The 57,671-nt window shown below is 45.1% G+C and carries 54 protein-coding genes, 1 tRNA gene, 1 pseudogene and 1 riboswitch (1 of these 57 running past the window's edge); of the genes and pseudogenes, 31 read left to right on the forward strand and 25 right to left on the reverse strand.

The annotated features are described in order from the left end of the window. The first annotated feature begins 114 nt into the window (after positions 1-114). Positions 115-774 carry a sigma-70 family RNA polymerase sigma factor gene (locus LAY57_RS13375; protein WP_249067341.1) on the forward strand — a complete coding sequence of 220 codons (660 nt, stop codon included), beginning with the start codon at positions 115-117 and terminating at the stop codon, positions 772-774. 279 nt (positions 775-1,053) lie between these two features. Next, the gene (locus LAY57_RS13380; RefSeq protein WP_249067276.1) at positions 1,054-1,614 is read left to right on the forward strand and encodes an anti-sigma factor family protein; all 561 of its coding nucleotides are present in this window, start codon (positions 1,054-1,056) and stop codon (positions 1,612-1,614) included. A 51-nt stretch (positions 1,615-1,665) separates the two neighbouring features. Here the strand turns inward: LAY57_RS13380 and LAY57_RS13385 are convergent, their stop codons facing one another. The 4 genes from LAY57_RS13385 to LAY57_RS13400 all read right to left on the reverse strand — a co-directional run bounded on the left by LAY57_RS13385 (position 1,666) and on the right by LAY57_RS13400 (position 3,561). After that, complete coding sequence (locus LAY57_RS13385) at positions 1,666-2,070, reverse strand: gamma-glutamylcyclotransferase family protein (protein ID WP_249067277.1); 405 nt, start codon at positions 2,068-2,070, stop codon at positions 1,666-1,668. 33 nt (positions 2,071-2,103) lie between these two features. After that, positions 2,104-2,733 carry a Uma2 family endonuclease gene (locus tag LAY57_RS13390; protein ID WP_249067278.1) on the reverse strand — a complete coding sequence of 210 codons (630 nt, stop codon included), beginning with the start codon at positions 2,731-2,733 and terminating at the stop codon, positions 2,104-2,106. 79 nt (positions 2,734-2,812) lie between these two features. Further along, positions 2,813-3,004: a hypothetical protein gene (locus tag LAY57_RS13395; protein WP_249067279.1), complete on the reverse strand. Its 192-nt coding sequence runs from the start codon at positions 3,002-3,004 to the stop codon at positions 2,813-2,815. 2 nt (positions 3,005-3,006) lie between these two features. Continuing rightward, the gene (locus LAY57_RS13400; RefSeq protein WP_249067280.1) at positions 3,007-3,561 is read right to left on the reverse strand and encodes a poly(ADP-ribose) polymerase family protein; all 555 of its coding nucleotides are present in this window, start codon (positions 3,559-3,561) and stop codon (positions 3,007-3,009) included. 216 nt (positions 3,562-3,777) lie between these two features. On the opposite strand from LAY57_RS13400, the gene leuS reads away from it, so the two are divergent. From leuS to LAY57_RS13425, 6 genes and pseudogenes are all read left to right on the forward strand, one after another. After that, on the forward strand, positions 3,778-6,357 hold the full coding sequence (leuS, locus tag LAY57_RS13405; protein WP_249067281.1) for a leucine--tRNA ligase: 2,580 nt from the start codon (positions 3,778-3,780) through the stop codon (positions 6,355-6,357). A gap of 134 nt (positions 6,358-6,491) precedes the next feature. Then, positions 6,492-7,133, forward strand: a complete 642-nt coding sequence (locus LAY57_RS13410) for a Uma2 family endonuclease (protein WP_249067282.1) — start codon at positions 6,492-6,494, stop codon at positions 7,131-7,133. Between the two features lie 164 nt (positions 7,134-7,297). Continuing rightward, positions 7,298-7,432: pseudogene (locus LAY57_RS36235) on the forward strand (pentapeptide repeat-containing protein); the annotation flags it as partial. Between the two features lie 39 nt (positions 7,433-7,471). Then, positions 7,472-9,112, forward strand: coding sequence for a pentapeptide repeat-containing protein (locus LAY57_RS13415; protein WP_249067283.1), 1,641 nt, complete (start codon positions 7,472-7,474; stop codon positions 9,110-9,112). A gap of 21 nt (positions 9,113-9,133) precedes the next feature. After that, a complete protein-coding gene (locus LAY57_RS13420; RefSeq protein ID WP_249067284.1) occupies positions 9,134-9,706 on the forward strand; it encodes a hypothetical protein in 573 nt (190 codons plus the stop codon). A 110-nt stretch (positions 9,707-9,816) separates the two neighbouring features. After that, entirely contained in the window at positions 9,817-10,458 is a 642-nt protein-coding gene (locus LAY57_RS13425; protein ID WP_249067285.1) for a Uma2 family endonuclease, read from the forward strand. A 210-nt stretch (positions 10,459-10,668) separates the two neighbouring features. Here LAY57_RS13425 and LAY57_RS13430 read toward each other — a convergent pair whose 3' ends face one another. Together LAY57_RS13430 and LAY57_RS13435 are read right to left on the reverse strand one after the other, a co-directional pair. Further along, positions 10,669-10,929, reverse strand: coding sequence for a DUF4926 domain-containing protein (locus LAY57_RS13430; protein ID WP_249067286.1), 261 nt, complete (start codon positions 10,927-10,929; stop codon positions 10,669-10,671). Beyond that, positions 10,926-11,261, reverse strand: coding sequence for a DUF6883 domain-containing protein (locus tag LAY57_RS13435; protein ID WP_338022408.1), 336 nt, complete (start codon positions 11,259-11,261; stop codon positions 10,926-10,928). Before LAY57_RS13435 ends, LAY57_RS13430 begins: the two co-directional genes overlap by 4 nt. Before the next feature lie 51 nt (positions 11,262-11,312). Between LAY57_RS13435 and LAY57_RS13440 the strand changes: the two genes are divergently transcribed. Continuing rightward, a complete protein-coding gene (locus LAY57_RS13440; RefSeq protein ID WP_249067288.1) occupies positions 11,313-11,687 on the forward strand; it encodes a hypothetical protein in 375 nt (124 codons plus the stop codon). Here LAY57_RS13440 and LAY57_RS13445 read toward each other — a convergent pair. Beyond that, complete coding sequence (locus tag LAY57_RS13445; protein WP_249067289.1) at positions 11,591-13,126, reverse strand: family 10 glycosylhydrolase; 1,536 nt, start codon at positions 13,124-13,126, stop codon at positions 11,591-11,593. The genes LAY57_RS13440 and LAY57_RS13445 overlap by 97 nt on opposite strands. A gap of 781 nt (positions 13,127-13,907) precedes the next feature. Between LAY57_RS13445 and LAY57_RS13450 the strand changes: the two genes are divergently transcribed. After that, positions 13,908-14,543: a DUF3122 domain-containing protein gene (locus LAY57_RS13450; RefSeq protein WP_249067290.1), complete on the forward strand. Its 636-nt coding sequence runs from the start codon at positions 13,908-13,910 to the stop codon at positions 14,541-14,543. Between the two features lie 173 nt (positions 14,544-14,716). Here the strand turns inward: LAY57_RS13450 and LAY57_RS13455 are convergent, their stop codons facing one another. Together LAY57_RS13455 and LAY57_RS13460 are read right to left on the reverse strand one after the other, a co-directional pair. Next, positions 14,717-16,021, reverse strand: coding sequence for a chloride channel protein (locus LAY57_RS13455; RefSeq protein WP_249067291.1), 1,305 nt, complete (start codon positions 16,019-16,021; stop codon positions 14,717-14,719). Positions 16,022-16,045: 24 nt separating this feature from the next. Then, positions 16,046-16,213 carry a hypothetical protein gene (locus LAY57_RS13460; RefSeq protein ID WP_249067292.1) on the reverse strand — a complete coding sequence of 56 codons (168 nt, stop codon included), beginning with the start codon at positions 16,211-16,213 and terminating at the stop codon, positions 16,046-16,048. 91 nt (positions 16,214-16,304) lie between these two features. Beyond that, positions 16,305-16,393: riboswitch (Fluoride riboswitch) on the reverse strand. 199 nt (positions 16,394-16,592) lie between these two features. On the opposite strand from LAY57_RS13460, the gene LAY57_RS13465 reads away from it, so the two are divergent. Next, positions 16,593-17,666: an adenosine deaminase gene (locus LAY57_RS13465; protein WP_249067293.1), complete on the forward strand. Its 1,074-nt coding sequence runs from the start codon at positions 16,593-16,595 to the stop codon at positions 17,664-17,666. A gap of 124 nt (positions 17,667-17,790) precedes the next feature. Here the strand turns inward: LAY57_RS13465 and psb27 are convergent, their stop codons facing one another. The 5 genes from psb27 to LAY57_RS13490 form a co-directional block, all read right to left on the reverse strand. After that, positions 17,791-18,186, reverse strand: a complete 396-nt coding sequence (gene psb27, locus LAY57_RS13470; RefSeq protein ID WP_249067294.1) for a photosystem II protein Psb27 — start codon at positions 18,184-18,186, stop codon at positions 17,791-17,793. A gap of 329 nt (positions 18,187-18,515) precedes the next feature. Then, a complete protein-coding gene (gene pstB / locus LAY57_RS13475) occupies positions 18,516-19,370 on the reverse strand; it encodes a phosphate ABC transporter ATP-binding protein PstB (protein ID WP_249067295.1) in 855 nt (284 codons plus the stop codon). Positions 19,371-19,478: 108 nt separating this feature from the next. Next, positions 19,479-20,411, reverse strand: a complete 933-nt coding sequence (gene pstA / locus LAY57_RS13480) for a phosphate ABC transporter permease PstA (RefSeq protein WP_249067296.1) — start codon at positions 20,409-20,411, stop codon at positions 19,479-19,481. An 89-nt stretch (positions 20,412-20,500) separates the two neighbouring features. After that, on the reverse strand, positions 20,501-21,442 hold the full coding sequence (pstC, locus tag LAY57_RS13485) for a phosphate ABC transporter permease subunit PstC (RefSeq protein ID WP_249067297.1): 942 nt from the start codon (positions 21,440-21,442) through the stop codon (positions 20,501-20,503). A gap of 181 nt (positions 21,443-21,623) precedes the next feature. Then, positions 21,624-22,715 (reverse strand): PstS family phosphate ABC transporter substrate-binding protein, encoded by a 1,092-nt coding sequence (locus tag LAY57_RS13490; RefSeq protein ID WP_249067298.1) that lies wholly within the window; start codon positions 22,713-22,715, stop codon positions 21,624-21,626. Between the two features lie 431 nt (positions 22,716-23,146). Here LAY57_RS13490 and bioB point away from each other — a divergent pair, with 431 nt between their 5' ends. The 5 genes from bioB to LAY57_RS13515 all read left to right on the forward strand — a co-directional run bounded on the left by bioB (position 23,147) and on the right by LAY57_RS13515 (position 30,029). Further along, a complete protein-coding gene (gene bioB / locus LAY57_RS13495; RefSeq protein WP_249067299.1) occupies positions 23,147-24,253 on the forward strand; it encodes a biotin synthase BioB in 1,107 nt (368 codons plus the stop codon). Positions 24,254-24,407: 154 nt separating this feature from the next. After that, positions 24,408-24,992, forward strand: coding sequence for a biotin transporter BioY (locus LAY57_RS13500; RefSeq protein ID WP_249067300.1), 585 nt, complete (start codon positions 24,408-24,410; stop codon positions 24,990-24,992). A 200-nt stretch (positions 24,993-25,192) separates the two neighbouring features. Further along, complete coding sequence (gene lspA, locus LAY57_RS13505; protein ID WP_249067301.1) at positions 25,193-25,669, forward strand: signal peptidase II; 477 nt, start codon at positions 25,193-25,195, stop codon at positions 25,667-25,669. Positions 25,670-25,777: 108 nt separating this feature from the next. Continuing rightward, positions 25,778-28,051 carry a transglycosylase domain-containing protein gene (locus LAY57_RS13510; RefSeq protein WP_249067302.1) on the forward strand — a complete coding sequence of 758 codons (2,274 nt, stop codon included), beginning with the start codon at positions 25,778-25,780 and terminating at the stop codon, positions 28,049-28,051. Between the two features lie 235 nt (positions 28,052-28,286). Further along, positions 28,287-30,029, forward strand: coding sequence for a methyl-accepting chemotaxis protein (locus LAY57_RS13515; RefSeq protein WP_249067303.1), 1,743 nt, complete (start codon positions 28,287-28,289; stop codon positions 30,027-30,029). Between the two features lie 88 nt (positions 30,030-30,117). Here the strand turns inward: LAY57_RS13515 and LAY57_RS13520 are convergent, their stop codons facing one another. Together LAY57_RS13520 and LAY57_RS13525 are read right to left on the reverse strand one after the other, a co-directional pair. Beyond that, complete coding sequence (locus tag LAY57_RS13520) at positions 30,118-31,371, reverse strand: DUF4335 domain-containing protein (protein ID WP_249067304.1); 1,254 nt, start codon at positions 31,369-31,371, stop codon at positions 30,118-30,120. Between the two features lie 97 nt (positions 31,372-31,468). Next, on the reverse strand, positions 31,469-32,095 hold the full coding sequence (locus tag LAY57_RS13525) for a DUF3038 domain-containing protein (protein WP_249067305.1): 627 nt from the start codon (positions 32,093-32,095) through the stop codon (positions 31,469-31,471). 351 nt (positions 32,096-32,446) lie between these two features. Between LAY57_RS13525 and LAY57_RS13530 the strand changes: the two genes are divergently transcribed. From LAY57_RS13530 to LAY57_RS13560, 7 genes are all read left to right on the forward strand, one after another. Next, positions 32,447-32,965, forward strand: a complete 519-nt coding sequence (locus LAY57_RS13530) for an adenine phosphoribosyltransferase (RefSeq protein ID WP_249067342.1) — start codon at positions 32,447-32,449, stop codon at positions 32,963-32,965. A gap of 79 nt (positions 32,966-33,044) precedes the next feature. After that, complete coding sequence (locus tag LAY57_RS13535; protein WP_249067306.1) at positions 33,045-34,106, forward strand: ABC transporter permease; 1,062 nt, start codon at positions 33,045-33,047, stop codon at positions 34,104-34,106. A gap of 53 nt (positions 34,107-34,159) precedes the next feature. Continuing rightward, positions 34,160-34,453 (forward strand): hypothetical protein, encoded by a 294-nt coding sequence (locus LAY57_RS13540; protein WP_249067307.1) that lies wholly within the window; start codon positions 34,160-34,162, stop codon positions 34,451-34,453. Between the two features lie 367 nt (positions 34,454-34,820). Continuing rightward, positions 34,821-35,183, forward strand: a complete 363-nt coding sequence (locus LAY57_RS13545; protein WP_249067308.1) for a low temperature-induced protein — start codon at positions 34,821-34,823, stop codon at positions 35,181-35,183. A 267-nt stretch (positions 35,184-35,450) separates the two neighbouring features. After that, positions 35,451-35,678 carry a hypothetical protein gene (locus LAY57_RS13550; protein ID WP_249067309.1) on the forward strand — a complete coding sequence of 76 codons (228 nt, stop codon included), beginning with the start codon at positions 35,451-35,453 and terminating at the stop codon, positions 35,676-35,678. A gap of 3 nt (positions 35,679-35,681) precedes the next feature. Continuing rightward, entirely contained in the window at positions 35,682-36,260 is a 579-nt protein-coding gene (locus tag LAY57_RS13555) for a Uma2 family endonuclease (RefSeq protein WP_249067310.1), read from the forward strand. A gap of 169 nt (positions 36,261-36,429) precedes the next feature. Further along, positions 36,430-36,747, forward strand: coding sequence for a type II toxin-antitoxin system HicB family antitoxin (locus LAY57_RS13560; RefSeq protein WP_249067311.1), 318 nt, complete (start codon positions 36,430-36,432; stop codon positions 36,745-36,747). Between the two features lie 265 nt (positions 36,748-37,012). On the opposite strand, the gene LAY57_RS13565 is transcribed toward LAY57_RS13560, so the two are convergent. Together LAY57_RS13565 and LAY57_RS13570 are read right to left on the reverse strand one after the other, a co-directional pair. Continuing rightward, positions 37,013-37,083 (reverse strand) — tRNA-Gly (locus LAY57_RS13565). Between the two features lie 97 nt (positions 37,084-37,180). Next, positions 37,181-40,660 carry a response regulator gene (locus LAY57_RS13570; RefSeq protein WP_249067312.1) on the reverse strand — a complete coding sequence of 1,160 codons (3,480 nt, stop codon included), beginning with the start codon at positions 40,658-40,660 and terminating at the stop codon, positions 37,181-37,183. 282 nt (positions 40,661-40,942) lie between these two features. Between LAY57_RS13570 and LAY57_RS13575 the strand changes: the two genes are divergently transcribed. From LAY57_RS13575 to LAY57_RS13590, 4 genes are all read left to right on the forward strand, one after another. Beyond that, entirely contained in the window at positions 40,943-41,143 is a 201-nt protein-coding gene (locus LAY57_RS13575; RefSeq protein ID WP_249067313.1) for a hypothetical protein, read from the forward strand. 221 nt (positions 41,144-41,364) lie between these two features. Then, entirely contained in the window at positions 41,365-41,940 is a 576-nt protein-coding gene (locus LAY57_RS13580) for a GNAT family N-acetyltransferase (RefSeq protein WP_249067343.1), read from the forward strand. Positions 41,941-41,959: 19 nt separating this feature from the next. Then, a complete protein-coding gene (locus tag LAY57_RS13585) occupies positions 41,960-42,409 on the forward strand; it encodes a hypothetical protein (protein WP_249067314.1) in 450 nt (149 codons plus the stop codon). Positions 42,410-42,568: 159 nt separating this feature from the next. Next, entirely contained in the window at positions 42,569-43,393 is an 825-nt protein-coding gene (locus LAY57_RS13590) for an RNA-guided endonuclease InsQ/TnpB family protein (RefSeq protein WP_249067315.1), read from the forward strand. Positions 43,394-43,455: 62 nt separating this feature from the next. On the opposite strand, the gene LAY57_RS13595 is transcribed toward LAY57_RS13590, so the two are convergent. From LAY57_RS13595 to purC, 7 genes are all read right to left on the reverse strand, one after another. Beyond that, on the reverse strand, positions 43,456-44,616 hold the full coding sequence (locus tag LAY57_RS13595; RefSeq protein WP_249067316.1) for a histidinol-phosphate transaminase: 1,161 nt from the start codon (positions 44,614-44,616) through the stop codon (positions 43,456-43,458). A 226-nt stretch (positions 44,617-44,842) separates the two neighbouring features. After that, positions 44,843-45,655 (reverse strand): acyl-ACP--UDP-N-acetylglucosamine O-acyltransferase, encoded by an 813-nt coding sequence (gene lpxA / locus LAY57_RS13600; protein WP_249067317.1) that lies wholly within the window; start codon positions 45,653-45,655, stop codon positions 44,843-44,845. Positions 45,656-45,856: 201 nt separating this feature from the next. Beyond that, on the reverse strand, positions 45,857-46,516 hold the full coding sequence (locus LAY57_RS13605; protein ID WP_249067318.1) for an RNA-guided endonuclease InsQ/TnpB family protein: 660 nt from the start codon (positions 46,514-46,516) through the stop codon (positions 45,857-45,859). 186 nt (positions 46,517-46,702) lie between these two features. Next, on the reverse strand, positions 46,703-47,185 hold the full coding sequence (gene fabZ / locus LAY57_RS13610; protein ID WP_249067319.1) for a 3-hydroxyacyl-ACP dehydratase FabZ: 483 nt from the start codon (positions 47,183-47,185) through the stop codon (positions 46,703-46,705). Between the two features lie 127 nt (positions 47,186-47,312). Next, complete coding sequence (lpxC, locus tag LAY57_RS13615) at positions 47,313-48,161, reverse strand: UDP-3-O-acyl-N-acetylglucosamine deacetylase (protein ID WP_249067344.1); 849 nt, start codon at positions 48,159-48,161, stop codon at positions 47,313-47,315. A gap of 167 nt (positions 48,162-48,328) precedes the next feature. Beyond that, entirely contained in the window at positions 48,329-50,968 is a 2,640-nt protein-coding gene (locus LAY57_RS13620) for a BamA/TamA family outer membrane protein (protein ID WP_249067320.1), read from the reverse strand. Positions 50,969-51,112: 144 nt separating this feature from the next. Next, positions 51,113-51,835 (reverse strand): phosphoribosylaminoimidazolesuccinocarboxamide synthase, encoded by a 723-nt coding sequence (gene purC, locus LAY57_RS13625; protein ID WP_249067321.1) that lies wholly within the window; start codon positions 51,833-51,835, stop codon positions 51,113-51,115. A 300-nt stretch (positions 51,836-52,135) separates the two neighbouring features. Here purC and kaiC point away from each other — a divergent pair, with 300 nt between their 5' ends. The 4 genes in view from kaiC to LAY57_RS13645 are tightly spaced (at most 39 nt apart) and all read left to right on the forward strand, a layout consistent with a single transcriptional unit that may run on beyond the window. After that, entirely contained in the window at positions 52,136-53,860 is a 1,725-nt protein-coding gene (kaiC, locus tag LAY57_RS13630; protein ID WP_275993959.1) for a circadian clock protein KaiC, read from the forward strand. A gap of 37 nt (positions 53,861-53,897) precedes the next feature. Then, a complete protein-coding gene (locus LAY57_RS13635; RefSeq protein ID WP_249067322.1) occupies positions 53,898-54,212 on the forward strand; it encodes a circadian clock KaiB family protein in 315 nt (104 codons plus the stop codon). 39 nt (positions 54,213-54,251) lie between these two features. Further along, positions 54,252-54,623, forward strand: a complete 372-nt coding sequence (locus LAY57_RS13640; RefSeq protein ID WP_249067323.1) for a circadian clock KaiB family protein — start codon at positions 54,252-54,254, stop codon at positions 54,621-54,623. 28 nt (positions 54,624-54,651) lie between these two features. Continuing rightward, positions 54,652-57,671: the 5' portion of a PAS domain-containing hybrid sensor histidine kinase/response regulator gene (locus tag LAY57_RS13645; protein WP_249067324.1), read on the forward strand. Its footprint extends 871 nt past the window's final position; 3,020 of the gene's 3,891 nt are visible here — the first part of the coding sequence; the start codon lies at positions 54,652-54,654; its stop codon lies off the right edge, out of view.

The following is a 57,671-nucleotide window of genomic DNA, read 5'->3' on the forward strand; positions in this document are numbered from 1 at the left end:
CTCCCCCTCTCCCCCTCTCCCCTAGCCCAAAACTCTACTATGGTAAAAGTGCGGGAACTTCTTAAATATAGGCCGCGTCTTCAAGGGAGGGATGTTTTAAAGCGGATTCGGTCAATGAGTCAATCAATTTCTGTATCCTGGTCTAGCAGTGAGGTCAGCTTTCCTCAAGCAATAGTGGAGCCAGTTGAAAAACTATCTAACTATGACTTAGTTTTGCGCTGTCAAACCGAGCATCGGCCCGATCGGTTGGCATTTGCGGAACTGCTGCGTCGGTATCAGTCCCACGTGGACAAGATTTTGTACCACTTAGCACCTGATTGGCAAGATCGAGCAGATTTAGCCCAAGAAGTCTGGATTCGGGTTTACCGCAATATTAAGCGGGTGAACGAACCTGTGAAGTTTCGGGGTTGGCTGACGCGGATAGCCACCAATCTTTTTTATGATGAGTTACGCAAACGCAAGCGAGTAGCTCAACCCCTCTCGTTAGATGCACCCAGAATGCTGGATGATGGCGAGATGGATTGGGAAATTGCGGCGGACGAACCGGGGCCAGTAGAAGATTTGAGTACCCGCGAGTTTTACGAGCAACTGCATATTGCGATCGCGGATCTGCCAGAGGTTTTTCGGACTACGATCGTCCTTAGAGAAATCGAAGGCATGGCTTATGAAGAAATTGCCGAGATTACCAACGTTTCTCTGGGAACCGTGAAGTCGCGCATCGCCAGAGCCCGTCAACGACTCCAGTCTCAGCTACAAAATTATCTGGATAGTTAGCAAGGAAGTCAAGCTCCCCGTTGTGCTATCCCTTCTAAGGCTCACCTGTACCGGACTATAAAGAGCGACTCCTGTTGCTCAGACCCCTCAACTGCTTGTTGAGAATATGTAGTAGACTAGGCTCTACAGGGTGCTGAGCGTACATAGCTGTGTAGTAACATACTGGTTTCATCAAAGACCAAGTTGAAATAAGGCAGTATTTCTCCACCCGCCTCGGCAAAGGTTCTCACTCCTGAGAATCGACTTAATTATCAAAAATCTACGCATTCAAGCATTAGTATGACTCCTGACTTTGAATCCCGTAATAATTCAGAACCGAATTTCCTGGGGAATTTGCCAGCGGGGGATATGGGTGCTATCGATACTCAAAAGCGCGATCGCTTTGAATTGCTCAGTGCCTTCCTAGATGGTGAGGTGAGCGCCCAAGAACGCCGACAAGTAGAAGAATGGCTGGCTGGCGACCCCCAGGTACAGTGTTTGTATGCCAGACTCCTGAAGCTACGCAAAGGGGTACGGACAATGCCTGTCCCAGCATCCGCACAACCTGTGGAAGCAACGGTAAATCAAGTGTTTTCGCACCTTGACCGCCGTAGGCAAAAGCAAATGCTAATGTGGGGTGGAACTGCTGTAGCAGCTGTCTTTATCGGTGCTGTGTCAGGCTTGTTCGGCGGTAGCGATCCCTTTTCCCCTCAGTTAGCTCAATCTCCTACACCGGCTGTAACCTCCGAACCCTTGATGCTGGCGTTGAACGAAGCTGTAGTAGAAATTCCCAAAGCACCGATCGCATCGCCGCAAAATTCACTTAAATACACTGGTTCATATTATCAACCCAGCAAATAAGTAAACCGATCGCAAAAAAGAAAGATTTCAGATTTCAGATTTACCTCTAATTCAAACCGCTTTGGAGCCAGTCCACCAGCCAAAAGGTAGGAGAACACCTCCCAGCTTTTCAACTTGTTCGGCTGTCATTAAGTAAACCCAAGCTAAGCCGAGTCCACTTCCGTCTTGATTAAAAACTTCAATTTCAAATCGGTTATAGTGATTCTGTTCTGGCGATCGTTTAGAGTCGTAATCTTCTAACTCATCAAGGTCGCGTAAAATATCTGAGTTAGCAAAAGTCAGCAAATAACCTTGGACTATGGCAGACCCTGGTGTCATGGCAGGATATCCTATAGGCAAGTGAAAAAGTTGACCGTAAGCCATAGCTATTTTTTCTTCTACCACTTTACCAGCGCAGTATCGCAGATAGTTCGATTCTCCCGGTTTGAGAGTGCCGTAGACAAAAACTTTTAACATTTTGTGGGTTGATAGTTCTAGCCATTTACAGAATCAGCCGCCATCAAGCATATTACGTGGTAGACTAGCAGCTACAACAGTCGCAACAGTTAACCGTAACTCTGGGAAAGTTGGAGAAACAATCGAGTCATTGCCAGTGTATCTCGTAACTTGATATACTCCTTCTACTAAGCAATAAACAGACACAGTGGGAACTTTAGGATTTCCCAGATAAGCGCGAGAAGCAACAGCCAGATAGTCTACAATCCAATATTCACGAATACCCAATCGTTGATATTCATCCAGTTTGTCAATGTAGTCATCATCCCAGTTACTTGATGCTACCTCAACAGCTAAAAGTAGGGGTTCTGTAATTCCAGCATAAGTGTTGAGATATCTGTTCCAAATTCTCTCTTCAACTAAACTTACATCTGGTTTTCTACCTCTTTCAATTCCTTCACTGGTAAAAGTTCGGATAACTATATCCTTATCAACAATCCAGTCAAGTTTCAAGCGCTTGATTTCATCATTGAAAGCAAATAGTAGAAACCTCGCTACATTCTTATGCGCTCCTGTAGCTTCCACTGTTATAATTTCTCCATCGACTAATTCGTAGATACCATCTTCGGGACAGACTTGCAAAAACTCTTCAAAAGTTAGCGGTTTAGTAATGGTGATTGTCATAGTAAATGTTTTGTCAATCGCTTTAATCCGAAACCTTACATTAAACTTGTTTTTAGCAAGAAATTGCTTGGATTGATGCTCAAGAGTTGGAAAAGGTTTGATGTTGATTAGATTTTTCTGTCACAGACGAATTGGATTTTTCTGTTCCATTCAATTCATCTTCTTCAAAGAGATATGGACAGGCTTGTCTTAAACCTGCGAGAAACTCTTCAGTAGTTACTTCCTCAAAATGTTTGAGAAGTATTTCGCCACATTTTTTGGGGTCTAGCATGGTTAAATTTCTCCTGGTATCTCTATCAAACAAGACTCTTCAATTAAAGAAGTATCTCGAATAGCTATTTGAACGTGAGCTAGGTCAAAAACAGCAGAATTTGGGAAAATGCGATCGCCTTCTACAAATACAGAACGAATAGCTTTAACAATCTGTCCTTCAGGCTGCAAAACTTTCTCAACTGTATAGTCAAAAAAGGCGCAGTCTAACCTGTGAGCTTTCGATCGTTCGGGGTTCTGCTGAGGCCAAGTCTGATTTGTTAATTCATACTCTGCTACAAATAAATTATATACCCTTCTGATAAATGGAAACCATTTAATATCCAGTAAATCCATGCAATTTTCCAAGCGAATCGAAGAACGGATTACAGCGGGATTTACTGGATAGTTCTGATTTGCCCATGTCCAAGCTCTCAGCGGCGCATCTTGCCAGAAATAAACCCCTTTTCCCAACCAGTCGTATTCGTTGCTGCTGATGTTGAAGCCTTCTTGAAGAATTGCCGCTGCTGCTTCTGCGCTTGTGCCATGATAGCCGTAGATGCGAATCGTTTCAGTCATGCACTGATGATATTTTTATTGAAAATTAGTGGTTAGATAGTATAATAATACAAATTATAGCTAGTCTGATATCTGGTAGCAAAAAGTTAGAGTAATCCTTATGGCTAATCAAGGAAAAAATGCACTTTTTCACAATGAAAATCTGAATAAAGCCTTCCCATTCGTGCCACAATGGGAGAATGTAGTTGATTTGTGACCCAGCAGGAGTTCTAGATTGTGGAATCTCGATATAACCCAGCCGAAATAGAGGAAAAGTGGCAAAAGACTTGGGCTGAACAAGGCTTAGACCAAACCCCTACAGACAACAATAAGCCCAAATTCTACGCCCTGTCCATGTTTCCCTATCCATCGGGCAACCTGCACATGGGCCATGTCCGCAACTATACTATCACGGATGCGATCGCGCGAGTACACCGAATGCAGGGATATCGGGTATTGCATCCGATGGGATGGGATGCGTTTGGACTCCCAGCAGAAAACGCCGCCATCAAAAACAAAACCCATCCGGCGAAGTGGACTGATAACAATATCGCGCAAATGCGATCGGAATTAAAGCGTTTGGGCTTATCCTACGATTGGAATTGCGAACTCGCCACTTGTTCCCCCGACTATTACAAGTGGACGCAGTGGATATTCTTGCAATTTCTCCACGCAGGACTAGCTTATCAAAGAGAAGCAGCCGTCAACTGGGACCCCATCGACCAAACAGTATTAGCAAACGAACAAGTCGATAGCGAGGGTCGTTCTTGGCGTTCCGGCGCAATAGTGGAAAAGAAAAAGTTGCGTCAATGGTTCCTCAAGATTACCGACTACGCTGAAGAATTACTCAACGACTTAGATAAGTTGACAGGTTGGCCGGAACGAGTAAAGTTAATGCAGGCCAACTGGATTGGTAAATCTGTCGGTGCTTATCTGGAATTTCCAATAGTTGGATTGGATGAGAAAATCGGCGTCTTTACCACTCGTCCCGATACGGTTTATGGCGTCACCTATGTGGTACTCGCGCCAGAACATCCTTTAACACCAAAAGTTACTACCCCGGAACAGAAAGAAGCAGTCGAAACTTTCATTAAAGAAGTTGCCAATCAAAGCGAATTGGAAAGAACTGCTGAAGATAAACCGAAACGCGGTATTCCTACAGGCGGTAAGGCAATCAATCCTTTTACGGGAGAAGAAATTCCGATTTGGATTGCCGATTACGTCTTATATGAGTATGGCACGGGCGCGGTAATGGGTGTACCCGCACATGATACGCGGGACTTCAAATTTGCCAAAGAAAAACAATTGCCCATCAAAGTAGTAATTGTTTCCTCAGAAGAAGATGCCAATTCTGAATTAAAGGAAGCATACACCGAACCTGGAATTATGATTAATTCTAGTTCCTTCAATGGGATGAATTCTATTCAAGGAAAAACCGCCATTATTGAATATGCGGAAAAACAAGATTTCGGCAAAGCGCGAATACAATATCGCCTTCGAGATTGGTTAATTTCTCGTCAGCGTTATTGGGGTGCGCCAATTCCCGTAATCCACTGTCCAAAATGTGGCATAGTGCCAGTACCGACACAAGATTTACCAGTAATATTGCCAGAAAATATAGAATTGAGCGGTCGTGGTGCTTCACCCTTAGCACAATTGGAAAGTTGGGTAAATGTACCTTGTCCTAGTTGCGGTACGCCTGCGAAAAGAGAAACGGATACAATGGATACTTTTATCGATTCATCGTGGTATTACTTGCGTTTTTGCGATGCCAAAAACGAGGGTAAAGTGTTCGATTCTGCGAAAACAAATGATTGGATGCCTGTCGATCAATATGTCGGTGGAATTGAACACGCAATCCTACACTTATTATATTCTCGTTTCTTTACGAAAGTGTTGCGCGATCGGGGTTTGCTCAATTTCGATGAACCATTTCAACGCCTCTTAACTCAAGGCATGGTGCAAGGTTTAACTTACACCAATCCTAACAAATCCGGTAACGCTAAATATATTCCATCTGCGTTAATAAATCCCAAAGAGCCCAAAGATCCCGAAACTGGTGAACCGCTAGAAGTTTCCTACCAAACAATGTCCAAATCGAAATATAATGGCGTCGCACCGGCAAATGTAATTAATAAATACGGTGCCGATACCGCACGGATGTTTATCCTGTTCAAAGCACCTCCAGAAAAAGATTTGGAATGGGATGAAGCAGACGTTGAAGGACAATTTCGCTTTCTAAACCGTGTTTGGCGTTTGGTAGCTGATTTTGCCAACAATCAGTCATCAGCTAAGATAAATAAATCCAAAATCCAAAATCCAAAATCCAAAATAGAGAAGGATTTACGCCGCGCAATTCACACCGCCATTAAGGAAATCACCGATGATTTAGAAGGCGAATATCAATTGAATACAGCAATTTCAGAGTTGATGAAATTGAGCAATGCTATCCATGATGCTCCCTGCAAAGATTCACCAATTTATGCGGAAGGTATCGAAACTTTAATTCTGCTTTTAGCGCCATTTTCTCCTCATATTGCTGAGGAATTATGGCAGACAATTGGTAATACTCCATCTGTCCACCAACAAACTTGGCCCAAACACGATGAATCTGCTTTAGTTGTTGATGAAATTACTTTAGTAATTCAAATTAATGGCAAAACTCGCGGCACAATTCAAGTTCCGACAACAACAGATAAGGAAACTTTGGAAAAATATGCTCGCGAGTCAGAAGCAGCACAACGTTATACAGAGGGGAAAGAGATTAAAAAAGCGATCGTAGTACCTGGAAAATTGGTGAATTTTGTAGTTGGGTAATAGGTACGTTGTTGCGCTAAAGCGCTAAAGTTGTAGGGTGCGTCAGATAGCACAATTTTGGAGATAATCACTAATTTTATTGCTCTGACGCACCCTACAAGTTAATTAAAATTTAGCTAGTGAGGAAAGCAACTATGCTAGAGTTAAAAACGAAAATTTCTAGTGATACTTGGGTAACAGCAACTTGGGAAGAATATATTCAAATTATTGAAGATTCTGCATATCAAAAAGCCAAATATTACTATCATAATGGACAATTGAGGATTGAAATGACACCACTTGGTTCTGAACACTCATTAGACCACACGATTATTATCTTTGCCGTTAATCTATTTGGGACGATCAAAAAAATTCCTTTAAATGGAAGAGATAGTTGCACTTACCGAAAAACTGGCGTACAAGAATGTCAACCTGATGTATCTTACTACATTGGAGAAAACGCGCAAATAATTCCTTGGGGAACATCTATTATTAACTTAGATAATTACCCGCCACCAGATTTAGTGATACAAGTTGCTAATACTTCCCTTGCTGATGATCAGGGTGCAAAAAGATTATTGTATGAAGATTTAGGAGTAAAAGAATATTGGATTTTAGATGTGCAGAATATCAGAATAATTGCATTTGCGATCGAATCTGGCGGTAGCAGAAGAATTACCGAATCTCAAGTTTTACCAAATTTGAAAATGTCGGTATTAGAAGAAGCGTTGCGGCGGACTAGAACAACGGATCAATCGCAAGTAGGCGCTTGGTTGTTGTCGGAATTTCAGAAATAAATTTGAGATTTCAGAAACCCGCTTTCTTTCCAGGTAATCATCCAAACACTGAACATAGAACTTTCTGCTGCTGCATCTGGAACCGAAATACAACGTTGTCATTGGTTAAACCTTTCTGCCACAATGAAATATATTGTTACCTAACCTCCTTTGGTTAATTGAGTATGCCTCAAGACTTCTCCGGTCAAAATCTACGAGGACGCAACTTCAAAAATCAAGACCTTACGGGTGCAAATTTCTCCCAAGCAGATATCCGAGGGGCAAATTTCAGTAATGCTATTTTGATAGGCGCGAATTTCACCAAGGCTAAAGCGGGACTGCAACGCCGCTGGGCAAATATGTTGTTAGTAAGCTGCTTAGGCGCTATGGTCTTAGCTTTAACGTTTGTTGTGTCTCAAGCTTTAGCTATGTTTGTGGCAGCACTTTTAATTAATGCTATAGCTCCAGCTATAGCTGTGGCTATGGTTGGTGCAGTGGTTATAGCTATTATTGGTGCTGTGTTCATTTGTGTTGTTGGAACTGTAAACATAGCGCTATCTGTCCTTTTAGCTGTTACTACTCTTGTAATTGTGGCTATAGTTGTGGCGGCAGTTGGATCAGGAAGTAATGCTTTAACTATAACTATAATTGTTAATATAACTTTCGTATTATTAAGTAGTTATATTGGTTGGCGTGCCTTAGCTGGAGATCCAAAATTTCCGTTTGTTTTTGTTCGTTCACTTGCGATATCTATAGCTGCGGCAAATGGCACTAGCTTTCACGAAGCTGACTTAACAAATGCTAATTTTACGCAAGCAAAGCTCAAAAATACGGATTTAACAAATGCAAATTTGACTCGCACTCGCTTTTGTCAAGCAAAACAACTTGATCTAGCCAAAGTAAATGACACAATATTAATTAATTCATCTGTTCGAGAGCTACTTATCAGCGCAAATGGCAAACACAAATCTTATCTTGGTGCTAATCTCAGAGGTGCTAACTTAATAGGTGCAGACCTCAGTTATGCTAATTTAAAAGAAGCCGATATCACCGATGTAACTTTCCAAAAAGCTAATTTAGAATGGGGAAACTTAACTCTCGCTCAAGCAATAGGCACTGATTTTACTAGCGCTCAAATGACAGGCGTTTGTGTAGAAGGTTGGAATATTGAAAGTAACACCAAACTGCATAATGTCGATTGTCGATTTGTTTATCTCCTAGAATATCCCAAACCAGGAACCGACGACCGCGAACGCCGTCCCAGCAGTGGCGAATTTAAACCGGGAGAATTTACCAAACTATTTGAAGAAGTTTTGACGACGGTTGACTTAATTTTCGACAAAGGCATTGACTGGAAAGCCTTTATCACCGCCTTCAAAAAAGTACAAGTAGAAAATGAAGATACCGAACTCACTATCCAGAGTATTGAAAACAAAGGCGATGGCGTTATTGTCGTCCGAGTTAGCGTTCCCCTTGATGCTAATAAAGAAAAGATTCACAGCGACTTTACCCAAAATTACGCCCTAGCACTTAAAGCCGTAGAAGAAAAATATAAAGCCGAATTGCAAGCAAAAGATAGAGAAATTCAAATTTACAGCGAACAAAACGTAAAAATGGAAAGAATTATGTTAAGAATGGTAGAAAAAGGGATTAATATTGAAATTATAGCAACATCCGAGAGTAAATCTATGTCAGAAGCGTCTAAGTATGACCAACGCGGGGCCCAATTCGCTGGTGGCTTTGCTGAGACAGTTCAAGGCGATCAAATCGCTGGTAATATTCACAACTACGCCGCGCCACAAAATCTAGATGAAGCTGCAAAATATATTCAGCAGCTTCTACAAGAAATGGCAAGATTAGAAGAAAAATACAAATCAGAAATAGCCGCTAAAGATGAAGAAATAGCAGCAAATCGCCAACAAATATATCACCTGAGAGAATTAGCTGAGAATTTAGCTAAAAGTCCGATCGTGATTTATACTAATCATAAGGCTGAATAAGAATAACCTACTATCTAACTTATGCCGAATGAAGAAGATATTAATGAAATTAAACAAAAGTACGAACAAATAATTAAAGGATTAGAATCAGAAATTAAAGCTAAAAATAAGGAAATAGAAATTTATCGCGATGAAGTTGCTTATTTAAGAAAAATTAATATAATTCTGGCACAAAGACCAATTAATATTATAAATGAAGTTATAGCAACATCGGAGAGTAAATCTATGTCAGAAGCGCCTAAGTATGATCAACGCGGTGCCCAATTTGCTGGTGGCTTTGCTGAGACAGTTCAAGGCGATCAAATAGGTGGCAATATTCACAACTATTCGGCGCAACAAAATCTGGCTGAAGCCGCAAAAGATATTCAGCAACTACTACAACAACTGTCTGAAAGTAACCCGACTAATACTCCATCGGAAAAAATGGTAGTAGTGGAAAAAGCAATTAAACAGATTGAAGCTGACCCTACTTTGAGAGAACGGGTAATAGGTGCAATTAAATCTGGTAGTATTGAAGCATTTAAAGAGTTAATCGATCATCCATTAGTCAATATTTTAGTAGCTGTTTTGGAAGGTTGGCAAGTTGAAGATTGAAAAATAGAATGATGAATAAATAATCATCAAATAAACTCGGTTTATGAATTAGACTTTGGTGCGATCGCACTCTTTTAGTCTACAATAGAATTACCCCCATTAATTTAGCCATGAGTAACTTACAAACAAAAATTCCTAATGATACTTGGGTAACAGAAACTTGGGAAGAATATGTACGGATTATTGAAGATCCGATATATCAAAAAGCAAAATGTTACTATCATAACAGACAATTGAGGATTGAAATGAACCCATTAGGACACGATCACGCTTCTGATAATACGATTATATCCTTGGCTGTTAACCTTTTTGGTATTATAAAAAACGTTGCTTTGAAAGGTTTAACTACCTGTAGTTACCGAAAAACTGGCGTACAAGAATGCCAACCTGATGTATCTTACTACATTGGAGAAAACGCGCAAATAATTCCTTGGGGAACCTCTATTATTAACTTAGATAATTACCCGCCACCAGATTTGGTGATAGAAGTCGCTAATACTTCTCTTGCTGACGATCAGGGTGCAAAAAGATTATTGTATGAAGATTTAGAAGTAAAAGAATATTGGATTTTAGATGTGCAGAATATCAGAATAATTGCATTTGCGATCGAATCTGGTGGTAGCAGAAGAATTACCGAATCTCAAGTTTTGCCAGGTTTGTCAATGTCGATATTGGAGGAAGTGTTGCGGCGTACAAGAACGATGGATCAATCTCAAGTAGGCTCGTGGTTGTTGTCGGAATTTCAGCAATAGGTTTTAATAGGAAACGGCTCAGGAAAATTTGTTAATTATCAATAATAAACGCTGGCTTTTTTTTCTGTCAAAAGTCTCAGTCTCAAGACAGCTTCAACTTTGGGCTGTAACTCCGGGTGTCTACGGACGAGGGTTTTGTAGGCACGTTTAAACGAGCGGTTCATCAAAAAGAGCGCTTGCCTTTATCTAAGTGCGATTCCAACTATATTTTTAAGCAACCGTGAGTTCATAGTGCAGAACTAAAATTTCATCCTCTTTTAAGATAGCCATTGCATATTCACATCCTTGGTTGTCAGCAAATTCTACTAAATACTGACTCTCTTCTCCTGTATCGTAGACCTCAACGATGGTTCCGACTTGTCCAGTGGGTAAACTGGAGATCGATCTGTATTCTGGTTCTACCAGAGTTAATCTCTCAATTGAAACTGGGTTGAGAATGGCTACGATATCCAAAAGTTTAAGATTTGTCATGGTAGTTTAATAAACGCGGAAATCAAACGTGGGTTGGGATTAGTTAATGTAATTTCCCAGATTGTCCGAAGTTGAATTACTTCGGGATGTGGCACTATCCAATCTACTTTAAACTGTTGACCGAATGGTGTGTTGTCTTGTTGGGCAACTTCGCCTTCAATAGCTGCCCTTTGAATAAGCTCTTTCAAAATATCAGCATTTTCGGCTGTGATTCCCAAAACTGATGCGAAAACTCTGGCTTTGTGCTTGCCGCTAGAATGTTCTGGGTTGAGGCAGTAGCTGATTAGCTTTTGCATGGTAATTTCAGCATTTTCGCCATTCGGTAATTTTATGGTAAATGGTTTTCACTTTCTTGATTACCCTTACCTAAATTATCCAGTAGTTTGGGTATTTCTTCTGCTTTACATCCTATAAACACGCGATCGCATTCCTCATCCCCATCGATCCGAATCGCATTCCTCATCCCCATCGATCCGATCGCACTCTTTCCCCAAAACCACCTCAAAAAACCGATTGCCGTTCGTCAGCTGCGCGATCGCACTCTTCATGCTCAAAATTCGCGATGGAAAAAGCTACCTTTGCAGCGGGTTGTTTTTGGGGAGCAGAAGACACTTTCCGAGTGGGTGCGTTACGCTGAGGCTAACGCACCCTACCGCGATCGCTACCTCAACCTACAGAACTTTCTTTCGCGATCGCTATCCGGTTCCTGCCAAGAAAAAGCAAAATGGCTCACCGTATTAATTTGCGGCGCTGCTTGACGAATTGCCGCCATTTGCACCTCTAGGGAGGGCCGATCGCTCAAAGATCTTCCCCAATCCCCCGCCAACGCCGGTTTAATCTCTGTCCCAAGTGGCGCTAGACTCACAACCCGTTGCAGCTCGTTCAAAATACAACTGCTCTCACCGCAATTAGCGTAGAGCATGGGATGCCACTCCATTGAGCTAGGAAACTTATCCCAAGGCTGTATCCGAGAATCATACCCCCCTTGATTGACAGATTGGTTAGCACCAGGAAAAAACACCGCCCCTGTCCGAATGCCTTGCCGTTGCAACGGCCTGATTGCCGCCGTTACAAAGTCTAAGACACCTTGTGCGGCGTGAGCCACGCTCAGCTGCCACAACTCCGTTTGCAGCATCGGCTGACGCTCTGCTGGTGGCAATACGCTTTTTGTCAGGTCGGGATTGCGCCCCTGCCAAAGCGGTTCTTGTTCCTCTGGATACAATTGGTCAACCTGGGCAATATCTTCGGTAGTAACGTATCCCTTAGTCAAAAATCGCCGGATTAAGTCAAGTCCTTTATTGTTGATGGCGCGTTGCAAAAGGACTTGCTGAGCCGCATCGCCATAAATCCATAAATCTTGAACTTTGGTAACCACCGAAGCATCCCCCGTACCCCGTGGATATCTAACGTAGTCAAATAACACGCCATCCGGTTTGCGTTTGCCGATCGCTTCAATCAACTTTTCGTAATCTTGTCGCGCTTGCGGATTGTAGGGATCGATGAAAGCTTTACTAGCATCGCCCTTTGTTAAATCGGTGTCTATACCGGCATCGTTAGCTACTTCCAGACTGGTTTTGCCCATACCGTTGCGAGCCAGCACCGATCGCCGATCGGGTTGTTGAGCGTAGACATAGCCGAAATTCATTGTAAACGCCCAAGCGTAAACTTTTAGACCCCGCTTGCGGCCTTTGTCGATCGCTTCAGCTAACAGATCGTACTTCTCTGCTCCGGGTACCTGTACAACAGATTGCCAAGGCGTGGGGTTATCTGTCTGGGGTAGCAGCACTTGGCCGTCATAAAACACTTCCACATAAACTTCGTTGTAGCCTTTATTCACAATGCGATCGAGGATCGCACCCAGCGATCCTGGACGGATATCGCAGGGATAAAGGCGCAACCAAATAGCCTGATTGCGAGGCCAGTTTTGGCTGCGACACTCCTGCAATTGCGCTGCCTGTTTAGTTATGAGGGCTTGGTAGCGATTCTGCGCTTCTCGATCGCCTCTCAAAGCTGCCAGCCGGAAATTTTCTTTCTGTTGGCTCGCCTCGGCTGGTAACTGGCAAGGAACCCTTACTTGTGCCAGGGCTGGTTTGCGATCGATCCAGGGACTAAGCAAGATACCGATCGAGACACAGGCTAAAACCCTGCGATAGAAACTACTTTGGTGTCGCGTCACAGCTATGAGAGCTTTCAACATACCATCAACCAGAAAGAAAAGAAAAAACGATACTGGGAAATCATCAGCCCTTAAGGACTGGTTGCTGCACCACTGGTTCCCACTAGGGATAGAGAGCCGCTAGGCTATAGGCCAACAAAGTTAGCTTCCAGAAGAGTTTAAGCTAAATTGTCCTTAAAAGGAATTCGGGCAAATGGTCTAGCCCAAATAATTTAAGGAAGTGGGCGTAAATAAACCTCACACCCAGAAGTCGGGTTTCTTCAAGAAACCCGACTTCTGAGCCCCTGCGAGTTTTGAGTTTAATTGTGCCTATCTGCTTAGATGCTTTTCAGCGTATGCTTCGCGTGGATTATACCACCAAAGAGCGAGTAATTTCTAATTACCAATACAGCAGCTTGCAGCCGCGTGAGGTACACGAAGCCAAAACCGCTATCTTTAAGCGGTCAAGATGCGAAACAACGCCTTTCCAGAGTGACAAATCAGGGATATATCTACCTCACGAGATCCTCACATATTCAACCTATTAAACCTAAGATAGATGACAATAACTCCGCATCCTGAGATCGTAAAAGAGTTATTTCATTTTTCACTAACCAGTAGACTAGATGAAGTCATTGACAACAACGACTTTTATAGCTGACTGGCAATTTAATAACAATATCCACGTGAGTGCGCTTTTTGCTAGAAGGAAAGTGAACTTTTTTGGAACTATTCTAGCGGCAATGCCCCGTAGTTTTGTACTGTTCAACTGGCTATCGATCGGCAATGGGAGTAATGACATTGCACCTATTGGGCTATGAAAATGTCCAGGGATTTCCGCCAAGTTTTGCAGGCTGGAAAAACGCAGAAGAGGCGATCGCCTCTAGCTAATGCACCAAGACATTTTAACTTTGTGAGGACGTTTGTGATGAACTTTATCTACTTCAACTGTTCTAAAATTCGCCCGATGCGCTGGCTGCTAGCTACTTTAATCTGCGTTTTACTGGTTGTCTGGAGTCCCTTACCCGCTGTTGCTAGTGTGACGCAAATCGAAGAATATCCAGGACAAATGCTCTACCAATCCCGCCAAAAGTTGCAAGACCAAAACGGAAATTTCTGGCAGGTTATAGCCTTCAAGCGCATCCATCCCGAAGGTAATGCTATTGTCTCCCTAAGACTCGTAGGTTTTCCTGGTGCGGTGGAATTCGATCGCACTCAACCACTGACCCTGACAACATCTATGGGGAAAACTCTCACCGCCAAGGATATTTCTAGCGAAATTTATCAGGACACACCAACCCCAGCGAATGTCGGAGAATATGACATTAAATCTGTCCTACCGCAGTTGCAGGCTGAAATTCCCCTACACCTAACTTTACCGATGGTAACTGGCTCAGCGATCGAGTTACAAATCCCATCTGTGGCGATTCAAGAGTGGCAAGCAGTTTCTGCTCGTTGACAGAGTTTAACCTTTGACACTCCCACCTCTTCAGGGGTGGGAGTGTCAAAGGTTTGTTCAACTGCTAACCTAAGCCTTCTGTTGGGGAATCGGTTTAAGTTGTTGGCTTATTCTTTTACTGTCGCTTTTTGTTGCTGTTTGCGCTTCAGCTTTCTTGATTTTCATACGGCGGGTTAAATAATTTCTTCTGGATCTGGATCGATTTCTTGGGCAGGAGTCGCCAAATGTGGCTCTTCTTTCATTGGCATAAAATGGTATTTACCAGAGCCAATACTCTGCGATCTATAAATACCAGAATGACCAGAAAAAAGGTAGCTCATCACACAAGCAATAGCAATAAACACCCCAGATTCCCGTCCAAAAAGTTCAATTCCCATTAAAGTTGAAGCGATCGGTGTATTTGCTGCGCCGCCAAAGACTGCAACAAATCCCATTCCCGCTAATAAAGGTGTTGGTAATGCCAAGATTAACGACAAAGCATTGCCTAACGTTGCACCAATAAAAAATAAAGGAGTAACTTCGCCTCCCTTAAAACCTGCCCCTAATGTCAATGCAGTTAAAGCTATTTTTGCCGCAAAATCCCAAGGCGGTAACTGAGTTTCAAACGCATCGACAATGGTAGGAATCCCAAGACCGATATACTTAGTCGATCCGATCGCCCAAACAATCAATGCGACAATTGCACCGCCAATTGCTGGACGTAAAGGAGGGTAGGATATTTTGGCTTTAAAAAAGTGGCTAATTTTATGAGTTAGCTTCGCAAAAATCATCGCCACAATGCCGAAGACTACACCAGCCATAATTGCAGAAATTAGCCCGATTGGAGTTATGTTTGGGATAAATGAAGCATGGCGGTATGCTGTATGATGCAAACCCAGATTTAAGGTAATGCGATCGCCGACAACTGCGGCAACTAAACAGGGAAATAGAGCATTGTGGTTAATCTTTCCAATTGCTAAAACCTCTAAACCAAAGATAGTTCCCGCTAAGGGAGTCCCAAAAACCGAAGCAAATCCACCACTCAGCCCAGCCATTAATAAAATTCGGCGATCGACAGATTTAAAGTGGAATATTTTAGTCAACTGATCTGCGAGAGATGCAGCAATTTGTAGGGCTGTCCCTTCACGACCTGCCGAACCCCCAAATAAATGGGTGAGGTCTGTCCCTAACAGCACCATAGGAGCCATCCGCAAAGGAATCGTACTTTTTGGGTCGTGAATCTCTTCCAGTAAAAGATTATTTCCGGCTTCTACTGTTTTTCCATATTTATGATAAAACCAACCACTGAAGAATCCAGCAATGGGTAGTAAGGCGATCGCCCACAAATGAGATTCTCGCCAATTAGTTGCCCATTCTAAAGATGCCAGGAGAGCGGCAGAACCAATGCCGGAAAGTATACCAACGAGACAAGAAATAATGAACCACTTGCTGAGTTGGATAAAGGCGAAAAACTGCTCAAATTGAGGGAGAGGTTTCATAATAAATGATCCTTTTTTATAAATTCATCCTTGCGGCAATATCTCACAGTTCCAGAAAATATAATCCTCCTGTTTCAGCACTAATACAATACCCACCAGCACTATACCTACCAGTGCGGTCGCTTTAAGCCGTCGAGCAATCTGCCCGACCAAAAACCCCATTAATAAAATCGAGATAATATTTTCTAACATCACGCCACCTTGAAGCTGAATGGATGAACGTGACTTGTAGGGGAAAGACTAATTCAGGCATCCGCGCCATCCTACCCTTTCGCTACAAGTCGGAACAGTAGGAGCCATCAGCCTTTTAAACGTTATGAAGATTATTAATAACGCAGGGCGGTTTCGGCGAGATCCATCGCCATCATTACATTTATATCACTCTTGAAGCTCATCTTCGATTTCCGTGCCCCATTCCTAAAGCCGATCGCGTTAAGATGCGATGGCGCAAGGTTACAGGGGTGTGGGGGAGAATTCCCAATTACCTTTTTCCCAATTACCCACTCACTACCCATTACCGATTTCCTGTTCATAATTGAACTAATAGCTAATATTGATACAAGAGGTTGCCGTGGCTCTTTATGCTGAACTACACCGCCATCTGGGCGGTTCTGTTGTACCTCGTATTCTCTGGCGCTACTTCCAACGCAGCGATGCCGATTTGGCTGAGAGGTTCCCTGAGTATGGGGCGTTTGAGGAGTTTTATACCAAACCGCGCAGTACACTGGATGAGTATTTGGAACTCCATACTCTCGTAGAAGGCGTCCAAACTATCGAAACCTTGCCCTACTTTATCTCTCGCCTGATTCGGGGTGCGTATATTTTTGAGAATCTTGCCTATTTGGAGTTACGCTACACTCCTTATCTGCGGACATCGCCCCAATTTAGCCAGTCGGAACGAATTGACCAAATGGCTGAGATTGTTGAGGTTGTCGGTAAAGCTAGTCACGTGAAGGAGTACCCAATTATTACCAGCCAAATTCTGTGTATGCACTCGCGCCTTCCCTATGAGGTGAATCGTGCGATCGTCGAGCTGGCTGCACAGAGTAAAGGTTATGTCTGTGCTGTAGACTTGGCTGGGGGGGATGCCCATTACACAGAGAGGCTGGATGAGTTTGTCGAATTGTATGCCTTGGCGCTCAAGCACGACGTTAACACTACAGGTCACCTGTACGAAACTACATCTGGCTGTTATCCAAAACTGCTACCTTATCTGAAGCGTATCGGTCACGGTATCCAGATTCCCTTACAGCATCCAGAGTTACTGAGTCAATTGGCTGCTAACAATCAGTGCTTGGAAGTCTGTCCCACCACTTACCTAAAAACTGGTACTCTCGAAGATATCCGCCAACTCAAGGTTGTTTTCGATCGCAGTTTTGACGCTGGTGTGGACATCGCCATCTGTACCGACAACGCTGGGTTGCATAATGTGCGTCTGCCTTTCGAGTACGAAAACCTGCTGACTTACGACATCATCGGTTTTGAGGAATTGCAGGCTTGTCAAGAAGCTGCCTTCCGCCATGCCTTTGCTTGGCCTTATAAGCAACCACCGGCGTCGTTGTTAAATAGACTATTTCAAGGAACACTTAATGGAACCGGCAATGGTTCGGCTGGTGAACTTGAATTAGCCAAGATTGCGGACTAGAGTCTGAGAGGGCAGGGGAGCGTGGGAGAATATCAGATTGTAAATTGCAGATTGCTGATTCAAAAATTAAATTTGAAATCTAAAATTTTCAATTTGAAATTTCCTCCCCATGCCTCAAGACCTGTTAAAGTCCTCGATTCAGAGCAGCTTCCACCTGCTTGAATTCTTGCTCCAAACGCTCCTTTAACTTCTCAGGAACGGGACGATTTGGATAAGAACTGTAATGTCCGGCTAAGTTATTCAATGCTGTTCGCATTGTGGTGAAAGATCGGAGGGTTGTCAGAGAATTATCTCGACGATAACGAGCCGCAAAGTCATTGATTCTTGTCCGTGCTTCTGCCTGAGCCGCCGCTTTATCCGGTGAATCATCTGGCAATTCAATGGCGGTTCTCAGAGTGTTCACCAGAGCCAAGGTATCTTGACGATAATCCCCGGTTATGCTTGTTGAGCCAGAGCAGCCGATTAAGCCAATAGTCACAACCAAAACCAGGGCAAGCAGACGGGACAAATAGCGCTTCATAAGCCTTTAACTAAGTTTTTCAGAGCAGACACATATTCCATCCTAACTTGGATTGGTGCTGTGGGGATCGTCTTTTTCGATGCTACCAGTTTAAAGAGCGTTTCTGAAAACCCACACCAAAACTTAGTCCCTATTGGGCATTTAGCTATAAAAATGAGTAGGATTGAGTAGAATTAGCTAGATTTTTTGGAACTGCATTTACCCCCACCCCCTTGCCCCTGCCCCTCCCCGTTAGCGGGGAGGGGAGTATTTCTCCCCCCTCTCCTCCAGAGGAGAGGGGGGTTGGGGGGGGGTGAGGTTTGTCTTTTAGGGCAATGTCTACCCTGAGTTTAACCGAAGCGTCCGCTGACGTACTCGCGGGTAGACTCTTCTTTAGGACTTTGGAAGATCACCTCAGTGCGATCGTACTCGACGAGATAACCCATCCTTCCGCCTTTGTCTGTAGGTTCGACGTTGAAGAAGGCGGTCATATCGGATACCCGCGAAGCCTGCTGCATATTGTGGGTAACAATCACAATGGTGTATTGTTCTTTAAGTTCGTGGAGCAAATCTTCAATGCGGAGCGTGGAAATCGGATCGAGAGCAGAGCAAGGTTCGTCCATTAAGATAACATCGGGTTGAACTGCGATCGCACGCGCAATACACAACCGCTGCTGTTGTCCGCCAGACAGGGATAAACCGCTTTGCTTGAGCTTATCTTTCACTTCATCCCACAAAGCCGCTTGCCGGAGACTGCGCTCCACCAATTCATCCATATCCCCCTGATAGCCATTAATCTTGGCCCCAAAAGCTATATTCTCATAAATCGACTTTGAGAATGGTGTAGGTTTTTGGAACACCATACCAATGCGGCGGCGCACTTCTTCGATTTTTCGATCGAATTTTTTATCGTAGAGGTTTTCTCCTTGGAACTTGATACTTCCCTCCACCCGTGCGCCTAAAATCAGATCGTTCAAACGGTTAAAACACCTGAGTAGAGTGCTTTTGCCACATCCCGAAGGGCCAATAAAAGCTGTAATTTTGTTGGTTTCTATATCTAAAAATACATCTCGTACAGCCAAATATGAGCCGTAGAAAACCGAAACTTTCTCAGCTTGTAATATAGCTTCTTTGCTAGAGGTATATCCAGAATAGGGTGGCTTTATCTGACCAGAAAGAGGCTGGTTAATTGGATCTTGTTTCATACAATCAATTTGTGAGTATTCAGAACTTTCGACAACTAAAAATCTCCATTAAAAATTAAAAATCAGTACTTTTTATTTTTAATTTTTAATCGTTAATTTGTTATTCTGCTATCTGCTTTTCTGGAACTTGTTTCGTAAGAAAATTGCTGTTGCGTTCATCACCAAGAGCAAAAGCATCAAAACAATAATTCCAGACGCAGCATTATTATGGAATTCTACCTGGGGGCGAGAAACCCAGTCATAAATTTGAATCGGCAGTACTGTAAAAGGACTTTGCAAACCTTGAGGAGAAATGGAAGGCAGAAAAGTAATAAACGTTAAAGCGCCAATCACAATCAAAGGAGCCGTTTCTCCAATAGCTCGTGACAAGGCCAAAATCGTACCAGTAAGGATACCAGGTAAAGCAAGTGGAAAAACGTGTTCGCGAATCACTTGCCACCGCGTCGCTCCCAAGGCAAACCCAGCTTGGCGCAGACTACTTGGCACCGTTCGCAGAGCTTCGCGAGTACCTATAATAATTATAGGCAAAATCAACAAGGCAAGGGTAAGGGCACCGCTTAATATACTGCGTCCGTTTGTGATTGGTTGAAACCACCGGACAAAAACTTGCAGACCGAGTAAACCATATATAATCGAAGGAACTGCGGCTAAGTTAGCGATGTTGATTTCAACCAACCTGGTGAACCAGTTGTCATTTGAGTATTCTTCCAAGTAGATACCGGCACCAACTCCCAAAGGAAAGGCGATTAAAGCCGTTACCACTAAAATCCAGATACTACCGACTAATGGTGAAAGAATACCTGCACTGGCAGCACGGCGAGAGGGATAACTGGTAATAAATGACCAATCCAGGCGGGAGAAGCCATCTATCAATATATCGATCAGCAAAATGCCCAATACAATTAATCCGCTTAATGTGGCAGCCCAGGTGACGATCGCGAACACCTTATCCAAATTGTAGCGAAACGGGAGAGACGCCTTAAAGAGGCTATCACTTTCGGAGGATTCATTAGCAAACAATTTTGGCTCTTTGCTTGTCATAGGGATGAGTGGTAATTGGTGATTGGAAATTGCTCATTACTAATTGCCTATTGCCGATCGAAAAATTTCGATTGCTAATCATCAGCAACTTACTCGTATGTCTCCCGAAACTTGCGGACAAACCAAAAGCTAAAAATATTCAAAACTAAGGTGAGCAAGAACAAAGTCATACCGACGGCAAATAGAGTTCTGTAGGCTAACGAACCAGCTGGTGTATCTCCCAGACTCGCTTGTACAATGTAGGCTGTCATCGTCATCACTGGGACGAAGGGATTGAGGCCCATCTGAGGATTTTGACCAGCCGCGATCGTGACAATCATCGTTTCCCCGATCGCGCGGGAAATCGCCAACACGAAAGAAGCGACAATACCAGATAAAGCTGATGGTAGCACTACGCCGACGATCGTCTCCCGTTTGGTTGCGCCCAAAGCGTAAGCTCCCTGTCTAAGACTGCCTGGAATTGCATAAATAGCATCTTCGCTTAGAGAAGCGACGAGGGGAATAATCGACACTCCCAATACCAACCCCGCACTCAAAGCATTGAATCCCTGCAAAGCAGGGATAAAATTTTGCAAAAACGGTGTTACGAGCAGCAAAGCAAAATAACCAAAAACGACTGTCGGCACTCCTGCCAGGATTTCTAGGGCTGGTTTTAGCCAGCTACGCACCTTGGGTGGTGCATATTCGCTCAGGCAGATAGCGGCTAACAAGCCTATTGGCAAAGCTACACTGATCGCGATCGCAGAAGTGAGTAACGTAGCACTAATCAATACAAATATACCGTACTGAGGATTCACAAAACGCGGCGTCCATTCCCTGTCTGTCAGAAATCTCCACAATGGAACATCCCCGAAAAACTCCACCGTCTCAAAAATGAGAGTGAGGACGATTCCAATCGTCGTTGCCACAGAAATGAGCGCAAATGCCGCAAAAATGTATTTTACGACCAGTTCTACCCACTTGCTCAACTGGCGATTCGGGCGAAATAAATCTGAACTGGGGGATGGAGGCGATGACGGGTTGGTACTCATAAGCCGAATTGAGAAATAAAAGAGGATATTTTAAAGATGTAGCCGTAGCAGTTCCCATAACCCCTCCGGCGTAGAACTTGCCGTTCGTTAGGGATTGCAGTTGGTTTAGCCTGCCTTTATAAGGGTAGCTTGAGTATTAAGGATGAAGGATATACGATACTTCATCCTTAATATTTCTGAGTTACTTTTCTTGCTTGAGTAGGTCTTTTAGGGTAACACCAACTTGAGAACCTTTACCCTCAAATATGGAGCCAACCTTACCCGCTTGGAAACGCGACTGCACTTCAGTCATCAGTTCATCTGGAAGCGGAACGTAGCCAACTTCTGAAATCAGCTTTTTATTGGCGGAATTCATTTGATACTCAACAAAAGCTTTCACTTCTGGGCGAGTAGCAGCAGTTTTCTTAACGTAGAAAAATTCTGGGCGAGCAAGCGGCTGGTAAGTTCCAGCATTAATCGTATCCGGGCTGGGCTTCACACAACCCTTGCCTCCATCAATTGCTACCAGTTTTAACTTATCTTTGTTGTTTTCGTAATAGGCGTAGCCGAAAAAGGCAATTCCGCTCTTGTCTGCGTTTACACCCTGAACTAGAGTGTTGTCATCTTCGCTAGCGGTGAAATCCCCTCGGCTTTTGCCTTCTTCACCCGTAATTGCTTTGGTGAAGAAATCGTAAGTACCGGAGTCAGTACCCGCACCATACAAACCGATGCGCTCGTTCGGGAAGCTAGCACGGATTTGATTCCATGTGGTGATTTTACCTTGAGCTTTTGGCTCCCACATCGTGTTAAGTTCAGCGACTGTGAGGCACTCTACAAAGTTATTTTGGGGATTAACCACCACTGAAAGTCCATCAAAGGCAATGGGAATTTCAATATATTCAATGTTCCCTTTTTTGCAGAGTTCTACTTCTTCTGGTTTGATGGGGCGAGAAGCATTAGAAATATCGGTTTCACCATTACAGAATTTCTTGAAGCCACCCCCAGTACCAGACTTACCTACCGTTACTCTCACACCAGGATTAGATTTTTGGAATTCTTCCGCCATCGCCTCCGAGATCGGAAACACGGTGCTAGAACCATCTACAGTCACAGTGCCAGAGAGGTTAGAAGCAGGTGCAGAGGTAGTGTTGGCAGTGTTGGTTGCGGGTGAAGCGTTGCCAGATGAAGGAGATGTGGATGTCTGATTGCCAGTGTTGCTAGTGCAAGAGACTACTCCCAATGCCAAAGCAACTAACGATGCACAATATGTCAACCGAGTATATTTGAAAAACATGATATTTTTGAAGTTACTTCACAGGGAACAGGTTGCAAGTCTATTGCTTCTCTCCTCTGAAGGGTATCGCTTAAGCGTAAAGAAAAGGTTAACGATAAGGTTAAATTAAGGTTAACGGTTTAAGTTTGAGGAATAGATTCTTAGCACTACACTACACGCTTATCCCAAATTGGTTGGTAATTGGCCGCTGGAACACTCGATTCCCGCTTTTTTTTGTGTCTAGCATCGAATTTACCGATCGGTTGTAACACACACTACTTTTTAGGGTAGTTTTAGGTAGTATACCAAAAGAACGATCGCTGGAACATAGTTTTTTTAATAAAAAGCATAAAACTTTGAGGGATCGGGACGAGATGCGACCGGGACTGCTCTAGTAGCCAAAGCAAGTGGTAAAATTCGTAAGTCTCAGTAGATGCGACCAAGGGGCAGCAATGGTTCAAGCACCACCGTCAAGCGCTTTCAATGCGTCCAATTCGGATATTCCAGTACAGGGAAATTTGGCAGTAGCCTCTACAAAGGAGTCCCTGCGGGAATGGCTGCATGACCTGGCTAAGCAGATTGTTGCGGGTAAGCGCCTCAGTCGAGAGGAAGCGATCGCACTCACCCAGATAGAGGGACAAGAGAATATACTGCTGTTGTGCGAAGCCGCAGATAAAGTGCGACAAGCTTGCTGCGGCAACACCGTCGATTTGTGCAGCATCATCAACGTCAAATCTGGCAATTGCTCGGAAAACTGCGGCTTTTGCTCCCAGTCAGCTCACCATTCAGGTAGCGATTCGCCAATTTACGGTTTAAAACCCACTGAAGAAATTCTTGCCCAAGCCAAAGCAGCTGAAGCAGCAGGAGCAAAACGGTTTTGCTTGGTGAGTCAAGGACGCGGCATCAAGTATAACAGTCCGAAATCGGGAGAATTTGAGCGAATTCTGGCAACAGTGCGGCAAATTACCGCCGAAACCAATATTAAACCTTGTTGCGCTTTGGGAGAGGTGACGCCAGAACAAGCTGAAGCACTAAGAGAGGCAGGCGTTACCCGCTACAACCATAACCTAGAAACGTCAGAGAACTATTTCCCAGAGATAGTGACGACTCACAGTTGGCGCGATCGCGTTGAAACAGTCAAAAATCTCAAAGCAGCCGGAATACAAGCCTGTACGGGCGGTATTATGGGCATGGGCGAAAGCTGGTCAGACCGGGTAGATTTAGCGCTAGCTTTGCGGGAGTTAGAAGTTGAATCTGTACCGCTGAACCTACTCAATCCCCGATCGGGGACACCATTAGAGGAACGTCCCAAACTCGATCCCTACGAAGCGTTGAAGGCGATCGCAATCTTTAGACTGATTCTGCCAAAGCAAATTCTCCGCTACGCTGGTGGACGAGAAGCCGTCATGGGCGAACTGCAAGCCCTTGGACTCAAAGCTGGCATTAACGCCATGCTGATCGGACACTACCTCACCACTATAGGTCAACCTCCAGAGCAAGACCGCGCCATGCTAGAAGCTTTGGGACTCCAAGGCGGTGAAGCACCCATTCCAAATTAGGGAGTGGGGGAGTGGGGGAGTGGGGGAGTGGGGGAAGATTTCAAATTGAAATTAAATTTTAAAATCTAAAATTCCCCTTCTTCCCCTTCTTCCCCTAGTCCCTAGCCCCTAGCCCCTAGCCCCTAGCCCCTAGTCCCTAGCCCCTAGTCTCTTAATGTTTTCTCCCACTGAACTGCTGTGGGCCTTGATTGGATTACTGCTCACCATCGGTGGAACCTTTCTAGAGGCGTCTTTGCCCAGTCCTCCGTGGCAGTGGAGTGATTCTGGCATTCCCACTTACCCCTTGGGCGTCACCTATCAAATTGGTGCCGTTTTATTGGTCGGCTGTCTTGGCGGCAAGAATGCTGGTGCCCTCTCTCAAATAGCCTATCTTGTATTAGGCTTGACATGGTTGCCTGTCTTTACTCAGGGCGGCGGCATCAGCTATATAAAAGAGCCCAGCTTTGGATACTTGTTAGGCTTTGTTCCCGGTGCCTGGTTGTGTGGCTTTGTAGCATTTCGGACACCACTAAAACTGGAGTCTCTGGCCTTTAGTTGTTTGTGTGGTCTGCTAACAGTTCATGTCATCGGTCTTAGCTATCTCGTTCTCAGCGATTGGTTAAGCTGGACAAATACCAGTGATGTTCCTCTATGGTCAGCTGTCTTAAGATACTCGTTCTATGCCCTGCCAGGACAGCTGGCTATAGTCTGTGCCATTACCGTTTTGGCCTTCATTCTGCGACATTTGATATTTTACTAATCAGCGCATTGGGCATTGGGCATGGGGAAGAAAATCGGTTCTTCCGTATTTACTATGCTATTTGAGCGCTTGTGCAGAGGCGTAGAGGAGCAGGAGAATAAAAATGTTATTTGTTTGAACAAAAGCATCACAACTCCGAAAGAGCCATTAAATCTGCAATCTGCAATCTGCAATTTGAAATGAGTAATGACTAATGACTAATGACTAAAAACCGCTTTTTTTGGGTTGCTGCCTTTATCAGTTTAGTTTTAGACCAGTTGAGTAAATTTTGGGTGGTGCAAAACTTCCGCCTCAGTGAAACCTGGTCTTTGTGGACAGGGGTTTTTCATTTTACCTACGTGAGAAATCCCGGTGCGGCTTTTAGTCTCTTTAGCCAGGACGGAAGTTGGTTGCGTTGGCTATCCTTGGGAGTGAGTGTAGGTTTGATGGCATTGGCCTGGTTTGGGCCAAATTTTACCCGTTGGGATCAGCTGGGTTATGGTTTTATTTTAGGAGGAGCGATGGGCAATGGGATCGATCGCTTTTTATTAAACTATGTAGTAGATTTTCTCGATTTTCGACTGATTCATTTTCCCGTATTTAATCTGGCAGATGTGTTTATTAATGTAGGTATTGTCTGCCTCTTTATTGCTGCCTTCCAGAAACACGATCCACCCAAGAGAGGCGGTGGAGGGTAGGGAAGTCAAAAGTCAAAAGTCAAAAGTCAAAAGTCAAAAGTCAAAAAAAAGGAATCCCACTACCAACTACCAAATCTAAAATCTAAAATTTAAAATCTAAAATTCCTTATGACTCCTCCTCAGCCTAAACGCCCCCCACAAACGATTTTCGGTGCAATAACTCAAGCGGTACAGACAGTTCAAGCGAAAGTTCATTTTTCTCAACTGGTACTTAAACCGAATACCAGGGTGCCAGAACTGCGGGTACAGGATAGCGATGTGGACAAAGCAGAAGTATATCCTCTGTTAGGCGATCGCTACAGCTTGGGCCGCAGCTCCAAATCCTGCGATATCATCGTCCGTAATCCAGTAGTCAGTCAGATTCACCTATCTTTGACCCGCACCGGACGCCGCCAGAAGTCCTTCGAGATTAAAGATGAAGGCTCAACCAACGGCATCTATCGCGGTAGACGCAGAATTGCATCGAAATTGCTCAGACATGGCGATATCTTTACTCTAGGGCCACCAGAACTGGCGCAGTCTGTCCGAATTCAATATTACGATCCACCCCCTTGGTATGTTAAAGCGACCACCTGGGGGCTTTACGGCATCGGTGGATTGACGGCACTGCTGGTGTTGGCAATTGCGATCGAGTGGCAGAAATTCTCCGTGCGTCCCCTGCCGACGGCAACGGGGGGGCCAGTAATAGTGATCGCCCGTGACGGACAAACGCCCTTGCGTCCGCCTCGCACGACCTCTCACGGAGAAATGAAGCAATTATCGGAGTTTTCCCCCTATTTGCCCAAAGCTGTAGTTGCCTCTGAAGATAAACGCTTTTACTGGCATTTGGGTGTCGATCCGATCGGCATTGCTAGAGCAACTTTTATTATTAGTAAGGGGGGCGATCGTCAAGGCGGTAGCACGGTGACCCAGCAGGTCGCCCGCAGTTTGTTTCGAGAATATGTTGGGAGTGCAGATTCTCTGGGTCGCAAAGTGCGCGAAGCTATTGTTTCCCTGAAGTTAGAATTCTTTTACAGCAAAGACAAACTGCTGCTGACTTACTTAAATCGCATCTTCTTGGGGGGCGATACTTACGGCTTTGAGGATGCTTCTCAGTACTACTTTGGTAAGTCTGCTAGAGATGTATCTTTGGCCGAGTCTGCTACTTTGGTGGGGATTTTATCGGCTCCCAATAATTTTAATCCCTGTGGGGATAACCAGAGTCGCCAAAGAGCGATCGTACTCCGCAACGCCGTGATTACTCAGATGCTAGTCCAAGGTAAGATTAGCCCAGAAGAGGCAAATCGGGGGCGGCGAAGTCCTCTGGAAGTCAGCCCCAAGGTTTGTCAAGACCAATCCAATACTATTGCCCCTTATTTTTACAGTTATGTTTTTAACGAACTCCAGTATCTATTGGGGGAGGAATTAGCCAGAGAGGGAAATTTTACGATCGAAACCTCTCTCGATCCCCGGATACAACGGCAAGCTGAAGCATCTTTGCGTAACTCTGTCAATAATTCTGGGAGAACTTATCAATTTTCGCAAGGTGCGATCGTCACCCTTGACTCCAGCACTGGTGCGATTTTAGCCCTTGCTGGTGGATTGGATTACAAACAAAGTCAGTTTAATCGCGTCACCCAAGCGCACCGACAAGCAGCATCGACTTTCAAGATTTTTACTTATGCTGCGGCTCTAGAACAAGGCATTTCACCCGGTAAGCTGTATTCCTGCGCTTCCCTAGTTTGGGTTAACCGTTACGAAGGATGCAATCATGGTGCTAGCGGCAGTACAGATATGTACAAAGGTATGGCTCTTTCTGAGAATGTAATTGCTCTACGGGTGGCTCAGGATGTCGGTTTGGATAATGTGGTGCGAATGGCGCAGCGTCTGGGAATAGAGTCGAAACTCAATGCCGTACCGGGTTTGGTTCTCGGTCAAAGCGAAGTTTATCCTTTAGAGATGACTGGTGCTTTCGGTGCTATAGCAAATCGTGGCGTGTGGAATCGTCCTCATGCGATTACTAGAATTTTAGATAGCGGCGATTGTAGCGATCGCAATAACCCAAGTACCTGCCGCGTGATTTATGCCTACGATCCAGCTACTAACGGCAAGCGAGTTCTCAGACCAGAAGTAGCTTCTCAAATGAATAGTTTACTTCGAGGCGTCGTCAGAGTCGGTACAGGTCGCAATGCTTCTTTAGGACTGGGAGAAGAAGCTGGTAAAACAGGCACCAACAGCGATAACAGGGATCTTTGGTTTATTGGTTATATTCCCAGTCGGCAGCTAGTCACAGGAGTTTGGTTGGGTAACGATGACAACTCCCCAACTAGAGGAACTAGCGGTCAAGCTGCCCAAGTTTGGGGAAACTATATGCTTGACACTCCAACACCTAAAAGGGGATAAGATTATTAAGAGATTTCCCTCTTAATACCCCTATTGCTAGAGTTCTTGGTAGCAATCCTTTTGCCAAAAATGGCGGTCGGTCTGCTATCTTTGTCTTTCACCAAGCGCAGAGAAGCGTGATTACCGATTTTAGATCGAAGTTCGGTGTGTAAATTTAGTATACCAGGAACGGAAGAACCTCAGATCTAAGTAAAAGACAACTAACAATAGACAACCAACAACAGGTAGAAAACTTATGTTCAATAATCGAAGTCTACAAGGCCGAATAATCAGCGCGTTTATGTTTGTCGGTTTTATCGTATTAATTGTGGGTATGATAGGCTGGGTTTCTACTTCTAGTTTAGGCACAAAGCTTACCACAGTGAGTACAAATAGCCAGCCAGCAATAGAAGGATTGTGGAAAATCAAGGAAGGTCAAACCCAAATTGAATCATCAGAAGGAGCTTTGCTAGATCCACTACTTAACGCAAATGAAAGACAGGAGCAATTAGCGAGAATAAATTCGGCGTTGCAACAAATCGACGAGGGATTTAAGCAATATGAACCAACTTATCGCAGTGAAGAAGAAGAGAAAATATACAAACAACTGGTGGTAAAGTGGGATAAGTGGAGGCAAGATCAGCAAGAATTTGTGCAACTCAATCAACAATTTGAGAGCCTGGGTATTTTAAACCCCCAGCAAGTGCAGCTTGACTTGATCGCGAAGGGGCAGGAGAATACTCCACAATTTGCCGCAGCACAAGCGGCAACAAATGCTTTTAATAAACTCCATCAAAAATCAAAGGCTAATCGAGTTTCGTTTAAGGCAGCGACAGAATCAATTCTCGAAGATATCAAGCTAAACGAAGATGTGGGAAAAAAAGCTTATGAGGAAGGACAGCAGAATATAGCTCAAAGTAGGTTCTGGGTGATTTTAGGTATGACGATCGGCCCATTGACTGCTTTAATTTTTGGTATTTACTTTAGCAATACAATCGCGAAACCATTGGGGGCTAAAATTGCTGGAGTTGTAACAATAGCAGAAAAAATTTCTGTGGGGGATCTTACATCTCAAGTCCAAGTAACCGAAGAAATGGATGAGATCGGACAATTACTTGCCGCCTTCCGCCAGATGAGTTTAAACCTAAATTCATTAATTCGCCTGGTGCAGCAGTCGGGTATTCAGATCACCACTTCTACCACTCAAATCGCCGCTTCTGGCAAACAATTAGAAGCCACAGTTACTGAACAAGCTGCTTCCGCAAACGAAGTTTTAGCCACAACAAACGAGATTTCTGCCACCTCTAAAGAACTGGTGCAGACAATGGATCGAGTTGCGGAACTATCCCAAGCAACCGCCACATCTGCTGGCGGCGGTCAAAAAGATTTAATTCGCATGGAAAACACGATGCGTAATTTAGCTAATTCCACAAATTCTATATCTACAAAACTGGGAGTAATTACCGAAAAAGCAAATAACATTAATAGCGTTGTTACTACTATTACTAAGGTCGCAGACCAGACAAATTTGCTTTCTCTCAACGCCGCTATAGAAGCGGAAAAAGCGGGAGAGTATGGGACTGGTTTTGCAGTAGTAGCCAGAGAAATCCGCCGATTAGCAGATCAGACAGCAGTGGCAACTTTAGATATCGAAAACATGGTAAAAGAAATGCAGGCTGCGGTTTCCACAGGTGTGATGGAAATGGATAAATTTACAAAAGAAGTGTTTGAGTGTGTTGAAGATGTTGGCAATATCAGCGTGCAACTAGGGTCAATTATTCAGCAAGTGCAGAGTCTGACACCGCGCTTTCAAGTGGTAAATCAGGGTATGGATGCTCAGGTGCAGGGGGCTGAGCAAATCAAGGAGGCTATGGTTCAGTTAAGCGAAGCTTCGTCGCAAACGGCTGATTCTCTGCGGGAAATTAACCGTGCCATCTCGCAATTGAACGAGGCGTCACAAGGCTTACGCCAAGAAATATCTCGTTTTAAGGTGAATTGAGCAGATATAGGAAATTTTAAATTGCAGATTGCAGATCTAATTTAAATCTAAAATCTAAAATCTGAAATTCTCCTCAATTCCCCGAAATTTACCGATAGCCTCGCCAAGGGCTGACTTGCGGAACACCTCTAAGGGTAAACACTACCTTGAAGTAAGCAAGAGGTGCTTCGCTACCAGTAGCTGATGAAGTTGGAGTGCTAGTAGATTTTAGTTTAGGTAAGGGGGTTTGGTTTTCGTAGTCCCTAGCTGGTTGGTTGCGTGCTTCATAGTCTGCTATTGTTCCGTCTGGACGCATAGCTACACGGTAAAGCAACTGTCGTGGAAACTTTAAATTTTCTTCTTTGTTTTGCAGAATTTGCTGCTGGAGTTTTCCGTTCAAATCTCTGAGCGTGTTATTGTCAGTAATTTCTGACCCCACGGTCGCTGTTGTCGGCGCTGTGGATAATTCTGAAGGTGTTGGGGAAGCAGTTTCGGATGCTAGGGGTGTTGGGGAAGCAGTTTCGGATGCTAGGGGTGTTGGGGAAGCAGTTTCGGATGCTAGGGGCGTTGGGGAAGCAGTTTCGGATGCTAGGGGCGTTGGGGAAGCAGTTTCCGAGACGGGGGAAGCTGAAGGCGTTTCCGATGCCGGGGGCTCTGGCCCGATCGGCCCAGAACCAGTTGTAACTTGTCCTTCTGCACCGGAAGTAGTAGAAAGCGAGTTAGAGTTGGCTTGGGGCAGAGGTTCTTTGGGTCTCTGCACTTCTGGAATGGGGACGAAGAAAAGAGCTATAGCAGCCACAGCCAAACTCGACACCCCTATAGCAGCAGGTGCAGCCCGCTTAAGGACTGGTTGGTCAGCATGAGCGTATCGCCGTTCTACAGGCGTCAAAAGCAGCGACAATCCCGGCAAAGTTTGAGAATCGGCAAAAAACTGATCCACCGCCTCCACCAAATCGAACAGCTGCACCGTCGTTATATCAATCTCAACTGGTGCTGTCGATCCTGTCTTACCCATCGTGCCGTTAGATGCCAGATGAACATCCCCCCGGCGTTGCACAATCAATCGATGTAAATTCCGATTGATTCGTCGTAACTGCACCAACGGCGGCTCATGGGTATCATAAGGATGATGTACACCACTTAAAAACTCCTGGGCATAACGGCTCACAGCCGTCACCAAGCTATCAAAAAATTCTCTTCCGCCGGTCAGTGGTGGCGCAGAACCTGCCAAGTGACACTCTGCATTCACCAAAATCGACATGACTGGGCGCACCTCTAATTGGCCGCTACCAGTGGTTGCATCATTCAATCCCTCCAAGAGCAGAGTGCAATTGGGCAGACTGTACTGGCGTTGTATAGTCATTTTGAGTCGTTAGTTGTTACTTGTAATTTACAATTTCAGATTTCAGATTTTAGATTTTAAATCTAAAATCTAAAATCTGAAATTTCCCAGCGACGGATTAAATTTCGCCGTCAAACAGACTGCTCCAAAACCGCTGCATTCCAGCCGTGCCGGTACAAAATAGCAACTCTCCCAACAGCGAAATGGCGAGATCGTTTAATTTTTCGTCAGAGGTGTAAGCGATCACTCCAGAGCGTCGGGGGTTCATCCGGCTGCGGAAGTGTTTGCGGAAGCGATCGAGGTAGTCAGAAAGGCGAAAATGATGTTCCATCGACAGTTGCTTCTCGCTCAGTTGTTGATATGCCAGTAGCAATTGCCGGATCAAAACCGTCATGCGTCGCGCCAGGTAGGAGGCAATCACCACCAAAGCTTTCGCCTCCACAACACTCAGAGAACGGCGCTGGCTGAACCGTCGCAGGGGATTGGCACTGCGAAGCCGCCATAGGTTGACTCGATTTTTAATAATATCTTGTAGTTCTAGTTCGGAAGCTGTGGTCAGTATGGCTTCGGAGCCGCTGAGATCCAAGGCTTCGATTGCCAGTAGAATCAGGTCAATTTGCAGCCTTGCGCGGCGCGGCATTTCCCGATCCTCAAAAATAGCTGGAACGGGTAGGCTGTCCAAAATGACGGGAATGGATTGGGCTGGTGGACTATCTAAATACATTACGTTAGCGGAGACTTTCATTTAGACTGGCTGGTTAGGTGAAGTGGACTGTTGCAAAAGCAATCCAAAACCGATCGCATCACTGACTTGTGACTTTTAGTCTCGGTCTTTGTGCCATACCTCTACCCTACCTGTTGAAGAACCGAGCTTGATTTTGAATCTAGGCATTTATATCAACCAGTGCAACTCTCTAGTGTACGATTTCTGAGACATCTATTTGCAGGGCGATCTGAGTGAAGGGGAATGGGGACTCTTGATTGGGGCGGTGTTGACGTACCCTACGTACTGGAGACCGATCGAGTTTCATCTTTCTTCAAATGGTCGTTTTGCTTTTCGATCCCTGTCCTAAACGCAATTTTCGATGAAAAATATATGGATTTAAAGTCTCTGATCCGCAACATTCCAGATTTTCCCAAGCCGGGAATCCTATTTCGGGACATTACCACTCTTCTGCGATCGAGCGATGGGCTCCGGTATACGATCGACACTTTTACCCAAAAGTGCAAGGACACCTTCCCGGCGGTGGATTATGTGGTGGGAATGGAGTCGCGTGGGTTTATTGTGGGAGCGCCTTTAGCTTATCAGCTGGGCGCTGGCTTTATTCCTGTCCGCAAGCCAGGGAAGTTGCCAGGTGAAGTTCACTCGATCGAGTATGAGCTAGAGTACGGGACCGATCGGCTGGAGGTACACAAGGATGCTTTGCAACCAGACTGTCGGATCTTAATTGTGGACGATCTGATTGCCACAGGGGGAACGGCTGCTGCTACGGCAAAGTTGGTACAGCAGGCAGGCTGCGATTTGGTTGGTTTTGGATTTATCATCGAGCTACGGGATTTGGATGGACGCCGACATCTTCCCGATGTGCCGATCGTGACGCTGATCGAGTATTAGCGATCCGATCGCAAAGGTTTTAGATTTTGGAGCGCTCCAAAATCTAAAATTGCTGTATGCGAAATGGACTCTATGTTTGATGACTTTTACTAAAAATTCCTCGAATCGCAGATCGTTGGAGGCTGGTGGGAATTGGCTCTGGGCCCTGGTCACCAGCGAGACGTTTGTATATGTGGTAAAGCGACTATTGCAGGCCCTGTTGACCCTGCTGCTGGCTTCAGCACTTTCGTTTGCGATCATTCAATTGGCTCCAGGCGATTACTTAGATACGCTCAAGCAAAATCCTAAGATTTCGCCGGAACGGATTGAGGAACTCAGGCGGCAGTTTGGTTTAGATCGATCGGGCCTTGAGCAGTATATGCTATGGCTGTGGCGGATTGTCACCAAAGGTGATTTTGGCACAAGTTTTGTTTATCAGCGATCGGTCGCTTCTTTGTTGTGGGAGCGAATTCCGAATACTCTGCTGCTGGCAATTTCTTCCCTGATTGTAACTTGGGCGATCGCAATTCCGTTAGGCATTGTTGCTGCCGTAAATCAAAATCGCCGCATTGACTATTTCCTACAGTTGCTCAGTTATACCGGACAAGGATTTCCCAGCTTTATCACAGCCCTGCTACTCCTAATCTTGGCGCAAAACATTTCTCCAGTGTTTCCAGTCGGAGGAATGACGAGTATTAATTACGCGGAACTAACGCCGTTAGGTCAAGCTTTGGATATTGGCTGGCACATGATTTTACCCACTATAGCGCTGAGTATTACCAGCTTTGCTGGGTTGCAGCGAATTATGCGCGGAGAATTGTTAGACGTTCTCCGCCAAGATTACATCCAGACAGCTCGTGCTAAAGGTTTGCCAGAAAACAGGGTGATTTATGTTCACGCGCTTCGCAATGCGGTCAACCCTTTGATTACTTTATTGGGTTTTGAGTTTTCTAGTTTGTTGAGCGGTGCCTTTATTTCCGAGTTTTTCTTTAACTGGCCTGGTTTGGGGCGTCTGATTTTGCAGGCGGTGTTAGCTCAAGACCTCTACTTGGTCATGGCGAGTCTGATGATGGGAGGTGTCATGCTGATTGTGGGCAATCTGTTGGCAGATTTGCTACTCAAGGCAGTAGATCCCAGGATTCGTCTGGAAAATCTGAATTAGGGACTTTTGACTTTTGATTTCTGACTTTTGACTTTTGACTTTTGACTTTTGCTATGTTCTCCCAAATTTATTACCTAGTTCGTTCTAAAGCTGACGGTCGCTATCTGGCTGCCCATCCTGACAGAGATTCTAAAGGAGCTAATGCTGGCTATCTGCTGCTGTTTAACGTAGATTTCGAGGCGCTGAGCTATCTCAACACCCACGGCGCAAATGTAGTCGATCGCTTTGGGGTAGAATCTATTCCTGGCTCTCAGCTAAAAAATCTACTTCAGCGTTGGGGTTTTGCGGGTGTGGGAATGATTCGAGACCCACTCTTACCCAGGATTGAATTTTTCTCCCTAGATTGAGTCATGTCATTTAGATTTATTTTGGCTACAAATTAACACTCTTTGGCGTAGAGTCAATTCGGGAATTGACTCTACACCTGTAGCAAACATTTATGTAATCCATATTAGCAATAAGATACTTCTTTTGATAGATGATAAATGCTTTTGGATCGAGCAATAGAAACCTGCCGAAAAGATTTAATCAGCAACCCGATACGTCTTTTGGTAGATGATATATGCGTTTGCAGCAATCAATACAGATCTATCTAGATACAGAGGCAAGAAAGTTAAAAATTTGAGCAAATAGAGGAAGGTCGTGGAAATAAACGTTTGTTTAGCCTATTAACGACCAATAGCTACCAATTTCGATAAATAGGAGAACCTTTCAATGCGCTCTATTCGTTTTAACATTTCTACTCTGTTGCGTCCAGTTCGTTTTCTGCTCAGTCTTTGTGTTTGTGCCGTGCTGTTGATGTCCTACGCAACACCTGCTTACAGCGCCAGCACCAATACCAGCAGTCCCACCCAAGGTGAAGCAAACCTGTTAGAGATTGAGAAGAAATCACAAGAAGCCGTTTTGTCCAATCCCTACGATCTCAAACAGCAAGTTGATAAAACTAATCCGGGTTTGAATGAAGTTCAAGGAACCGCTGACATTGACAAGATGAAACGTCCTGGAAATACCAAGGGCGTTGAATCTGTGGAACAAATTATCGGAAACACGCTAGAAAAAGCTGCGGGCAAAGATTAGGTAAATCGGGCGTTTTCTTACTTCCCTGACAATCTGCCGAGATAATTTATCTCGGTTTGTCGCTAGTATTGAAGAGGGTAGGCATAAGTAAGTGTCTGCCCTGATTTTTATAGCAAAATGCTGAGTGCTTCGGCTTTAGTACAAACACACTCCCAGCCTTGCTTTGAGCGTTTAATACTGTCTTAACCGCCTTAGCGGTATTTAACTAGGTTCCGTACTTATGAACGGTTGAAGCGTTACGCCCAGGAAATGCAGGGAAGTTTATTTGTGACAGAAGAACTGCGGAAAGCCATTGATGAAGTTTATCGTTATCCACTGCGACAGTCGGCAATTGATACGTTAAACCGTCAGCTAAAAAGTGGCATTAGCAATCAGCAGTTAGCTGAATTGGTGGTAGCCTTGCGGATGGATGAACGTTTGTGTATCATTAGTGAAGAGGCTGAAAAACAGGAACCGATGATTATTTGTTCTCTCAGACTATTTAAGGAGGAATAATTTATGGTGCTTTCACTTGAGTTACCCGCTACACTGTCCTTAGAAGAATTTTTGCAGTTGCCAGAAACGAAACCCGCCAGCGAGTATATCGAGGGAAAAATTCATCAAAAACCTATGCCACAAGGAAAACATAGCAGACTTCAAACTCGTTTCCCTGCTGTTATTAATGAAGTCGGAGAACCTCAGCAATTAGCTTCTGCATTTACTGAGTTACGAGTGACTTTTGGAAACCGTTCTATAGTGCCAGATATCTCCGTTTTTGAGTGGTCGCGCATTCCCTTAGATGCGAATGGGGAAATTGAAAATAAGATTGAAATTGCACCGGATTGGGTAATAGAAATTCTGTCTCCCGAACAAAGTCCTACTCGTGTCATCGATAAAATTGTTTTTTGTCTGAAAAATGGTTCTCAACTTGGTTGGTTTATTGAGCCTCAAGAACGATTAATTATGGTATTTACTCCCAATCAGTTACCGACAACTATGGAAGGAGAGGATAGTTTGCCAGTTTTGAGTGTTTTGACTGATTGGCAATTATCCGTAGCAGATGTATTTGGATTATTAAGTTTTAGAGGAAATCAGTGATGACTATCGACTTTTCACAATCCTACAGTTATCATCCGTAAATTGGGTTTAACAAAATAAAACCAAATATTCAATATATATATAGCTTAAATCAAAATGAGCAAGTTAGGAAAACTGATAGAGCAATTTTTGTTAAATCCACCTGAAGTACGGTTTGAAGATGTTTGCTATGATATATCCTATCAGTTTCTACCCAGAGCCGGAAGGGGGTTATACTGTAATGATAAAAGACCTTCCGGGTTGTATGTCTGTTGGGGAAACTTTGTCTGAAGCAATGGAGAATATTCAGGAGGCGAGAGAGTTATGGATAGAGACAGCTTATGAATGTGGAGATGAGATTCCTTTACCTGCGACGGAAGTTGAGTATAGTGGCAATTTGTCATTACAAATTCCTAAGTCGCTGCACCGGAGTTTAGCAGAAAAAGCTGAAAGAGAAGGAGTTAGTATTGAACGTTATATCTTAACTTTGTTGACCAAAGCTGGTTAGTCCTTCATTAATAAATTATGACTAACCGCGCCCTAAAGCGCGGTTAGTCTAAACTCCAGTATTAATCGATGTTGACAAAAACAACATGGTATGAGTAACTTTATAGACCACGGCGCAGGCGTTGCATTCGGGCAGAAGAATTGTTGAAGACTGCGTTCGCGTAGCGTGCCGTAGGCATATCGCTTAGTACCCGAATGCTAATGCCTCCGGCACGCTTCGCGAACGCCCCTACCCACACATCGGATTGTTTTTTGTTTTTTTTCAAAGCGGGCGGCGGGAATCGAACCCGCATTATTAGCTTGGAAGGCTAAAGTTTTACCACTAAACTACGCCCGCATTCGAGGAGGCATCGAGCAAACAAGCTCAGATGACACCTTAACTAGAATAACATAAATTTTCCAATATTCAACTATCCCGACAAACTTTTTTTCCTTCAACCTGAAGGTTGTTTGCCTGTAGGGTCTACCACAAAGGTGAGAACCGTTTCATCGACGCCTTTGAGCTGTAGAGAACTGCCTTTGGTAATTTCAGACTCGTCGAGATAATCGGCGACAGCAGCGGAAACGAGGATGCAGTCAGGTTCTGCGACTTGTTGAAGTCGGGAAGCAATATTGACGGTGGGGCCGATCGCGGTGTAATCTGCGCGTTCGGCACTGCCAAACATACCGACAACGGCGGTTCCTTGGTGGATGCCGCAGCGGAACTTAACGCGGGGAATGCCCTGATCTTGCCAGCGGAGGTTGAGTTCGTCGAGATATTGACGCATTTGACGTGCGGTTGCGATCGCTCTTCTCACCTGCTCATTGGGCGTCAGTTCCTCTGGGGCTCCAAACATCGCCAGCACCGCATCACCCATAAACTTATCCACAGTGCCGCCATTATCGAACACTGCCCTAGTCATAAACTCGAAATATTCATTCAACAACTCAGCCACCCGACGACTTCGCAAGGTATTCGACAGTTGAGTAAATCCCACAATATCGCTAAACAAAATTGTGACCAAGCGGGGTTCCGGCTTCAGATCCAGAGTCAAATCCCCAGCTGCTGCCTTCTTTACCATCGCTGGAGGTAAAAAGCGCTTCAGAACCGACTCAGTTAAGTATTTATTCAGATCCGTCACCCGTCGTTCATTTTCCTTAAGTACGAGCAGATTACGTACAGCCGCCAGTAATTCTCGATCGTTAAAAGGTTTGGCTAAATAAATATCCGCTCCCAGTTCCGTACCTTCAATCCGGGTATCTTCATCCACCTTAGCAGTGAGCAAGATGATCGGCGTTCCCTTCAAATCCGGCTGTTCGCGGATCATCCGAATCATCTCCAAACCAGACACCATCGGCATCATCAAATCTGTGACGATCAGTTCGGGACGGTTCGCTTGAGCTAGACCGAAACCCTCTGCCCCATCGCGAGCCATCAAAACACCAAACCCAGATGCCCGCAGAATTCTGGATACATAAGTTCTTAGATCTGGATTGTCATCAACCACCAAAATTGTGCGTTGAGTTGGCGCTTGAGAGATTCCAGTAGAATCTGAGTCTAACTCGGAACTTTCCACAGGGGTAAGCAGCTCCAAATCGGCCAATTCCACTGCGGCGCGATTTGGCTGCAATTGAGTTGCCACTTCCAGAACCTGATCGAGTGGCAGATGAAATGTTCCCGTTTGCAACCAAACTGTGAAGGTAGTTCCAGCTTGATAAATCGACTCCACCGAAATTTGGCCTCCGTGAAGTTCCACCAGTTCTTTCACCAAAGCCAGACCCAAACCCGAACCTTCGTAAGAGCGGTTAACAGACCCCTCTGCTTGACGGAACCGCTCAAACAAGTGGGGAATCTGCTCGGTGCGAATGCCAATGCCGGTGTCTTTCACTTGGATGCGGATGTGATCTCCAGCCGTTTCTAGCTTGACAGCAATACTGCCACCCGTTTCGGTAAATTTCATCGCATTTGACAGCAGGTTGTAGAGTACCTTGTCAAATCTTTCCGGGTCTAAGTAGACCCTTGGACAGGAGTTTAGTTCGGTGATCAGACGCAGACCCTTTTTTTCGCAGTAAGGACGGAAGGCTTCTATAATTTGGCCGACCATGATCATCAAATCGCAAGGGCGGAAGCTTGCTTGCATACGTTTGGCGTCGAGTCGCTGGAGATCGAGCAGTTGATTTACCAGACGCAAGAGTCGGCGGCAATTGCGTAGGGCAATTACCGCTTGGTCGTAGGGCAAATCTTCTTGGTGATTGACTACCGATTCCAATGGCCCCATCATCAGGGTGAGGGGAGTGCGGAATTCGTGGGAAATATTTTGGAAGAATTCGGTTTTTTGCTTGTCTAATTCTTGTAAACGTTCTGTTTGCTGTCGAGTTTTTTGATAGAGGCGGGCGTGTTCTACTGCGATCGCAGCTTGGGCTGCCACAGCTTGGGCCAAGTCTATCTCCACCTGTTGCCAGTGGCGAGGATTCGTCGCTTCCCGCAGGGTAATGCTGCCAATGATTTTGCCTTCAAACAATAGAGGTACGACCATCAAGGCTCGTGCCGAAGACCGTAGGGGCAAATCGAATCCTTTCATTTGGGAACTGGCTTCTAGGTCATTGATGACCACAGGTTGCATCGTGTTCAGCAATTGCTGCAACACGGGATTACCTGCTATAGGTGCCACAGACTGGGGCAACTGTGAAAGGTTTTGGGTTGAATTTTGTGTCGAAGAGAAAGTTTGGGGTCTTTGTCCTCCTAAAGTTTCGTCCCCTAAAGCCGTCCCTGCACTCCAAACTAAGGATTCAAAATTTTTGTCATACAATCCCACACACTGAACAAATTCATCTGATTGAGTCCAAAGGGAAAGAGTGCAGCCATCGACATGAAGGACTTGCCCCAGTTGTTGGGTAATGGCGGCAAAGATGTCCTGGGGATCGAGAGAAGAGCGAATGGCTGAAGTGATGGTGTTAATCAAACCCTCGCGCCTTGCCATAGCCAAAGAGCGATCGTAAGCGCGTGCTTGGGCGAGGGCGAGGGCAGCTTGATCCGCCACCATAAATACCAGTTGCACCTCATCATCCTGCCAGCGGCGAGGTTCTCCGCACTGGTGGAGTGCCAGCACTGCCATCAGTTCCATTTGGCAAATCAGCGGCACTACTAAGCTCGAGCGAATTTCAGCGGTAGAATAAGCTAGAGCACGTTCCTTTTCCAACGGGGTATCGCCCTGTAGCCGCTCATCCGTTAGTACATCATCGAATACCAGTACATCGTGGGTTTCCCACACCGTCTGCGCCAAAAGAGGAATTCCATTTGCTTCTCCTTCCTGCCTAACTTTCCTCAAGTCAGCAGAAGAACCGCCCAGCCTTTGGTAAACAAACCATTCGTCTACCATCCGGTTATCTTGAAAAGGACGCAGAATACAGATATCTACCTCCAGCATATGACCGACCGTATTGACGATCGTCTGGAGGATCTGCCGATAATCGGTGCGAGAGCGAATAGTATTAGTAACAGTATTGAGTAGCGATTCCTGACGCAGCGTGCGGCAAAGTTCCTGAGTGCGCGTTTTGAGGACGTTGTGAGTATCCAGCGCTTGCCGAACTACAGCTTGGAGCTGTTCGGAGTCCCAAGGCTTAGTTACATACTTGAAAACCTTACCGCTGTTGATCGCTTCTACCAAGTCTTCCACATCCGTATAGCCAGTCAAAATAATTCGGATGATATCTGGATACTGAGTTGCAGTGAGACTCAAAAACTCAGTCCCACTCATCAACGGCATACGCTGATCCGAGATAATTACGGCGATATCCTTCTCAGAAGCCAGGATTGCCAGTGCGGCTGGCCCTGATTCTGCCCTTAGCACTTTATATTCCCGATAGAAGGTGCGATACAGCAGGTCGAGATTATCTGGTTCGTCATCGACAACCAAAATTTTCGGCTTATTCATCTGTCTTCCCCCTTGGAGACACCCGCTATATTCTGCTTAGGAATTAGCGGTGTCGGAAAACGGGGGCCAGGTCTATGCCGCATTGCGTTTAACAAGAAGGAATAAAGAAGCTACTCTCCGAGGAGAAACTTTGATTCTTGGAGAGAGCGGGGGTAGTTGTAGAAATATTCGCAACACTAAATTTCTGGCTTAAACTGAGAAGCCAGCCTAACCTTTTGTAACAATTTTTTAAGGTTGCCTGACTTAACACTGGATTTAACTTTTAAGCGTAAGACAATGCTTATGACAGTTATAGTGCCAGTAGCAAGAAAGCGACAAGGTTGGCACGTACTAGCGTTAAGCTGTAAGAGAAATTCCAGTTTAGCATTGCTCGATCGATATATGCTCTTAAGCTGGCCCTCGTTACTAGAGTCCAGTCCTGGTAGGCGGGAAACATTTGGAGCGGAGTTTTTTGTGCCAAACGCTTTGCCCCCACAAGGTTGATACACCCTCTGTACGATCCTAATGCAATTGGCTCTAGCTGTTCGCTCTCCGAGGCTGGTCTTGGTAGTAACCACGCTGAACTTAACAATACCCCGGCATCAGCCGTGGCGAATATCAAACAGTAAAAAGTTGTGAAACCTTTGTTCTCGTCCTCAAAACACCGCCAGCAAAATGCGTTTCTTTCGCCAAACTCAGCCGAAACAGACGCCAAATGCAGGCAAATGCCTGAATTAGTCGCCTCAAAACACTTCCAAATCCGTGCCGCTAAAGTCAGGGATTTGACGAGTCTTGCAGAAATCCTTGCTGATAGCTTTCACTCTCGCACGGGTACGAACGGCTGGATTTATCCCTTGTTGCGTCTTGGCATTTACGAAGATTTGAGGAATCGACTGGAATCTAGTTCTCCTCGTTACTTATGTTTTGTTGCAGTAGAGCCTATCACTATTCGCCCCACCGACTGCGATTACCTAGCAGGAACAGTGGAAATGGCGTTGCGCTCAGCTCATCCGTGGCCACTGATGAATTTACCCCAATATCCCTATATATCCAATTTGGCAGTGCGAACTGAATGTCGGCGGCGGGGAGTAGCTAAACAATTGCTGCTTAGCTGCGAAAGAATTGCTCTGGGGTGGGGTTTCCATTATATTTACCTTCACGTCCTAGAAAATAACCATCAAGCACGGCGGCTTTACTTCAAGTTAGGGTATCGATTGCACCAAGTTGATTCGAGTTGGACTTCTCTGCTGCTGGGGCAACCCCGGCGTTTGTTATTGCGTAAGCACTTGACTGTAGATTAGTCTCCAAGGGGGAAGACGGATGAAACCTGAAAATGAGAGTCCAAACGGGTCGGAAATTATTGCTCAGTTAAACACCGGCAAGCTGTTAGTTGTGAGCAGAAATAGGCGCAATGGCCTCATCCTTTTCAAATCTTACCACGCGGAGTTTGCCGGGCCGGGAGCAGGTGTTGGTAGCACATTTGATCTGGATTGCAAGCGGGCTGTTGCTGTGGGCAATTTTTCGTTGGTTGTTCCAGAATCCTATGAGGAACGACAGACTGCTTATAAAACTCGACGGCAGTGGATTATGTTAACAAAACAGTTAACAGATAGGTCAGATCCGCTCGAACGAGCTGAGAAGCTCCTTGCCCAATTTGAAGCTTTTTTTGACAGTCAAACTGTGGCTAATCTGCCGGATGATGTGCTTGCTTATTTAGTTGGTGTTCTACCGCAAACGGTCGCTCTGGCACGTCGTAGTGGTGAAGATTGAAAAAGGGGCTAGAAAAGTCAAAAGTCACTCATTCAAAAGTTAAAATATAGCTAGGGACTAGGGGCTAGGGGCTAGGGACTAGGGACTAGGGAAAGAAGTGTTTATAATCAAGAATCAATCTCGAAAAAAGCCTTAAAAAAAGGAATTTGTCAGTTCTCCATGAGTGAAATACAAATTCCCACATCCCAAAAGGAAATCATAGAGGCGAGGATTGTACCAAAAAGTAGTTGTTATGTAATCGAAATAGTTTATGAACAAGTAGAGGAGACAACCAATCATCAACAAATAGCAGGTATAGACTTAGGAGTTAATAACTTAATGGCTGTAACTACCAATCAAACAGGCGTCAGACCTCTATTGATTAAAGGCAGACCACTAAAAGCAATTAACACCTTTTACAATAAACAACGTTCCTGTTTCCAATCCCAGCTAAAACTCAAGCATAATCAAACCCAATCTCACAAATTAAAAAATCTCACTCATAAACGTAACTGTATAGTAGAGAATTATCTACATACAGCCAGCAGAAGAGTGATAGATTGGTGTAGACAGCATCACATAGGAATCCTAGTAATTGGGCATAATCCGGCCTGGAAACAATCAATTAACTTAGGGAAAAGGAACAATCAACAATTTGTGAACATTCCTCATTATAGGTTAATAGAAATGTTGACCTATAAAGCTCAATTGAAAGGAATAAAAGTAGTCATCACAGAAGAATCTTATACATCTCAATCTAGTGCGTTAGATAGGGATGCTCTCCCTAAATATGGGGCTAAAAATCCAGTGTTTCAGGGACATAGAGTAGCTAGAGGATTGTATAAAACAGCGAATGGTATGTTATTAAATGCCGATGTGAATGGGTCATTTAATATCACGAGAAAAGTAATTCCTGATGTATTAAACCAAGGAATAAAGGGTTTGCCGTTTAACCCTGTGGTGCTTGACCCACTACGAATGACTGGACTTTCCGCCTTTGAGTAGGTTTGAGTAGGTTTTGTTGAGCGGTATTTTACTTTCCGTTTAGTCTTCTCTTGCCGCTATTTTTAGTTATTGAGAGAAGTTTGTAAGCGTTGGAGAGTTCGCTTATTTTCTTCGCTGCTGCCTACTGTAATGCGTAATCCGCCGCTGATATGGCGCACCACCGTGCCTTGCGCTTTCAGTTGCTGCACCAAATGGCTCAATTTCACTTCGTTTGAATTGTTGTCGCTGGCGATAAGACGCAGGTAGATAAAGTTAGCAGAACTTGACCAGACTTTTAAGGCTGGGTTCTGGCTTAAGTTATTAATTAACTCGTCTCGATCGGCTAAGATTTGAGGAATTGATGCCAGCAATAGTTGCCGATGCGTGAGGGCAATTAGGGCGGCAGTTTGGGAAAAACTGGGTAGATTGTAGGGCAAACGAACTTTTTCTAAAGCGGCAATTAATTCGGGATGAGCGATGGAATAGCCAACGCGATGAGCTGCTAACCGAAAAGCTTTTGAGAGGGTTCGCAGTATTACCCAATTGGGATGTTGTGGCAATTCACCAACTAGGGTTGTGTTGCTAAATTCAAAGTAGGCTTCGTCAATGACAATGAGAATTTCTTCTGGTAAACTTCGCAGCCAGTCTAGTTCTTTTGGGGTTAAGGCGTTGGCGGTGGGGGAGTTGGGATGAACGACAAATACTACTCGGATGGGGGAATTTTGTGTTTGTTCAATTGCTTTTTGTGCTGCTTCTAGATTGATTTCAAAGTTAGTTTCGTGGCGCTCGACTTTTACTACCTGAATGCCTAAAGTTTCAGCGAGAATGCCATACATGGAGAAGGTGGGAACGGCGACGAGGATAGAACCTTCTCCCCGCAAGCAGGTGGCAATTAGGATGGAGCGAATTAGTTCGTCGGAACCGTTACCAACGGAGATGTTGGCGGGTGTTATTGACAGGGAAGATGCCTGTGCTAGAAGAGAGACGGCTGATTCCTTGACGTATTCCGCGATCGCACTTTTTAATGCTGCATGACCGCCATCTGGATAGCGGTTGTTCTCAATTACTTGCTGATACGTCCAGACGAGCTTTTCTTTTAATTCGCTTGGCAAGTCAAAGGGACTTTCGTTGGTATCCAGGCGATCGATCGCAATTTCAGACTGGACTGGTTCGCCGGAAGTACCACCGGGATGGGGTGTATAGGCAGTAAGTTTAGCTAGGTCTGAGCGGATGAAGGGCAGCATAGCAATGAAAATTTTAGATTTTAGATTTTAGATTTTAGATTGAAATTCAATCTGGAATCTATAGCTAGGGGCTCTTTTGCTAGGGGAAGAAGGAATTAAGAATGTCCTAACTGCCGAGGGCGGTTGCTAAGCTATTTGGCACACTAAGTACGGAAGAGCCAAAAAGAAATACCCAAGTCAGGAAATCATCCGAATTTTGATGAAAAATCCAAGACTTATCCAAAGGCTATTCCCCACGCAAAGAATGACGCCTGCCGGAAATAGGGCCACGACGGCCAGGGAGTTGGGAAAATTGCAGGAAGCGGCGCAAGTGCTGCAAATCTGGATGATCGGGTAGCAAGTCTAGTTGTTCTAGAGCTTGATTGAGAGTAAATTCAGAGCGATAGAGAATGCGGAAAGCTTTTTTGAGGTATGCCAGTTCATCGGTGGCGATACCAGCGCGTTTTAGGCCGACAAGGTTGAGACTTCGCACCCGCGATGGATTTCCTTCAACTAGCATATACGGTGGCACATCGCGATCGATGCGACTCATCCCGCCTACCATCGCCATCCGGCCAATCCGAACAAATTGATGGATACCCAAGACTCCACCAATCACAGCTTTAGATTCAATATGGACGTGACCGGCCAAGGAAACAGTATTGGCAATCACGACAGAATCTTCGATCGCACAATTATGAGCGACATGGACATAAGCCATCAACAAATTGTGATTGCCAATTTGCGTTGCCTTACCGGCATCAGTAGCGCGATTGATCGTCACATACTCGCGAATCTTGTTTCCATCCCCGATTTTAACCCAGGTAGGAGAACCATCATACTTAAGGTCTTGGGGCTCCAAGCCAATAGCTGCACCTGGGAAAATTTGATTCTCTTCACCAATTTCTGTTGGCCCCTCCAGCACCGCGTGAGCGCCTATGACGGTTCGAGCGCCAACTTTTACTTTATCCCCAATGACCGCATAAGCACCGACCTGAACTGTCGGGTGCAGTTCGGCATTGGGATGAATTACAGCGGTGGGATGAATAAGGGTAGGCATGGAATTTTAGATTTTAGATTTTAGATTTTAGAATTGAACATCAATCTGCAATCTTCAATTTGAAAACTTTATCAATTTTTCCTTGCCTGCTCTAAAAAACTTACCCAAACTTAGTCAAACTTCATCAACAAAAGCGTGGTGTTTTCTTCCTGCTTCAACCAAGGTAGACGGCTACTTCTTGTCCACAGGCGTAACTTCAGGTCAAGCCAACCTTACTACATTATCTGGAGCATTCTCCAGATTTACTGAAGCATTTTCGTCTCTGTCTTGGACATGATTACACTTCTGGCAACGAAACACCCTCTCGGATAGTTTCATTGACTGAATATGTCTACACTTACAACACATCTTGGAGGAAGGATACCATCTATCGACTATCTCAACTTTCGTTCCATAATGTGCTTGCTTATAAATTAACTGACGACGTACTTCATAAAAGCAGTTGTCTGTTACTGCACGGGCAAGTTTATGGTTGGCAATCATTCCTGAGACATTTAAATCCTCAATTCGGATACAATAAACACGACGACTCAAATCAGTTGTCATCTTCTGAATTGTATCTCGTCGAATATTGCTAATCCTGGCATACCCTCTAGCTAATTCGATGTAGTATCTTTTGGCGTTGTTAGATGCTCCGATCCCTAACTTCTTGTTTCCTAAAACTTTGTTACGATTGTGCCATTGCCGCCTACTTTGCTTGGTTTTCGCTTCTTTGGTAGTAGCTGGTATGGTATTGAAGTCCCAACTTGCTGTGATGAGGTCTAAACCGTAGTTGTAGACAAATCTCTTAAAGCCAGCCATGCCGCGCATACTGGAGCGTTCAACGTTATTGAGTTTTAGCTCTCTATGAATAGCAAACATGGTTGAGTTTAGAAGTCCGCTACAATTTTAGCATAGTAGGGTTCGATCAAGTTGAGAAGGGTGTCTTTCCCTAAAAACTTGTCTACAATAGGGAAGTTTGAGAAAGAATTTGGCAATTTAATCAAGCTCTCTGTATTAGTCAGTTGTCAGATCCTTAAGAGAACAGGACTTTACCTATTACCAGGTTTAATCAACAAGAGAAAACATCAGTTCGCCTTCGCTAGCCAGTTGGCCATCTACTTCTGCACGAGCCTGCATTTTACCGAAGCGACGCCGCTTGACACAGAGTAGTTCCACGGTCATCACCAGCCGATCGCCCGGTACCACAGGACGCCGGAAACGGACTCCATCAATGCCAGCAAACAAAAACAGACCGCTTTCAACATCGGGTAGCTGAGTCAAAACTATACCACCCACTTGAGCCATAGCTTCGACGATCAGCACTCCCGGCATGATGGGCCGTCCGGGAAAGTGGCCTTGGAAATAGGGTTCGTTGACACTGACATTTTTAATGCCGACTGCCTTTTGCCCCGGTACGTATTCAATAATCCGGTCTACCAGTAAAAAAGGATAGCGGTGGGGCAGCAGCTTCTGAATTTCTTCAATTGTAAAAACCGTTTTGGTAGATGTCACCGAGTCAGATGGGTTTACTTCAATCAGTGTGGACATAGGAGAGAGGGAGAGGGGGAGAGGGGGAGAGGGGGAGAGAGGGAGAGGGGGAGAGGGAGAGGGAGAGGGGAATTTTAGATTTTAGATTTAATTTCAACAAAGAAATCTGAAATCTAAAATCTTCCCCCTAGTCCCTAGCCCCTAGCCCCTTCCTCAACAATCGGGCCAGTTGGATGTGCAGGTTGTGGCTGGCTTTGTAGGCCAAGAAGTGAGCAACGGGAAGAGTTCCCAGCAAACTCAGATCGCCTACTAAATCTAAAATTTTATGACGTACTGGTTCATTTGCAAATCTCAAAGGTGGATTAATCCAGCCATTAGCATCGCAAACCAAGGCATTGTCTAAGCTGCCGCCTTTGATTAAGCCTTTGGCACGCAGATCGTCGATTTGGTGTGCTAAACCAAAAGTGCGGGCGGGAGCGATCGCATCTGCAAAACTTTCCCTGCTTGGTGACCAGCTATACCACTGATTGCCGATCGCTGGCAAGTCAAAATCAATCCCGTAGGTAAATCGAGTCTCAGTCGCCGGTATAGCCGCCACAAAAGCATCTCCTCGATCGATCCAGACGGGTTGGAGGAGAGGGAGAGAGGGGGAGAGGGGGAGAGGGGGAGAGGGGGAAACCAGTCCTACGCGAGCGATCGCTTCTACCCAAACAGACGCCGATCCATCCAGCAGAGGCACTTCTGGGCCATCTATCTCAATGCGAGCATCATTTACACCCATTCCAGCCAAAGCCGCCAGCAAATGTTCCACAGTGCAGACAGATATTAAACCTTCACCTAGCTGAGTAGAGAGAAGAGTCTGACTGACAGCTTCTAAACGTGCCGGTACGATCGGGCCTTCTGGCAGATCGACACGGACAAAGTAACGACCTTCACCGATCGATGCGGGAAGTACTCGTACTTTAGTGACTATGCCACTGTGGAGTCCTACCCCAGACATTTCAAAAGCTGTTAAGAGTGTTTGTTGAATTTCCATTAATAAACGTTTTTTGAACAATCGGAGATGCTGGCGAACGCGAGTGCGTGCGCTCGGCATATTGCTGCCATCATTAGTAGTGGGTAGTGGGATTTTCTTCCCTCTCCCCCTCTCCCCCTCTCCCCCTCTTTCCCTAGCCCCTAGCCCCTAGCCCCTAGCCCCTAGCATTAGAAGCGTTCGCCAATGCCGAAGTGAATGCGAGAATCGCCGTTATCGTTGAGGCCATAATCTATCCTGATCGGGCCTAGCGGAGATTGAATTCGGACGCCTAGACCGTAGCCGAAGCCTGTACCGGGCTTACCCCGCACTCCAGCCGGGTCGCCGAGGACGCTTCCACCACTGCCAATATCCGTGCCAAAATCAACGAAAAGGGCTCCACCGACCACAGAGAAAACCGGGAAGCGATACTCAGCGGTGGCTTGGATATAACTGCGACCGCTACCCAAATCGCCTTCTTCATAACCACGCACAGAATTACTGCCACCAAGGGAAAAAGCCTCATAAGGAGGCAAATCGCCCAGCACTGTTCCCCCTTGAACGTTAAAAGCCAGAGCTTGTGCGCCAGTCGTGAAGTTAGTGAATTTGACTGGAATGTAATAACTGTAGCTGCCGCGCAGACGAGTCAGGAAAACATTCCCCAGACCGATCGGTACCGACTGTTCCAGACCAAACCGCAGTAAGGAACCGCTGGTAGTCCGCAGGGGATTGTTGCGTCGATCGCGCACTAAGCCAAGTTGGACTAATACCAGATCGTCTTTCCCCTCACCGCTAAAACTGAGATCGTTGCCCAATTCATCTACTGGACTGATATCGCCATCGCGATCGCGAATCGAAACTCGCTGATATTGAAGTCCTAAAGAAGATACCCATTCCGATTCGGCTAGGGGATTTTTTGACAGGGGACGGTTAAAAGTAACACCACCACCGATGCGGAGAATGCGGGGGCGATCGTCATTGGGTAGCCTAACTTCTGGATCGCCACCATCAAAAATCAAAGAAATAGAGCGGCGTCGGAAGAAATTCACAGTATAGGAAGTACGGTAGGGGTCACCGCCAATCCAGGGGTCAGTGAAGCGCAAGTCAAACAGCAGTTCCCGCTGACCCAACTGCACCTCTGCCCCTAACTTTTGGTTGTTTCCACCCAGGTTTTGCTGCTGATAGCTAACCGTACCAAATAAGCCGGAAGCAGAACTAATCCCAGCACCAGCTGCGATCGAACCCGCATTCCTTTCCTTCACATTCACGATCACATTGACTCTTCGCGGATCTTGTCCTGGATTCAACGAAACTTGGACATCTTCAAACAAACCCAGACGAAACACCCGCTGTAAATCTCTTTGTACTTCGTTGCGGTTAAATACCTGACCGGGTTTGAGCGCCAGTTCCCTGGTCACAATATACGATCGGGTACGACCTCGGATCGGCTGACCTTGCTCGTTGGTTGCTTCTCCTTCCTTATTCAAGAAGCGGACTTGAATATTCTCCACCACCCCTTCAGCAACCGACAGAGTGACTGTTCCGTCTGGATTGACCCGCGTGTCAACCACCTGGGCTAAGACGTAACCCTTGTCTTTGTACCACTGTTCTAAGCGCTTAATGCCCTCCTGTAGGTCGCGGAAGTTGAGAATATCGTTGTACTGTGAGCGAAAAGTTTCCTGAACAACAGTTTGGGGTAAAGCTTGATTGCCTTCTACCTGCACGGAACGCAGCACAGGGTTAGATTCTACGACAAAGGTCACTCTTACGCCCAAAGGAGTATCGCTAGGTTCGGCTCTGACTTTAGAGAAGTAGCCCGTGGCAAAGACAGCATTAATATCTTCTTGTAACTGAGAGCGTGTTGTAGTGCGTCCGGGGCGGGTGCGAATGGCATCATAAACGATCGATTGCAGTCTTCCTTCTACCCCGTTTACCAGTACTTCTGCCACCAACACCCTTGAATCTACTGGTGGGGCTTCACTTGGCTGAACGTTTATGGGTGGAGTAGAAGGCGCACGTTCGGGAATATCGATCTGGGGGTTTGCAGGCGATCGTCCCCCAGGAGTGAGGTTCAACTCAAGTTGATTGGGCGTTTCTTGTTCGGGAGCTGGGGTTCCTTGGGGTGGAACTCCTTGAGATGGCGGTGTTGCAGGTGTAGATTCGACGTTTGTAGGTGTTTCTGGTTCTGGATTTTCTCGCGGTGGAGTATCCTCTGCGGGTGCGGGCTGGGTTTGTGCTGTGGGTTCTACCCTTGGTGTTGTCTGGGTATTCGTTGGTCGGTCTCGATCGGTTGTTTGGGCGATAAATTGCGATTCAGGAGGGAAATGATTCAGAAGTAAAGATTCTGGATGAAAGGGGTTCTCAGCTTTTTCTGCATCTTGGAGCCCCCCAAACTTGGGGGGTTGGGGGGCTCCAGTGACCCCAAAATTAGGGGCACTGGGGGCAGAGGAAGAATTAGAAGAAATAGGCTCAGATGACGCTAAAATCCTCTCCTTTTCCCCTCTGTCCCTCTGCTCCTCTGCCCCTCTGCCCCTCTGCCCAGGTAGATTTGGCAGTTCTTGTAACGACTCGATCGCTTTACTGTGAGGTAAAGTTCCTACCTCAAATAGGAAGTTTTCCGCCAGGACAGTTTCTATATGACCCGAATGAGCGGTGAGCCCTAGATCCTGCCGATCTGGTAATGGCAAAGTATTTATGTGCGTAAACTCTTGCCCAAACGATAGATTGTTGGCTATACCTGTTTGGGAATCCGAGGTTTGTCCGTTTGCCGAATGCTGTAAACCGAGAGTAGCCCAAGTAATAGCTACTACCAAAACTGGAGATAAACGCATTTTGTTCACTTTGTTTAGCACTTCCACACACCATAATTGGGAATTTTAGATTTTAGATTTTAGATTTTAGATTTAATTTCAAGAAAGAAATCTGAAATCTTCTTCTTTTCCCCTCTGCCCCTCTGCACCTCTGCCCCTCTGCCCCTAGTCCCTCATCCTTTCTAGAACTCTCTCCAAGACTTGCTGATAACCGCTTTCTACATTTCCCAAGTCGCGACGGAAGCGGTCTTTATCCATGATTCGGCGATCGCGATCGGCTTCGGACTGGTTCCACAGACGACAAGTGTCGGGACTGATTTCGTCGGCTAGGAGCAGTTTTTCCTCCTGGTCAAGACCAAACTCCAGCTTGAAGTCTACCAGAGTAATGCCGCACTGGTTAAAAAATACAGTGAGGATTTCGTCGATCTCTAAGGCGAGTTCCTGGAGTCTTGAAACTTGTTCCGGGGTGGCCAGTTCCAGCAAGAAGAGGCGATCGCGTGTCAGAAGAGGGTCACCCAGGCCGTCATTCTTGTAGTAAAATTCGACTAACGGCTGTTTGAGAATAGTCCCTTCTGGCAACCCAGTTTGCTTGCAAAGACTACCAGCAGCAATATTTCTGACGACTACTTCTAAAGGTAAAATCTGTACGCGACGGACGCGCATTTGGTTCGGATTGGGACTGTCGATGAAGTGAGTGGCAATGCCGCTAGCTTCTAGCAGTGGGAACAAATGGCTGGAGATCGTACAGTTGATCTCGCCTTTGCCAACGATCGTGCCGCGCTTCTGGGCGTTAAATGCTGTGGCATCGTCTTTGAAGTGGGCGAGCAGAATCTCCGGGTCATCTGTGGTGTAAATAATTTTGGCTTTGCCTTCGTATAGTTTTGGCATTTTTTTTCAGTATTTAATAGTCAGTAGTTAATAGTCAGTTGTCAAGCTGTCAATTGTCAATTGTTTTAGGACTTACGCAAAGAAACCCGGTTTCTTGTAAAAATCGTGGGTTCAACACCTAAAGATATACGAATAAACAGGGTTTCTGACCTTCTCGTGCGTAAGTCCTGTGTCTGTTCTTTGCTGAGCATTCATCTTTCCATCAGGCATCACCTACATTGGGTAAATATTTACGAACCTGTCCCACCCTATTCAATTTTTCACTATAAAGATCTAGGGTAGATATAAATCTATAGAAGGTTGCCTCTCGTTATTTTTATAATTCAACTCAACAACACAAGCAAATCCCGCAATGTCCAACTACCTAAGTGTCCCACAGGAATCCAGGGACTAGACGAAATCACCGGGGGCGGACTGCCTAAAGGACGACCTACCCTTGTCTGTGGTTCTGCTGGGTGCGGTAAGACCCTGTTAGGGATGGAGTTTCTCGTTCGTGGCGCGACAGAATACGGCGAACCGGGGGTATTCATATCCTTTGAAGAGACGGTAGAAGAACTGACCCAAAACGTTACCTCTCTGGGATGGGATTTAGAGCAACTGGTAGCAGAAAAAAAGCTTGCCATTGACTGTTTATATATCGAGCCATCGGAAATTCAAGAAACCGGCGAATACGATTTAGAAGGTATCTTCATTCGGATCGGCTATGCGATCGATAGCATTGGTGCTAAACGAGTAGTATTAGATACAATTGAAGTGTTGTTCTCCGGTTTATCAAATACTGGCATTGTCCGGGCTGAATTGCGTCGTCTGTTTCGTTGGCTCAAAACCAAAGGTGTTACTGCTATTATCACGGGTGAACGGGGTGATAATAGCCTAACTCGTCAAGGCATAGAAGAATATGTTTCTGATTGCGTCATTCGTTTGGATCAGCGAATTTATGAAGAACTGTCTACCAGGCGACTGCAAATCTTTAAATATCGAGGTTCCCAACACGGCAGCAATGAATATCCTTTCTTAATCGAAGAAAATGGAATTTCTGTCTTACCAATTACCTCCATCGGGTTAAATCATAGCGTTTCTAGCGATCGCATCTCCTGCGGCATCCCGCGCCTAGATGCAATGCTAGGAGGGCAAGGCTACTTTCGCGGTAGCAGTGTTCTAGTCACTGGGATGGCTGGGACAGGCAAAAGTACGATCGCAGCCGCTTTTGCCGCCGCCACCTGTCAGCGAGGAGAAAAGTGTCTGTATCTCGCATTTGAGGAAGCACCCCAGCAAATTCTCCGCAATATGCGATCGATTGGTATGGATTTAGAGCCGTATATTCAACAGGAATTGCTACAAATTCAAGCATTACGTCCCACCGCCCACGGCTTAGAAGTACATTTAGTACAAATTCATCGATCGCTCAGCTATTTCCAGCCAACTACCGTTATCATCGATCCCATCAGCAACTTGACTCTGACGGGAAGCCCTTTGCAAATAAAAGCCTTCTTTATGCGCCTAATTGACTATTTAAAGTCACAACAGGTGACAGTGTTGATGAACAACCTGATTAGTGGTGGAAGTTCCCTAGAAAATACAGAGATCGGAATTTCTTCACTGATGGACACCTGGCTAGAAGTGCGCGTGATTGAAAGCAACGGTGAGCGCAACCGCATCCTGCAACTTATCAAATCTCGCGGCATGGAACACTCGAACCAGGTGCGGGAATTCCGGTTAACAAGTCAAGGTATAGAATTAGTAGATGTCTATTTAGGACAGAACAAGGTACTAACCGGAACCGCCAGGGCAATTCAAGAGTTAGCCGACAAACAAGCAAGTCTACGACGACAGCAACAGGTTGCCAATCGACGGCGAGAATTAGAACAGCAACGGCAAGTTATTCAGGCTCAAATTGCTACATTACAGATGCAGATGGAGGCAGAAAAAACAGAACTCGATCATCTAAATCAGGAGGAGAGTTTGGAGAAAGCCGGGTTTCTCCAAGATCAAGAGAGGATAGCGCAACTCCGTCGGGCTGATTAACCAGCTACCGCACTTAGAAAACAGGGATATAGCCGCTATGAATCAACAAAATGAACATAATTCGCCTGAATCGGAGAAATGGGAACTGCGACTGTACGTTGCGGGACAGACTCCAAAATCAGTCAGAGCTTTTGCCAACCTGAAAAAGCTCTGTGAAGAATACCTCCCCACTCAATATCAAATTGAAGTCATTGATTTATTGCATAACCCAGAGTTAGCAAAGCAAGATCAAATTCTAGCAATTCCAACCCTAGTGCGAAAACTGCCGATTCCGATTCGGCAAATCATTGGGGATTTATCTAATCAAGAAAAAGTTTTACTGGGACTTGAGATCGCAAAAATTGGGGAATAAAGAACCAGTCTGCGTTCATGCAGTAGAGAGGAAACAGTAATGGTGAATGAAAAGCCGTCGGAAGAAAATCAACTAATGGATCAAGAAAGCGATAATCTGATGGCGAACCTTGAGCAAGCGATCGCGGATTTGGAGCAGCAACCTTACTGTCTCCGGTTATATATTGCCGGAACTACCCCCCGTTCGACGCGGGCACTACAACGCATCAAATCAATCTGTGAAACTTATTTACAAGGACGGTATGAGTTAGAGGTGATTGATGTTTATCAGTCCTCTGAACAGATGCACCTAGATAATATTGTTGCCATCCCCACCCTGATCAAGCAACTGCCTCTCCCTCTGCAACGCATGGTTGGGGATCTGTCGGATACTGAAAAAGTATTGTTTGGGTTAGACATTGTACCTAAGTAGAATCCTCTCTTAATCGCTGGTGCTGACAATGAAAGATACTAATAAATCAAAAACAGAACTGTTAGCTGAAATTCAATCTTTGCGCGAGCGCCTAACCACCAGCGAGGAGATCCTGCGAGCGATTCAGCAAGGGGAAGTAGATGCCTTGGTTATTTCTACTCCCCAGGGTCAAAGAATTTTTACCCTCCAGAGTGCTGACCTGTCCTACCGACTGTTAGTTGAAGAGATGCAACAAGGCGCTGTAGTCCTTTCGACTGAAGGGCTAATTTTATACTGCAATAAAAGTTTTTCAAATTTATTGAAACAACCCTTAGAAAAGCTGATCGGTTCCTATTTTCAAGTTTTAATTTCCGCCCAGGATACCCATCTATTTCAAGCACGAGTTAAGCAAGCAGAAAGAGGCGAACGGCATCCTGTAGAACTGTTTTTGAATACCCACGATGGTCTTGAGATTCCTGTTTACCTATCCATCAATCATCTGCTCCTTGATGACTCCCCGATTAACTGTATTGTGATTACTGATTTAACTGAACAAAAGCGCCATGAAGAAACTCTGCAACAATATAAGCGCATAGTATCCACAACTATTGATGGAATTGTACTGCTTAATCGCAATTACATTTATCAGATGGCTAATCCAGCGTACCTATCTTGGTATAACAAACCCTCTAACGAAATAGTTGGACATTCAGTTGAGGATATTATCGGTCAGGAGCGTTTTGAAAAATTTAAGCCTTTGCTAGATCGATGTTTAGCTGGAGAAATTATTCAGTTTGAAAAGTGGTTTGAATATCCAGATGAAGTTAGAAAATTTCTGAGCGTTACTTATACACCTTATTTTGCAACTGAACGAGATATTTCAGGAGTAGTAGTTAGCCTGCGCGACATTACTAAGCTTAAACAAGCAGAGGAATCTTTGCAGGAGAGTGAATCGACGTTGCGAAGTTTCTTTAATAGTGGTGCAATGCCGATGGGTATTGTTGAACTACACGATGGAGATATCTTGCACATTTCCGATAATTGGGCGGCGGCTCAGTTTTTTGAGACTACCCCAGAAGCTATGCAAAATCAGTTTGCTAGTACCTTGGGAGTATCACCATCTACTATAAAGCGATGGACTGCCTATTACCAAGAATCTCAACAAATTCAAGCTCCCGTTCGGTTTGAACATTTCTATGAGACTTCGATAGATCGAGGATGGTTATCTGTAAGCGTTTGTCCTATTGAAGTTAGTTCCAGTGGCTATCCGCGATTTTGCTATGTGGCTAAAGACATTACAACTCGCAAACTCACCGAAGCTGCTTTAGCTAGAAGCGAGGAGCAACTGCGGTTGACATTCGATTTTACCCATATCGGTACTTGGGACTGGAATGTGCCTACAAATGAAGTTATTTGGAACGACAACCATTTTCGTTTGTTAGGAAGGGAACCACAACGATCGCGCGATCTTTATCAGCTATGGTGCAATGCAATTCATCCAGAAGATATTGATAGAATCGAACAGGCTTTATCAAATGCGTTGCTCCAGCATACTGACTATGAAGCTGAATACCGGGTTATATATCCCGATGGTACAATTCACTGGCTGGTGGGGAAAGGACGGGGGGTATATGACGAAGCGGGTGAAGCGCTGAGAATGCTGGGGGTGATTTTCGATGTGAGCGATCGCAAACAAGCAGAACAAATGCTGGAACTTCAGGCTGCGATCGCCCGTAACATGGCAGAAGGTATTGGCTTAGTGAGAGCCGATAATGGCATTATTGTCCATGCCAATCCTAAATTTGAGCAGATGTTTGGTTATGACCCAGAGGAACTTAATGGTCAGCACGTTTCGATTGTGAACTATGCCACTGAACCAGTAATCGCTGAAGAGGTAAATCAAGCGATTCGGGCTGCTGTTTTACAAAGAGGAGAATTTACCTACGAAGTCCATAATGTTAAGAAAGATGGTACTCCATTTTGGTGTAGTGCGACGACTTCTGTATTCCACCATCCCGAATACGGCGATGTTTTTGTTGCAGTTCATCAAGACATCACCGATCGCAAACAAGCCGAGGCGGAACTCCGCGAACTCAATCTGGCTTTGGAAAATGCGGTAGAAGGAATTGCCCGATTAGATGCTCAAGGACGCTATATCTCTATAAACCGAGCTTATGCACAGAAATGCGGTTATCAAGCCCGTGAAATGATCGGTATGGAATGGCCGCCAACTGTACACCCCGAAGATCGACCAAAAATGTTAGCCGCCTACCAAGAGATGCTAACTAAAGGCAAGGTGGAAGTTGAAGCCAAAGGCTTACGCAAAGATGGATCGACTTTTTATAAGCAATTAGTAATGATCTCAGCCTACGACTCAGAAAATAATTTTGTGGGGCATTACTGCTTTATGAAGGATATAACGGAACGCAAACAAGCCGAAGTTGAACTCGCTACCGCTAAAGAATCTGCTGAAGCGGCAAACCTTGCTAAAAGTGAATTTCTCGCCAATATGAGCCACGAAATTCGCACTCCCATGAATGCTATTCTAGGTTTTAGCGAGTTGTTACAAGGATCGATCTCCGACCCCCAACCCCGATCCTATCTCAACTCGATTGCTGCCAGTGGGAAAACGCTACTTGCCCTGATTAATGATATTCTCGATCTTTCAAAAATTGAAGCAGGTAAGTTAGAATTAGAATACGAGCCCGTTGATGTGCAATTGTTGGTGCGGGAAATTCAGCAGATTTTAGACCCGAAAGCCGTTAAAAAAAATTTGTCTCTCCTAGTAGAAATCGATGAAACTGTACCTAAAGCCATTCTATTTGACCCAATACGCCTGCGCCAAATTCTGTTTAATACGGTTGGTAATGCCCTAAAGTTTACAGAGGCAGGATCTGTTAAAATATCTGTGCGAGCGCAACTAGATCCATCGTTTTTATCGAATCGAGTACAGATGGAAATTGCGATCGCAGATACGGGGATTGGAATTTGCTTTGACCAACAAGAGAGTATCTTTGAAGCCTTTAAGCAAAGCGAAGGACAAAGCACTCGTAAATATGGGGGTACGGG

The organism is Argonema antarcticum A004/B2 (assembly GCF_023333585.1).
GTDB lineage: Bacteria > Cyanobacteriota > Cyanobacteriia > Cyanobacteriales > Aerosakkonemataceae > Argonema > Argonema antarcticum.

Coding starts and splice junctions, on each gene's coding strand:
- LAY57_RS13395 (WP_249067279.1), bottom strand. CDS start 3,004: ATGCTAGACCCCAAAAAATGTGGCGAAATACTTCTCAAACATTTTGAG.
- LAY57_RS13500 (WP_249067300.1), top strand. CDS start 24,408: ATGTTTTCTCCCACTGAACTGCTGTGGGCCTTGATTGGATTACTGCTC.
- LAY57_RS13555 (WP_249067310.1), top strand. CDS start 35,682: ATGGTGCTTTCACTTGAGTTACCCGCTACACTGTCCTTAGAAGAATTT.
- LAY57_RS13455 (WP_249067291.1), bottom strand. CDS start 16,021: ATGAAACCTCTCCCTCAATTTGAGCAGTTTTTCGCCTTTATCCAACTC.
- LAY57_RS13540 (WP_249067307.1), top strand. CDS start 34,160: ATGTTCTCCCAAATTTATTACCTAGTTCGTTCTAAAGCTGACGGTCGC.
- LAY57_RS13635 (WP_249067322.1), top strand. CDS start 53,898: ATGAATCAACAAAATGAACATAATTCGCCTGAATCGGAGAAATGGGAA.
- LAY57_RS13390 (WP_249067278.1), bottom strand. CDS start 2,733: ATGACAATCACCATTACTAAACCGCTAACTTTTGAAGAGTTTTTGCAA.
- LAY57_RS13575 (WP_249067313.1), top strand. CDS start 40,943: ATGACAGTTATAGTGCCAGTAGCAAGAAAGCGACAAGGTTGGCACGTA.
- LAY57_RS13520 (WP_249067304.1), bottom strand. CDS start 31,371: ATGACTATACAACGCCAGTACAGTCTGCCCAATTGCACTCTGCTCTTG.
- fabZ (WP_249067319.1), bottom strand. CDS start 47,185: ATGTCCACACTGATTGAAGTAAACCCATCTGACTCGGTGACATCTACC.
- LAY57_RS13560 (WP_249067311.1), top strand. CDS start 36,430: ATGATATATCCTATCAGTTTCTACCCAGAGCCGGAAGGGGGTTATACT.
- LAY57_RS13430 (WP_249067286.1), bottom strand. CDS start 10,929: ATGACAAATCTTAAACTTTTGGATATCGTAGCCATTCTCAACCCAGTT.
- LAY57_RS13640 (WP_249067323.1), top strand. CDS start 54,252: ATGGTGAATGAAAAGCCGTCGGAAGAAAATCAACTAATGGATCAAGAA.
- LAY57_RS13590 (WP_249067315.1), top strand. CDS start 42,569: ATGAGTGAAATACAAATTCCCACATCCCAAAAGGAAATCATAGAGGCG.
- LAY57_RS13545 (WP_249067308.1), top strand. CDS start 34,821: ATGCGCTCTATTCGTTTTAACATTTCTACTCTGTTGCGTCCAGTTCGT.
- LAY57_RS13595 (WP_249067316.1), bottom strand. CDS start 44,616: ATGCTGCCCTTCATCCGCTCAGACCTAGCTAAACTTACTGCCTATACA.
- LAY57_RS13580 (WP_249067343.1), top strand. CDS start 41,365: ATGCCTGAATTAGTCGCCTCAAAACACTTCCAAATCCGTGCCGCTAAA.
- LAY57_RS13380 (WP_249067276.1), top strand. CDS start 1,054: ATGACTCCTGACTTTGAATCCCGTAATAATTCAGAACCGAATTTCCTG.
- LAY57_RS13585 (WP_249067314.1), top strand. CDS start 41,960: ATGAAACCTGAAAATGAGAGTCCAAACGGGTCGGAAATTATTGCTCAG.
- LAY57_RS13410 (WP_249067282.1), top strand. CDS start 6,492: ATGCTAGAGTTAAAAACGAAAATTTCTAGTGATACTTGGGTAACAGCA.
- LAY57_RS13450 (WP_249067290.1), top strand. CDS start 13,908: ATGTCCAGGGATTTCCGCCAAGTTTTGCAGGCTGGAAAAACGCAGAAG.
- LAY57_RS13530 (WP_249067342.1), top strand. CDS start 32,447: ATGGATTTAAAGTCTCTGATCCGCAACATTCCAGATTTTCCCAAGCCG.
- LAY57_RS13535 (WP_249067306.1), top strand. CDS start 33,045: ATGACTTTTACTAAAAATTCCTCGAATCGCAGATCGTTGGAGGCTGGT.
- LAY57_RS13510 (WP_249067302.1), top strand. CDS start 25,778: ATGACTCCTCCTCAGCCTAAACGCCCCCCACAAACGATTTTCGGTGCA.
- lpxA (WP_249067317.1), bottom strand. CDS start 45,655: ATGCCTACCCTTATTCATCCCACCGCTGTAATTCATCCCAATGCCGAA.
- LAY57_RS13570 (WP_249067312.1), bottom strand. CDS start 40,660: ATGAATAAGCCGAAAATTTTGGTTGTCGATGACGAACCAGATAATCTC.
- LAY57_RS13400 (WP_249067280.1), bottom strand. CDS start 3,561: ATGACTGAAACGATTCGCATCTACGGCTATCATGGCACAAGCGCAGAA.
- LAY57_RS13605 (WP_249067318.1), bottom strand. CDS start 46,516: ATGTTTGCTATTCATAGAGAGCTAAAACTCAATAACGTTGAACGCTCC.
- pstA (WP_249067296.1), bottom strand. CDS start 20,411: ATGACAAGCAAAGAGCCAAAATTGTTTGCTAATGAATCCTCCGAAAGT.
- LAY57_RS13425 (WP_249067285.1), top strand. CDS start 9,817: ATGAGTAACTTACAAACAAAAATTCCTAATGATACTTGGGTAACAGAA.
- LAY57_RS13385 (WP_249067277.1), bottom strand. CDS start 2,070: ATGTTAAAAGTTTTTGTCTACGGCACTCTCAAACCGGGAGAATCGAAC.
- bioB (WP_249067299.1), top strand. CDS start 23,147: ATGGTTCAAGCACCACCGTCAAGCGCTTTCAATGCGTCCAATTCGGAT.
- psb27 (WP_249067294.1), bottom strand. CDS start 18,186: ATGAAGCGCTATTTGTCCCGTCTGCTTGCCCTGGTTTTGGTTGTGACT.
- lspA (WP_249067301.1), top strand. CDS start 25,193: ATGACTAAAAACCGCTTTTTTTGGGTTGCTGCCTTTATCAGTTTAGTT.
- lpxC (WP_249067344.1), bottom strand. CDS start 48,161: ATGGAAATTCAACAAACACTCTTAACAGCTTTTGAAATGTCTGGGGTA.
- pstC (WP_249067297.1), bottom strand. CDS start 21,442: ATGAGTACCAACCCGTCATCGCCTCCATCCCCCAGTTCAGATTTATTT.
- LAY57_RS13445 (WP_249067289.1), bottom strand. CDS start 13,126: ATGTTGAAAGCTCTCATAGCTGTGACGCGACACCAAAGTAGTTTCTAT.
- LAY57_RS13490 (WP_249067298.1), bottom strand. CDS start 22,715: ATGTTTTTCAAATATACTCGGTTGACATATTGTGCATCGTTAGTTGCT.
- LAY57_RS13415 (WP_249067283.1), top strand. CDS start 7,472: ATGTTGTTAGTAAGCTGCTTAGGCGCTATGGTCTTAGCTTTAACGTTT.
- pstB (WP_249067295.1), bottom strand. CDS start 19,370: ATGAAACAAGATCCAATTAACCAGCCTCTTTCTGGTCAGATAAAGCCA.
- LAY57_RS13525 (WP_249067305.1), bottom strand. CDS start 32,095: ATGAAAGTCTCCGCTAACGTAATGTATTTAGATAGTCCACCAGCCCAA.
- LAY57_RS13375 (WP_249067341.1), top strand. CDS start 115: ATGAGTCAATCAATTTCTGTATCCTGGTCTAGCAGTGAGGTCAGCTTT.
- LAY57_RS13420 (WP_249067284.1), top strand. CDS start 9,134: ATGCCGAATGAAGAAGATATTAATGAAATTAAACAAAAGTACGAACAA.
- purC (WP_249067321.1), bottom strand. CDS start 51,835: ATGCCAAAACTATACGAAGGCAAAGCCAAAATTATTTACACCACAGAT.
- LAY57_RS13620 (WP_249067320.1), bottom strand. CDS start 50,968: ATGCGTTTATCTCCAGTTTTGGTAGTAGCTATTACTTGGGCTACTCTC.
- LAY57_RS13515 (WP_249067303.1), top strand. CDS start 28,287: ATGTTCAATAATCGAAGTCTACAAGGCCGAATAATCAGCGCGTTTATG.
- LAY57_RS13460 (WP_249067292.1), bottom strand. CDS start 16,213: ATGTTAGAAAATATTATCTCGATTTTATTAATGGGGTTTTTGGTCGGG.